Genomic DNA, 48,113 nt, shown 5'->3' with positions numbered 1-48,113 from the left:
CCCCAAGCACTCCTCCCCGAAGCACTCCAAGACACCAACCCGCTCGGCATCCCCCAACACATCAGCCCAGCAGGCCAATCACACCACTGGGGCGCACGCTGGCACTAACCCCCACCCAGACACCCACCCGGAAACCGCACGGGCGCCGAATCCACTGCGCGACGGGCGCAAACGGACCCGCCGGCACACAGCAAGACCCCCGAGAGGCTCAGCCTCCCGGGGGTCTTCGTCGATCGAGGATCAGTGCCAGAGCACGGCGAGCACCACGTTCACCACCGACAATCCGGCGATGGCGCCCAGGAATCCACCCGGAACGGGCTGCTTCTTCCGGCCGATGAGCACGACTGCGATCAGCACGAGCAGCACGACGAGCTTCACGCCGATCTTCGCGTTGTTCGGCTGGCCTCCGGTCGCGTAGACCATGCCGACGAGCAGCAGGCCGGTCGCCAGCAGCAACCACGCGCCGTGCAAGATGCCAGGAGTGATACGAGCGCGTGCTTCCTTCACCGCCGACAACTGTGCGAGCGTGCTGCCGAACACCGCGCCGAATCCGACGATGTGCAGGACGATGAGTATTCCCTTGACGATTTCCACGTCTCGATTCTCCCGGGGCGAGCACCCTGCCGCAACGAAGGCGAGGCTTGCTCACACCAGATGAATGAAGGAAAAAACCGCAGATCAGAGGATCAGTGGAAGAAGTGCCGCTCGCCCGTGAAGTACATGGTCACGCCTGCTGCCTGAGCCGCATCGACGACCTCGGGGTCTCGGACCGACCCGCCCGGCTGCACGACCGCGCGCACGCCGGCGTCGAGCAGTACCTGCAGGCCGTCGGCGAACGGGAAGAACGCGTCGGAGGCGGCGACCGATCCGCGCGCGCGGTCTCCCGCGCGCTCCACCGCGAGGCGGCAGGAATCGACGCGGTTGACCTGGCCCATGCCGACACCGACCGAAGCACCCCCCTGCGCGAGCAGGATGGCGTTCGACTTCACGGCGCGGCTCGCACGCCACGCGAACTCGAGATCGGCGAGCGTCGCGGCATCAGCGGGCTCGCCCGTCGCGAGCGTCCACTCGGATGCCGGTGCGAAGGAGCGATCGGAATCCTGCAGCAGGAACCCGCCGGAGACCTGACGCAGCTCCACGGGGTTCGGCTGGTAGTCGGCCGGCAGCACCAGCAGTCGCACGTTCTTCTTCTGCGTGAGCACGGCGAGGGCGTCGGGCTCGAAGCCGGGAGCGACGATGACTTCGGTGAAGATCCCGGCGACGGTCTCCGCCATCGCCTTCGTGACGATGCGGTTCGCCGCGATCACGCCGCCGAACGCGGAGACGGGGTCGCACGCGTGCGCGAGTTCGTGAGCGGCGGCGATCGGGTCGGCCGCACCTTCTGGCGCGACGGCGATGCCGCAGGGGTTCGCGTGCTTGATGATGGCGACGGCAGGGCGCTCATGATCGAACGCGGCGCGGAGCGCGGCGTCGGCATCGACGTAGTTGTTGTACGACATCTCCTTGCCGTGGAGCTGCGCGGCCTGTGCGATGCCCGATCCTTCGTTCTCCGTGAAGAGTGCGGCCCGCTGATGGCTGTTCTCGCCGTACCGCAGCACCGATTCGCGGAGCCCGAAGACCTCGTAGCCGACGTACCCCTCGGTGGTTTCGAAGATGCTGTCGATCGACGCCTCGCTCGAATCGGCTTCGGCGGCAGGCGCCTCGCCCCACTCGGCGTCCTCCTGCTCGAGGAACCAGTTCGCCACGGCGGCATCGTACTGGGCCGTGTGCACGAACGCCTCAGTGGCGAGCGAGCGGCGCTGGGCGAGCGTCGTTCCGCCGGCCCGCACGGCGGCGATGATCTCGTCGTAGCGTCCGGGCGAAACGACGATCGCCGCGTTCGCGTGGTTCTTCGCGCTCGCCCGCACCATCGCGGGGCCGCCGATGTCGACGTTCTCGATGACGTCGGCTGCCGGCTTGCCCGATGCGACCGTCTCTTCGAAGGGGTACAGGTTGACGACCACGAGCTCGAACGCCGCGTAGCCGAGCGCGTCGAGCTGCGCGCGATGGTCGGCGAGGCGCAGGTCGGCGAGCAGTCCGGAGTGCACGGCGGGGTGCAGTGTCTTCACGCGGCCGTCGAGGGCCTCCGCGAATCCGGTGACCTCGGAGACATCGGTGACGGCGTGGCCCGCCTCGCGGATCGTCGCAGCGGTCGAACCCGTCGAGACGATCTCGACCCCGTTCTCGGCGAGCGCGCCGGCAAGGTCGAGCAAGCGCGTCTTGTCGCTGACCGAGATCAGCGCGCGTCGCACGGGCACGACATCGCGGTGCTCGTAGAGGCTGGGGTCGTGGCTCTGAACTGCCATGCGGCGGGACTCCTTAGGTCGGTGTTCGCAGTCTGGATACGATTCGGGTGCTGAGGCGCTGATCGAGCGCAGGATCACCGCGCGCCGGGCAGCGCGAGCTCTCCGAGTGCGATCTCTCGCACGGTCTGCACGAGCAGGGGGCGTTCGAGCTGCTTGATCCGCTCGTGGAGCTCGGCTTCGGTCTCGCCGGGGCGGACATCGACGGCGGCTTGTCGCAGCACCGGGCCGGTGTCGACGCCCTCATCGATGACGTGCACGGTGACCCCGGTGCGCTCGGCGCCGGCGGCGAGCGCGTAGCGCACCGCGTGGGCCCCGGGGAATGCGGGAAGCAGTGCCGGGTGCGTGTTGATGAGGCGGGGACTGAAAGCGCGCACGAAGCCCGGGGGAAGAATACGCATGAGTCCGGCACTCACCACGAGACCGGGGTGCGGGCCGGTGCCGACGTGGTGCTCTTGGATCGCCGCGGTGAGCACCTCGCCCCACGCCTCCCGAGAGTCCGAGTCGCGGGGTCGCACGACGAATGCGGGGATCCCTGCGGCGCGCGCGTGCTCCAGGCCGGGCGCGTCGGTGTCTGATCCGACGCAGGCGATCTCTGCCGGGAAATCGGGGTCGGCGGTCGCGTCGATCAGCGCCTTGAGGTTGCTGCCGCCACCGGAGATGAGAACCGCGATTTTCAGCACCGCATCAGTTTACGCGACGGCCGTCACCCGTACTGCCGAGCGACCGCTGAGCATGCGGGACACCGGGCAGCGCTCGTGCGCGGCTGCGGCGAGCGCGTGCGCCTCGTCGAGCGGTACGCCGTCGAAGCGCAGTTCGGCTGCTCCGGAGAATTCGAACCCCTGGTCGGCCAGCGGGTGCAGCGAGATCTCCACGGTTGCTTCGACGTCGGTGCCCGGCCCCGCGACGACGCGAGCTGCCGCGTTCAGGCATGTCGCCCACGACAGGGCGAGCAGTTCCTCCGGGTTCGTGGCTCCCGCCCGATTCTCCGCGGTCGGCGACGCGACGCGCACGCGCAGGCCGCCGTCGACGAAGCTCTCCCCGCTGATGCCGTCGGAGTTGCGGGCCACTGCGGTGTAGATCGGTGGCTCGGGTGTTCGGTGCGTCGTTTCGCTGCTCGGCATGGTGCTCCTGACGTGACTTGCGGTTGCGGGCTGCGCACTCTATGTTAGACCCAGTCTAACTAATATATTTCATGAAAGCACTGTGGTGAAGAGCTGATGAGCGACGCAACGACCACTTCGACGGCGGTCGTCTTCGACGGCGTGAGTCGTCGCTTCGTTCACGGTGAGGCGGAGGTCGACGCGCTCTCCGATGTCAGCCTCGACATTCCTCGCGGTTCGATCTTCGGAGTGCTCGGCGAGAGCGGCGCGGGGAAATCCACACTGCTGAGACTCATGAACGGTCTCGACCTGCCGACCAGCGGACGCGTGATCGTCAGCGGTACGGATCTCGCCGCGCTCGGCTCTCGCGAGTTGCGCGCCATGCGGCACCGGATCGGCGTCGTCTTCCAGCACTTCAACCTGCTCGGCAATCTCACGGTGCGCGCGAACATCGCCCTCCCGCTGCGCCTGCAGCATCGCCGCGACCCCGCGCGCGTGACCGCAATGATGGAGTTCGTCGGGCTCGCAGGGCTCTCCGACCGCTATCCGGCTCAGCTCTCCGGGGGGCAGCAGCAGCGAGTGGCGATCGCCCGCGCACTCGTCACCGACCCTGAACTGCTGCTGTGCGATGAACCCACGTCCGCGCTCGACACGCACACGACGGCGGAGATTCTCGAACTGCTGCAGGCGACCCGGGCGGAGTTCGGAACGACGATCGCACTGGTCACCCACGAACTCGACGCGGTGAAGGCCGTGTGCGACGCCGCAGCGGTCTTCGAGCGAGGACGCCTGCTCGACATCGTCGAGGTTCCCCGAGTCGCACAGCACCGGGAGCCCCGATACCTCGATCACGTGAAATCGAGGCTCGCATCTTGAACTTCTGGAACGAGCTCGACCGCGTCTTCGGGGAGCACGGCGGAGAGATCGCCCGAGCACTGGGCGAGACGGGCTACATGGTGCTCGCGTCGATTATCGTCGCGGTCGTCCTCGGCACTCCGCTCGGCATCGTGATCACCCTCACACGACCGGGCGGCGTCATGCCGAGACGTGCGATCTGGAGCGCCGCCAACGCGTACGTCACCATCGTGCGCTCCTTCCCGTTCCTGCTCTTCGTCGTCTTCATGATTCCCCTCACGCGCCTCGTCTTCGACACGAGTTTCGGCACCGTGGCCGCGACCTTCCCACTCGGCTTCGTCGCGGTCGCCATCTACGCCCGCCTCACCGAGCAGATTCTGCTCGAACTGCCGAGCGGATTGCTGCTCGCGGCGGAGTCGATGGGCGCGAGCATTCCGCAGACCGTGTTCCGCTTCCTCCTCGTCGAGGGGCGATCCGGTCTGGTCTACGCACTCACATCGGCGACCATCAGCTTCGTCTCCTACTCGACCGTGCTCGGCGTCGTCGGCGGAGGCGGCATCGGCGACTTCGCGATGCGGTACGGCTACCACCAGTACGACTTCACTCTCATGTACGTCACGATCGCGCTCATCGTCGCCTGCGTCATGCTGCTGCAGAGCGTCGGCACACGCGTCTCCCGCGCGATCGATCACCGCTGAGCGGTGCGGACGACCCTCCCCCTCGATCCCCCATCCTCGACAGAAAGCACCCCATGCGCCATCGCCTGATCATCACCGCCACTGCCGCCACCGCCGCTCTCCTGACCCTCGCCGGCTGCGCCACTGGCCCAGACGCTGCCGATGGCTCGGGCGCGGGAGGAGGCCAGGAGACGCGGACGCTGAAGGTCGCGGCGACCACCACTCCGATGACTGACGTCGTGGAGGCCGCAGCCGAGGCGATTGCGGCACCGTACGAGATCGAACTCGTCGAGGTCGCCGATTACGTGCAGCCCAATTCGATGCTGCAGCACGGGGAGCTCGACGCCAACTTCGTGCAGCATCCGCCGTTCATGGAAGAGTTCAACGCGGGCAACGACGCGTCGCTCGTGGTCATCGAGCCCGTGTATCTGACCGTGGTCGGGATGTACTCGAGCACGCACGCGAGCATGGACGAAGTGCCGGAAGGAGGCCGCATCGTCATTCCGCAGGACACCTCGAACGCCGCCCGGGCACTGCAGATGGTCGCGAAGGCCGGACTGATCGAGCTCGACGCAGACGCAGACACCTGGTCGGTGACGGTCGACGACATCACGAAGAACCCCAAGAACCTCGATTTCGTAGAGGTCGACATCATGCAGCTCTCGGCGGCGTACCCTGAGGCCGACGCCGTCTTCCTGCACGGCACGTTCGCCCGCCAGCTGGGCCTCACACCGGATGAGGATGCGATCGCCGTGGAGCAGGACCCTCAGTTCGCCGTTTCGCTCGTATCCCGCGAGGACAACGCCGATTCGCCGGAGGTCGCCGCACTCGCAGAGGCGTTCCACAGCGACGAGGTGCGTCAGGCGCTCGAGGACGCAGAAGTCCCGGTGGCCTTCTAATCACCCGATCGGGTCGTCGCAGGCGGAGATGGTGATCGTACGATCGGCGAGCTCCCACGGACGGTGCCACGCGTACAGCTCCTCCTCCTGGGCGGCCCAGCGGTCCCAGTGCGGGGCGTAGACCTCACCATCGCGTGCGAGCGCGCGGCGCTTTCGCGTCACCGCCTCGACCTCGAGCCAGACGCTGCGCACCCGAGGCAGTGCCGCTCCTGCGGCGGCGGCCCAGTTCTCGGCCGCTGCGAGGTTCTCAGCGGTAATCGCACCGCATCCCTCGATCACGAGCGGAACCCGCGGTTCGATGCGCTCGCGGACACCGAATGCAGCCGCGATCCAGTCGTACGCACGGTAGCTGCTCGTTCGCAGCGCGGCCGCGAGCGCGAGCGACCCGGCGGCGAGCCCATCCCACCCCGGGTACAGCGCCTCCACGTGCAGCACCTGCGCAGGCCGGCGCAGGGCCGCGAACGTCTGCACCATACGCTCCGCGAGATGCGTCTTCCCCGAGCCGGAGCGGCCGTCGATGAGCAGCACGTCGCAGTCGGCGAGCTCCTCGAGATCCAGATCCACCATCAGAACTCCCGGTTCCCGTCCGTGCGCCAGCGTTCGGCCGCCAGCATGATGCCGGCCGTCAGCACGCCGAGCACGACCGCCCCCGCGAGCCCCGCCCCGTAGCTCTCGGGTGCCTGATGGCCGATCAGCGCGGCGACCACGACCGGGAGCGTCTGCTCCCCGGGTCGCACGAGGAAGGACGTGGCTCCGAATTCCCCCAACGAGGTCGCACAGGCGAAGCCGAGCGCGAGCCCCGCCGAACGTCCGAGCAGGGGCAGATCGATGGCGCGCAGCATCGCGAGCGGGCCGGCGCCGAGCGACGACGCCGCGTCGCGCAGCTCGGTCGGGATTCCCCGGAGCACGGGCAGCAGCGTGCGCACGACGAGCGGCAGCGCGACGAGGGCCTGAGCGATCGGGATCAAGACGGTCGAAGTTCGCAGATCGAACCCGATGCCGAGTGGCCGATTCATGGTCAGGAGCAGACCGAAGCCCAGCGTCACTGCTGATACGCCGAGCGGCAACATCACGAGCGCGTCGAAGGCCTCGATGCCCCGTCGGAGCGATCGGGTGCGAGGGCGACGGGAGAGGACGAGGGCCAGCAGCATGCCGAGCACGATAGCGATGAGGGCAGCCACCGCGGCGATGCGGAGCGAGGCTCCGATGGCCTCGAGCACCGTGCCATCGATCGGCAGCGCTTCCGGCGGATCTGCGAGCGCGGCGTAATTCGCCAGCGTCCACCTCCCTTCCCGGTCCCTCAGCGAGCGCGTCACCAGAGCGGTGAGCGGGAGCACGTGCAGCAGCAGCAGCGTCGCCCCCACCAGCGTCAGCACCGGAGCATCGACTCGCCGTGGAGGCGTTCCGCGCCCCCGCTCCTCGCGCAGCACGACCGCGCGCTCTCCGGCGCGGCGCAACTGCGCCGACACGGCGAGCGCGGCGGCCACAATCGCGAACTGGGCGATCGACAGCACCGCCGCACCGCGGAGGTCCAGGAACTGAACGGTGAGCCGGTAGATCTCCGTCTCCACGTTCGCGAAGGCGGTGCCGCCGAGAATGAGCACGATGCCGAACGAGGTGGAGCAGAAGAGGAACACGAGCGCCGCGGCCGACGCGATGGCGGGGCCGAGCGCGGGGAGTGTCACGATGCACCAGGCGCGCACCCGTGATGCGCCGAGCACTCGCGCGGCCTGCTCGGAGGTGTCGTCGAGGCGGGCCCAGAACCCGCCGACCATGCGGGCGACGACGCCGACGTTCGGAAATGCGAGTGCGAGTACGACCGCGGCGAAGCTCTGGTCCAGCCCCCACGATCCCAGCGGCCCTCCCGGTCCGAGCAACGCCGAGAATGCGACGCCGACGACCACCGAGGGCAGCACGAACGGCACCGTGAGCACCCCTTGCAGCACCCGCTTGCCGCGAAAATCGAGACGGTAGAGCGCGTAGGCGGCTGGTACCCCGAGCGCGAGGGAGAGCGCAGTCGCGAGCCCCGCCTGGGCGAACGTCTGACCGATGACCCGCCAGGTGCGTTCGGCGCCGAACACCTCTGGCAGACCGCTCAGATCGAGTCGTCCCCCGTCGACGAACCCCGTCGCGACGAGCGAGAACACCGGCCAAACGAAGAACAGGGCGAGGAACGCGAGCGGCAGGGCCGCCGCCAGCGTCCACGCTGCAACGCCCCACGGGCCGAGAGCGGCACGTGGGGCGCCTCGGCCAGTCGGGCGGATGATCAGAGGCCGATCTGCTCGCTCAGGGCTTTGAGCCAGTCCTCGCGACCCGACTCGATCTCGCGGGAGCTGAGGTCGTGCGTCTGCCCCGGCGCGGGCGACGGCGCGAATTCCGTCCATGCCGAGGGCAGTTCCACAGCCGCATCGACGGGGTTCATGTACATCGCGTCCGGAATGGTCTGCTGGAACTCCTGCGACACGAGATAGTCGACCACGGCCTCGGCGCCGGCCTCGTTCTGAGCACCCCTCAGCACCCCTGCGTACTCGACCTGCCGCGTGCACGTGTCGAGCAGCGCGGCAGTGCTCGACGCCGTGCCAGCCTCGTCGACCGTAAAGGCCGGAGACGAAGCGTAGGAGACCACGATCGGCCGCGTACCCGCTTCGCCGCCCTGGGTGAACTGACCGTAATACGCGTCGCTCCAGCCCTGCTCGATGCGCGCTCCATTGTCGACGAGCCGCTGCCAGTAGTCCGCGAAGCCGTCCTCCCCGAATTCGGCGACGGTGCCGACGAGGAACGAGGCCCCCGTCGACGAAGCGGTCGGGTCGAGCAGCACGGTGAGATCGCGATACTCCGGCTTCGCCAGGTCGTCGTAGGATCGCGGCTCCGGGATCCCCTGATCCGCGAACCAGGCGGTGTCGATATTGATGCAGGTCGCGCCATGGTCCACGGCGACGAGGCCGGAACCCGGATCGCCGTCGACGGCGAACTGCTCAGCGCCCTCGGGCAGCTGCGCTGGAGCGTAGTCGGCGACCACGTCGTTGTCGATGAGACGCGAGGCGAAGATGTTGTCGACGCCGAAGAACGCATCGGCGATGGGCGCACCCTGGGTGAGTACGAGCTTGTTCGTGAGCTCTCCCCCGTCGCCGGCTGAGACGACCTGTATGTCGTACCCGGTCGCTGCCCTGGCGGCCGCAGCGAAATCATCGTTCGGGAACGAGTCGTGGACGGCGAGCGTCACCGTCTTCGTATCCGGCGCTTGCTCCGCACCGCTCGCGCATCCGCTCGCTCCGAGGCAGAGCAGTGCGCCGAGCGCGAGCGCGGGCAGTGCGCGGTGCCGCACACGATGAGAATTGGGCGTAGGCGTCATTGAGGCGTCCTTCCTCCGCTGGCATGAACCAGATCAGGTGAACGGTCGGAGCTCGCGTGCTCCCTCTCAGCCCCGCGCGCCGGGACTCCCGTGGATTGCCCTCTTACCCTAGTGCCCTCGCCCCGGCCACCGCCAACCCGATCGACGTTCGGGCTTCGGCTCCTCCGCCGCGTCGTCGCTGGGCGTCGCCTCCGCGTCCCACGAATAGGCCTGCACGAGTGTCGCCTCGTCGATCAGCTCGTCGGAATCGCGACGGGCGTCGGGTCGTGACTCCGCCTCGCCCTCGTCCGAGGCATCTTCAGCCGTCGGCTCGTCGGAGCCGGGACGCAGCGGTTCGGCCTGCACGATCGCCTCGGTATCGAACGCCTCCGTGTCGAAGGCCTCCGTGTCGAACGTCTCGGTGTCGAACGTCTCGGTGCCGAACCCTTGACCGTCGCTCGCCTCGGCACGGGTCGGCTCAGTGCCGAATGCTTCGGCGTCGAAGGCCGCAGTGTCGAACGCGTCGGTTTCGTCACCTGCGGTACGCATCGCGTCGATCTCGTGCATGTCGGCGGTCGCGTCTTCGACAGCGCGCCGTCCTCTGGCGGCATCTCGATCCGCGGCCAGGACGAGTGCCTCGTCGACCGCCGTCTCGAAGTCGACGTCGTCGCTGTCGCCACCGGCGTCGGCACCGGCACCGACGCCGGCACCGGGAGCAGGGTCTGCGGCTGCTGCTCGGCCAGGCAGCAGACCGCCCGACGCAACCGCTGCGGGAACGACGGATGGCAGCGCGGCGCGGAACTTCGCCGCGTCGAAGCGTCCCGCGATGACGCCGATGAGCAAGCCCCCGCCCACCTCGAGCGCGATGAGCCCCCCTGTGAGCCAGGGGTCGGGGCCGTTCGACGCGAGGCGATCCGGCCCCATCGACCCGCGCGCAAGGGCGCTCAGGCCGGCGACGGAGAGTCCTGACAGCACCGCGGCCAGCACCGTGATCGACACGGCGGCCGGCCACGAGGCCCGGCGCATCCCGGGTCGGCGCGCGAAGAGCACGCCGAGAGCGAGCGCGGCGATGACCAGTACTCCCGGGGCCAGCGCCCCGCGCTCACCCCAACCGTCGGGAAGCACGCCGAGCATGGGCAAGGCTGGGAGCGGGCCGAGCAGCGTTTCGAATGGGGTGACCGAGCTTCCGGCGCCGATCTCGAAGCCGGCTCCCGACATCCACGCGAGGCTCCACACGATCGCCAGCGGCACGAGCGCCAGTTGCGCGAGGAACAATGTGAGCGACCCGATGGGATCGAGCTGCAGACTCTGCGCCAGCGCCGTGACATCGGCATAGCCGACCGCCACAGCGACGGCGAAGCCCAGCGCGGCGATACCGAGCATCAGCGCGAACGCTGCCGCCGCGAGACGAAACATCTCGGCCGCACGGCTCGGCAATGCTGCTCCGAACCGGACCCCCAGGTATTCGAGCCCGCGCAACGCGATCCTCACGCCCGACTCCCACCACGGGTGCCCGTCGCGCCCGGCACGCACCAGGAACGCCGCGCACGATGCGGCACCGTACACGGCGGCGGCGCTGAGCGCTGCCTGGACCGCTGAGCCTTCGATCAGGGGCGCGGCGAGTGCCGCTGCGGCGAGGGCGACGGCCCCGAATCCGACTGCGCCGCCGAGCACGCCCATGGCGCCGACCCCGCCACGGCCGGCGAACCGCCATCCCGCGCGCAGCGCCAGCAGCACCGAGATGAGCGTGATGCCGAGAGGAACGAGCGACAGGGTGAAGCTGAGCGCTTCCGGCGCGAGCCCCAGGCCGAGCGCCGTCTCCGCTGACAGCGAGAAGTGCAGCGGCACGAAGTGCGCCAGCAGCCAGATGCCCGTCACGTCGGCCGCGACCGACGCGGGTTCGGCCGCGAGGCCGAAGGTGATGACCCAGACCAGCACTGCGGGAACCGCGACGACGGCGATTCCGGCGAGCGCCACGGCGACCGCCTCGATTGCGGCGATCACCGCGGTCACCAAAGATCTCATTGCCAGAATCTTACTCCGAGCGGCGCCCCGGATTCCCTGGTCCCACTGCCGTAGGGTGAGGGGTCAGCTCTCGAATCGCGCACGGGAAGGCCGGGCACTCATGCCGCACGCTCCGCTCCAACGCTCGGCCGACGCACCGCAGGGGCGGGTCGTGATCACCGGAGCGGGCGGCTTCATGGGCCGATATCTCGCGGACCGGTACCGAGATGCCGGGCGCGACGTCATCACGGTGGGTCGGTCCGGTTCGAACATCAGCTGGAACGACGCCGCTGCACTCCGCGACGCCGTGGACGGCGCGTCGCTCCTCGTCGGCCTGGCGGGCAAGAGCGTGAACTGCCGCTACACGGCTGCGAACCGCGCCGAGATCATGCGATCCCGCGTCGTCACCACGCAACGGCTCTCGCGGGCCGTCGCTTCGGCCGCCGACCCTCCGCCGGTCTGGTTGAACGCTTCCACGGCGACCATCTACCGGCACGCCGATGACCGCCCCATGACCGAGGCCGGCGGCGAGATCGGTTCGGGCTTCTCGGTCGGCGTCGCGCAGGCGTGGGAAGCGGCGCTGATGCGCGATGCACTGCCCCGCACGCGTCGCGTCGCACTGCGCACCGCGATCGTGCTCGGCTCCGGTGGGGTGCTTCCGACGATTCGCGCTTTGGCTCGCCTCGGTATGGGCGGATCGCAACTCGACGGCCGCTGGCCGGTGACCCGGGCTCGTCGGCTCGCGGGCACTGCGCACCGGTTCGCTGCACGCGGCGGTTCTCAGATGTTCAGCTGGATCCATATCGAGGACGCCGCGCGGGCCCTCGATTTCCTGGAGCAGCATCCAGAGCTCGACGGCGCCGTGAACCTGAGCGCACCGAACCCGGTCGACAACCGCACCTTCATGCGCACGGCGCGCAGCGTACTCGGGGTCGCGATCGGCCCGCCGCTGCCCCGCTGGGTGCAGGAGGTCGGTGCGATCGTGATCCGCACCGAGACGGAACTCGTGCTCAAGAGCCGGTGGGTGCTGCCCGAACGATTGAGCCGGTCGGGGTTCGCGTTCCAGTACCCCGAGCTCGAGCCCGCGCTGCGTGCGGCGTATCGCAGGTGACCGCTGCTATTCGGCGCCGTGGATCAGCCCGAGGATGCGGTCTTGCAGATCCTGGAACTCGACGGTGCGCTCGGACGCCAGGGTGCGCGGCCGCGCGATCGGCACGTCGACGATCTGCTGCACACGGCCCGGACGCGGACTCATCACGATGACGCGATCGCTCGTCACTACGGCTTCACCGATGTCGTGGGTCACGAGGAGCACGGTGATGCGGTGCCGTTCCCACACCTCGAGCAGCAGTTCTTGCATGGTGCGGCGCGTGAGAGCGTCGAGCGCCCCGAACGGCTCGTCCATGAGCAGGATCTCCGGTCCGTAGCTCAGCGAGCGCGCAAGTGCGACGCGCTGCTGCATGCCGCCCGAGAGCTCGACCGGCCGTGCGCGTTCGAAGCCGTCGAGGCCAACGAGGCCCAGGAATTCCCGAGCCCGATCCGCCCGATCGGCCCGGGAGAGGCCCCGCTCGCCGCGCAACGCGAATTCGACGTTCTGCTGCACCGTCAGCCACGGCATGAGCGTCGCGTGCTGGAAGACCACACCGCGGTCTCTGCCCGGCCCCGTGATCGGAGCACCGTCCACCTCGAGCGTGCCGGAGGTCGGTTCCTCCAGACCGGCGATGAGCGACAGCAGCGTCGACTTGCCGCAGCCGGAAGCGCCGACGATCGAGACGAATTCGTTCGTTCCGACCTCGAGGTCAACGCCCTCCAGGGCCGTGACGCTCCCGAACCGCTTCACGATGCCGGCCGCCCGCAGTTTCGGCGACGCGGGGTGCTGAGCGCTCATGGGCGACCCTCCTGATACGCGAACATGCGCCGACCGGCCGCGCGCATGGCCTGATCGAGAATCAGCCCGAGCACACCGAGGACGAACACGTACCCGATGATCAGGTCGGTCTCGAAGAATCGCTGCGCCACCGTGATGCGGTAGCCCATGCCACTTGAAGCGGCGACGAGCTCTGCGACGACGAGCCAGGTCCAGGCCCACCCGAGCGTGATTCTCAGCGCGTCCCAGATGCGCGGCATCGCCGAGGGCACGACGATCCGCACCAGCAGTTGCCCCCAGCTCAGCCCGAGGGTCTCCCCCAGACTCACCAGCGTCCGCGGGGTGCGCCGCACCGCGTCGGCCACCATGAGCACCTGCTGGAAGAAGGTGCCCATCCAGATGATCAAGAACTTCTGATTCTCGTCGATGCCGACCCAGACGATCGTGAGTGGAACGAATGCGACGACCGGCATGTACCGGATGAAATCCATGAGCGGCTCGAGCGCGGCTTCCACCCGGGCGTTCACACCCATGAGCGTGCCGATCGGGATCGCCATGACGGTCGCGATCACGAAGCCCATGAGAATGCGGAAGGAGCTGACCCCGACGTCGCTCCACAGCTCGCCGTTCGCAACCTGCCGGCCCAGAGCCTCGAGCACCGCGCCAGGGCCAGGAAGGAACATCGGGTCCGCGAGACCCGTCGCGCCGGCCGCCCACCACACGGCGATGAGCAGCACGAACGTCGTACTCGCGATCGCGAGGTACGCCGGGCGCCCGATCGGTCGTCCGATGCGCGCACGCCGACGCCGCAGCGCCGGAACGGTGTTCACGGGTCCCGCCATGATTGCCGGCTACTCCCCGAGGAACTCGGCGCGGATCGCGCTCGTCGCCTCGACATCGCCCGAGATCAACCCGATGCGCTGCGCCACCTCGGCGAGAGCCGGCAGCGTCTCGTCGGCGTAGTCGCCCGAGAGCTGATCGCGGTTCTCGGCGAGCGAGTAGTAGTGCACGCCGGCGAAGGCGGTTTCAAGATCGGCAGGGTCGGAGCCCACCCCTGCGGCGATGATGCCCTGCGCGGCCTCGGTGTCGCTCTCGTAGTACGCGACGGAATCGTCCCACGCGGCGAGCACCTCGCGCACCTCGTCCGGACGCTCGTCGAGCACGTCGTTGCGCACGACCAGCACGTCCGTGATGAGTCCGGGGAACTCTCCGGCGGTCACCACTGCTTCGGCTCCGGCGTCCGAGCCGAGCGCCTCGCTGATGTACGGCTCGTACGTCACCCCGGCGTCCACGCGGCCGGCGAGCAGCATGGGCGTCACCTTGTCAGCAGACGACTCGACGACCTCGATGTCGTCGAAGTCGAGGCCGGCCTCCTCGAGCGCTTCGGCGATCAGGATCTCGCTCGTGGCGCCCTTCTCGAACGCCACCGTCTTGCCCTTGAGTCCCGCCACATCATCGATGCCCGAAGTGCTCAGGATCGCGTCGGCTTCGGTGGCCGAGTCGAGCATGAGCACGATCGAGACGTCCACGCCCTCCTCGATGAACTGCAGTGCGGCCTGAGCGCCCACGTTCGCCATGTCGAGCCGATCGGCGGCGAGCGCGGCGTTCACGTCGGAGTCGGCGTTGAAGCTCGACAGCTGCACGTCGACTCCGCGGTCCTCGAAGAAGCCCTGGTCCTCGGCGACGTACCACTGCCCGTATCCGAGCCAGGGCTGCGTGCCCATGCGCAGCGCCTCGCCGGACGCTTCGTCGGACGAGCCGCCCGACTGCGTCGAGCAGCCCGTGAGCGCGAGTGCGATCGCTGCCGTTGCGGCGGCGGTGAGGGAGAGCGTGCGGGTGAGGCGGGTCACGGCGGTCCTTTCGAAGTGGCGCGGCCGAAGGGGGGCGCGCGGAGGCGCGACTTCGCGCACAACCTCTCCAGTTTACGGGAGACTGCGCGGATTCGTCCCGTTCCGAACGCGAGCGGGGCGGCCTCCCGAAGGAGACCGCCCCGCTCTGGCAGAGATGCGCCGGTGCTTACAGTGCGTTGAACGCCTCTCGCAGCAGGTTCGCTGTTTCAGTCGGCGTCTTGCCCACCTTCACGCCTGCAGCCTCGAGGGCCTCCTTCTTCGCCTGCGCCGTTCCGGCCGAACCGGAGACGATCGCACCTGCGTGACCCATCGTCTTCCCCTCGGGAGCCGTGAACCCGGCGACATAGCCGACGACGGGCTTCGTCACGTTCGCCTTGATGTAGTCGGCGGCGCGCTCCTCGGCGTCGCCGCCGATCTCGCCGATCATCACGATGGCGCGGGTTTCGGGGTCGGCCTCGAACGCGGCGAGCGCGTCGATGTGCGTCGTACCGATCACCGGGTCCCCGCCGATGCCGATAGCCGTCGAGAAGCCCAGGTCGCGCAGCTCGTACATCATCTGGTACGTCAGTGTTCCCGACTTCGAGACGAGCCCGATCGGGCCCTTGCCGGTGATCGTGGCCGGCGTGATGCCTGCGAGCGCCTCGCCCGGGGTGATGATGCCGGGGCAGTTCGGGCCGATGATGCGCGTCTCGTTGCCGGTCGCCTGGGCGTGCGCCCACAGCTCGGCCGAGTCCTTCACCGGCACGCCCTCAGTGATGATGACGAGCAGGCCGATTCGGGCGTCGATGGCCTCGATGGCGGCGTCCTTGGTGAACGCCGGCGGCACGAACGCCACCGATACGTTCGCCCCGGTGGCCTCCATCGCCTCGGCGACCGAGGCGAAGACGGGAAGCTCGACGGTTGCGCCGTCGGCGTCGACGTGCGAGACAGTGGTGCCGGCCTTGCGGGCATTCACTCCCCCGACGACGTTCGTCCCGGCGGCGAGCATGCGCGCGGTGTGCTTGGTGCCCTCGCCGCCGGTGATGCCCTGGACGATGACCTTGGAATCCTTGTTCAGGAAGATCGACATGGTGGTTCTCCTACAGTCTTTCGTCTCGGCTCAGCGGGCGTTCGCGAGTTCGGCGGCCTTGTCGGCGCCCTCGTCCATCGTGGCGGCCTGCGTCACGAGCGGGTGGGCAGCCTCGTTGAGAATCGCGCGGCCCTCTTCGACGTTGTTGCCGTCGAGACGCACGACGAGCGGCTTGTTGGCGGCGTCGCCGAGCTTCTTCAGCGCGCCGACGATGCCGTTGGCGACCGCATCGCAGGCGGTGATTCCGCCGAATACGTTGACGAACACCGACTTCACCTGCGGATCGCCGAGGATCACGTCGAGTCCCGCCGCCATGACCTCTGCAGACGCGCCGCCGCCGATGTCGAGGAAGTTGGCGGGCTTCACGCCGCCGTGGTTCTCGCCCGCGTAGGCGACGACGTCGAGCGTCGACATGACGAGCCCGGCGCCGTTGCCGATGACCCCGACCTCGCCGTCGAGCTTCACGTAGTTCAGGTCCTGCGCCTTGGCCTTCGCCTCGAGCGGATCCTCGGTCGACTTGTCGGCGAGCTCAGCGTGCTGCGGCTGACGGAAGTCGGCGTTCTCGTCGAGGGATACCTTGCCGTCGAGGGCGATGACGTCGCCGGCGCCGGTGAGCACGAGCGGGTTCACCTCGACGAGCGTGGCGTCTTCGCCGACGTACACCTCGTAGAGCTTCTGGAAGACGGGAACCACCTTCGGGATGAGCTCCTCGGGGAACTTCGCCGCCCGGGCGATCTCCTCCGCCTTCGCAGCGTCGATGCCCACGATCGGGTCGACGGCGATGCGCGCGAGCGCTTCGGGCTTCTCCACCGCGAGCAGTTCGATCTCGACGCCGCCCTCGACCGAGGCGAGCGACAGGTACGAGCGGTTGGCACGATCGAGCAGCACGGAGAAGTAGAACTCCTGCGCGATGTCAGCGCCCGCGGCCACCATGACGCGCTCGACGACGTGTCCCTTGATGTCGAGTCCGAGAATCGACTGCGCCGCCTCGAACGCCTCATCGGGGGTCTTCGCGACCTTCACGCCGCCGGCCTTGCCGCGGCCTCCGGTCTTCACCTGCGCCTTCACGACGACGACGCCGCCGAGCTTCTCGGCAGCCGCGCGCACCTCTTCCGGGGTGTCGGCGACGATGCCGGCCAGTACCGGCACCTCGTATCGTTCGAATAGATCTCGTGCCTGGTACTCGTACAGATCCACGTACTGTCCTTTGCTTGGGAGTCGGGGTGATCCGAGGCAGAAAAATGTCTCGATGTCGAGGTAACTCGACCGGTGCTCAGCCTATCATCGCGTGATGGGCGTCCCTCGACCGCCTCCCGGCTTCGCGCGATACAGCTCGGCGTCCGCCCGCGCGAGCACCGCGTCGAGCGGTTCGCCCGCGCGGGCCGTCGCGATCCCCCACGACCATGAGAAATCGGAGTCCGTCCGAAGCCTCCCGAGCTGCTCCTCCACTGCGGCTGCGTCACCGCGGAAGACCAGCGCGAACTCGTCCCCGCCCAGCCGCGCGACGAGCCCGCCTCGACGCGCGGTGGTGCCGCGGCGGCCCACCAGCTCGTTCCACGCGTCCACGCTCGCCGAGAGCGCGGTATCGCCGGCCAGATGGCCACCGGCATCGTTCACACCCTTGAAATCGTCGAAGTCGAGCATGGCGACGGTGACGGGTTCGCCGCTGCGGGCCGCTCGGCGCCGCACGACCCCGGCGAGTTGCTGCAGCCCGCGACGATTCAGCGCCCCGGTGAGGGAATCGAGTCGCGCCTCCTTGCGCAATTGACGCTGCACGGTTCTCGCCCCTTCGAAGCAGAACAGCGCGACGAGGATCGCGTAGCCGACCATCATCCTGGGGTCGGATACGCCGTTTCCGAGGTCGGGGTTGAGGTGCAGGATGAACAGGAGGCGCACGACACCGAGCCCGATGAGGGCGCGACCGAGCAGCGCAGGGGAGAACCACCCGATGTACAGCGCGATGAGCGGAAGCTCGAGGAGAGCGTTGATCTCGGCGTGCACATGGATCGAGGCGAGGAGGAAGTAGGTCGACAACGACTCGATGCCGGCGAACATGACGAGCCCGGCCCAGAGCGGGTACCGGCGCCCGAGCACCAGCGGCAGCACGGTGGCCACGATGTAGAAGGTGAGCCACAGCGAGACTGCAGATCGGTTGAGGTGCGGGTGGGGCAGGAGGAGATCGAAGACGAAGACGGTTGCGAGCAGCAGCGGGACGGCTGCGCTCATGTACGAGAACGGCGTCTGCCTGCGGTCGAAGCGCTCCCACGCGTCGCGCACGACAGCTCTCGCGCTTACGCGGGGCCGGCGGCTATCCATGCGGCACCTGCCGCTTCAGCCGCTTCTGCGCGTACAGTGCCGCGTCGGCGCGCTGCAGGAGTGCGGCGAGGTCGTCGCCGGCGGCGTACTCGCTCGCACCCCACGACCACGGGTGCGTGGACGCGGCCTGCAAACGCTCGACGATGGCACTCGTTTCCGCGCGATCCGTATCGGGGAGGAGGATCGCGAACTCGTCGCCGCCGAGCCGACCGATGACGTCGCTGCTGCGCAGTTCGCTCCTCCATGCGCTCACGGTCGTTTCGAGGGCCCGGTCGCCGGCGGCGTGACCGTGCGCGTCGTTGACCTGCTTGAAGCCGTCGAAGTCGATGGCCAGCAGCGACATCGGAGTGGTGCGGCGTCGCAGCCTGACCGCTGCCCGCTCGAAGAACGGGGCCCGGTGGAGAGCTCCGGTGAGCGCATCGGTGGCGTCGACGCGTTTCGCTCGACGCCAGAGATAGTTGCCTGCGATGTAGCAGAAGAGCAGACTCAGCAGACCGTGCACCGCCACGGGGGCGCCGATGCGTCCCTCGGGGTTGAAGAGCGGGTTGGAGACCATGACCATCCCGAACACTGCCATGCACAGCGCGATCAGCGGCAGGGCGAGACGCGGCCGCACGAACCAGCCGAGGTAGAAGGCGACGATGGGCAGCTGCTGCAGCGCGGAGATCACCGTTTGCGGGTCGTCGGCGAGGCTCAGGAAGTAGGCCTGGGCCACCAGGAAGATGAAGACGGCGACGATGCCCACCCACCGCGGGAGGCGCCGTCCCAGGAAGAGCGCCGTCACGGCACTGGTCAGGGTGATGACGAGCAGCGCCCAGTTCAGCGCGCGATGCTCGATGTAGTCGGGGAAGAGCAGGTCGACCGCGAGCGTGAGCGACATGAGCACCGCGGCGAAGGTGATGTACCACGAATGCGCGTCGTGTCTGCGGAGGAATGCCGTCGCCGAGGGCATACTCCGCCCTCCCTTCGATGCGGTGCGCATCCCCCGTCTTCCCCAGCCGTCCGGGTATAGGGTACACACTTCCGCGATCCGGGCATATGGCGAGATTCTCGGTTCGACGCAACATTCGCCGTACATCTTCCGTTCTCTCAGCGATGAAGAATACACTCGATCGCGCTGCGGCCGCCGGCCTCCCCGCTCCGGGGCGGGTATTCGAGTCGGCGCGGCGGGAGAGAAGTCACGTGAGCACTACGGAGGAGGCCCGCCCCGAGGGCCTGCGAGCACGCAAGCGCCGGCGCACCGAGAACGCCATCGAGTCATCGGCGGTGCAGCTCGCCCTAGAGCTCGGCGTCGAGCACGTCACGGTCGATGCCATTTGCGAACGCGCCGATATCTCTCGGAGCACCTTCTTCAACTACTTCCCGTCCCGAGACGATGCGATCGTCGGGCGAGCGATCGACATCCCGGACGGCGAAGCCGCGTTCGCCGTGCTCGACAGCACGCCGGATGATCTTCCGCTGGGTCTCTTCCGTCTGCTCTTCGCGGCCATCGGCCACCGCAGCGTCAATGCCGACATTGCGCGGGATCGAGGCCGTCTCGTCGCCGAGCAGTACGAGGCCGGGCGTTTGATGATGATCTCGATTCTGGAATCGGGCTACCAGCTCGACGCGGTCGCGGTGGCGTGGCTTCGGGCGCACCCGGAGCACGCGAAGCTGGACTCACCGCAGCGGGAGTCGGCGCTGGCCCTCGCGCTCGTGCATGGCGCGATGACGGCGCAGATGGCCGAGTGGACGGCGGGAAGCGGCGACGTGAGCGCCGACGAGTCGGACTTCTTGCGCATCGCGGCCGACTTCCGCCGACTGCTCGGCGCGAACGCGGCGTAGGCGTAGGCGCCGCGTTCCCTCGCGCCGCAGCGTTCCAACGTGCGTCGCCCAGGTATTCGACGAGCGGCGCCTACTTATTCGACGACTTTCTCGATCGGTGCGAGCTTCACGAGCAGCTTGCGCTCTCCGACGGTGTCGAATACCACGTGGGCGATGCGCTTCGTTCCGGAGCCCGAGATTCCCGTGACCCTGCCGTCGCCGTACTCGTCGTGCCGAATGCGGTCTCCTGTTGCGAGCTCGAGGTCGCCGTTGTCTCTCACCGAACCGCCGACGAGGTTCGGGAAGCCACCCCCGCTCGCTTGAGCCTCCTTCGCAAGTCGCTTCCGTTCGCGCCACTTGTCGAGCGCGGATTGCATGTTCCCGCTCGCGGGCTCGCTGACTGCGGCCGATCCAGAGCCTCCTCCGCCTCCGGAGAACGACACTGCGGAGTCCGTACGGGTGCGCGACCAGGATCCATTCGAACCCGGTGAGCGGGGCGCGTTCAGCGCGCGCGAAGCGGTCCCACCCCGTCCGGTCACCTCGCCCGGCGACTGCCGCCAGTCGATGAGCCCTTCGGGGATCTCCTGCAGGAACCGCGACGGCATCGCGACGGAGACGTCGCCGAACGTCGCACGGGTCGAGGCGAGTGTGAGGTACAGACGCTCGCGCGCTCGCGTGATGCCGACGTACATCAATCGGCGTTCCTCGTTGATGCCGCCGATCTCATCGACAGACATCTGGTGCGGGAGGAGTCCTTCTTCGACTCCCGTGATGAAGACGGCTGCGAACTCGAGGCCCTTTGCCGTGTGCATCGTCATCAGCGACACGGTGCCGCTCGAGTCGTCGAGGTCGTCGGCGGCGGCGACGAGACTCACCTCGGTCAGGAATGCGAGCAGACCCGCGCCTGGTTGCTTCACGTCGAACTCGCGCGCCACGGCGAGGAGTTCCTCGAGGTTCTCAGCGCGGGCATCGTCTTGCGGGTCGCGCTTCGCCCGCAGCTTCTCGATCATGTCGGTCTCGTCGAGCACCAGCTTCATCACGTCGCCGACGGGGGCTGGGGCGGCGTCTTCACCCGCGACGTCGGTCGCACCGCCACCGGCGGCCATCCGTGATGCCCGCACGAGCATCTCGCCCAATCCGCGGACGGTCGCGCGGATCTTCGGGCCGATCGCCGTGACCTCCTCCGCTCGCAGCATTGCTTCGTGGAACGACAGGCCGTTGGCTTCCTGGAAGTTCGCGAGATGGGCCTCCGCCATCGCGCCGACCCCGCGCTTCGGAGCGCCGAGGAGGCGCGACCACGCGATGGGGTCGTACGGGTTCGCAATGCTCGTGAGGTACGCCATCGCGTCTTTCACCTCGGCGCGCTCGTAGAACTTCGTGCCGCCGAGCACGCGGTAGGGAATGGCGGATCGGATCAGCAGCTCTTCGAGGGCGCGCGTCTGGGAGTTCGTGCGGTAGAAGACGGCGATGTCGCTGTAGGCGACGCCCGCGCGGTGCAGGTCCTCGATCTCCTCCGCGACGAAGCGTGCTTCATCGTGCTGCGAGTACCCGGTGAAGCCGACGATTCGCTCGCCGTCGCCCTCCGACGTCCACAGCCGCTTCTCCTGGCGGTCGAAGTTGTTGCCGATCACGGCATTCGCCGCTGACAGGATGTTCTGCGTCGAGCGGTAGTTCTGCTCGAGTTTCACGACCTCGGCGCCGGAGAAATCGCGCTCGAACTCGACGATGTTGCGAATGTCGGCGCCGCGGAACGCGTAGATCGACTGATCGGAGTCGCCGACGACTGTCAGGCTCGCGGCGGGGATGCGGCCGGAGGCGTCGAGCTCGCGCTCGCGCGCCGGCGGCACGAGGCGCTCGACCTCTTCCGGTTCGATGGGCCGCGTGAGCTCGCGGATCAGCGAATACTGCGCGTGATTCGTGTCCTGATACTCGTCGACGAGAATGTGACGGAAGCGGCGCTGATAGATCGCCGCGACATCGGGGTGCGAACGGAACAGGTGCACGGTCTGCCCGATGAGGTCGTCGAAGTCGAACGCGTTCGCACGCTTCAGCTCCTGCTCGTACATTCTGAAGATCTCGACGAACAGCCGCTCGCGAGGGTCGTTCTCGTTCATCGTCGCCGCGTGCGTCGCGGCGTCGACCAGCTCATTCTTGAGTTTCGAGATCTTCGAACCCGAGTTCGCCGGAGTGAAGCCGTACGTGTCGGCGTCGAGCTCCTTGATGATGCGCTTCAGCAGCGCACGGGAATCGGCGGAATCGTAGATCGTGAAGCCGGACACATAGCCGAAGCGCTCAGCCTCGCGACGCAGGATGCGCACGCACGCCGAGTGGAAGGTCGAGACCCACATGCCCTGCGATGCGTCTCCGAGCAGCCCCTCGATGCGCTCCCGCATCTCGGCCGCGGCCTTGTTCGTGAACGTGATGGCGAGGATCTGGCTCGGCCATGCCTCGCGCTCGCGAATGAGATGCGCGATGCGATGCGTCAGCACCCGGGTCTTGCCCGAGCCTGCTCCCGCGACGATGAGCAACGCGGGTCCGCGAGTCGTCACCGCTCGCGCCTGCGCGGGGTTGAGACCGTCGACCAGGGGGTCGTCGGCCGTGCCGTTCGCGCCGGTTCCGCCGCCGACCGGGAGACCTGAAGGGTCGAGAAGTTCGAAGTCGCTCATCGTGCCCCCAGTCTACGAGGCGCCTCCGACATTCGGCCTCGCTGGCTCGGCGCACGGCCAACGCCCTCCGATCCCGCAGAATAGGAGTTATGTCATCCTCCGCCACTCGGCGCCCGTCCGTGCTCGTCTTCGCCACCGGTGGAACGATCGGCATGCGTCGCACCGACAGCGGCCTCGCGCCCGATCCCGAGTTCCCCGAGATCCTCGAAGACCTCGTCGCGCGCATCTGCCTCCCGCTCGGCGTCGAAGCCCGCGTCAACCATCTCTCCCCCGCGATCGACAGCGCGAACGCCGACGCCGATACCGCTCCGAAGATCGCGCGCGCGGTGCGCGCCCGCGTACGCACTCAGCGCCCCCGCGGCGTGGTCATCACCCACGGCACCGACACCCTCGCGTACACAGCGGCCCGGCTCGCGTTCGAGCTCGGCGATCTCGGCGTGCCGGTGGTCGTCACCGGCAGCCAGCTGGCCCACGGCGAGGAGGGCAGCGATGCGATCGGCAATCTCACGCTCGCCATCCGCGCTGCGGTGAAGGCCGCGCCCGGTTCACCGGCCGCCATTGCGTTCGGCGGCGACCTGCTCCCGGCTGTGCGGGCTACCAAGCACGACAGCGTCGCGCTCGCAGCGTTCCGCGCAGAGCTTCCCCTCGCCGCGGGCGCCGCCGGCGTGCCAGCACCACCGCCCGTCGACGCCGGATCCGCAGTGCCGAGCGCGCCATCGCGCGTACTCGCGTTTCGATTCGTTCCCGCCGTGACCTCCGATGATCTGCGCGCTTCGGTGGGCGGACGCCCGCAGGGCCTCGTGCTGGAGTGCTATGGCAGCGGCAACGGCCCGATGGCTCGCCCCGGCATGCTCGGCACCCTCCGAGAGCTCTGCGCGGCAATGCCCATCGTCGCGGTGACGCAGTGCACGACGGGCGGCGTCGACCTCAACCGCTACGCCGTCGGCCGTGAGCTCGCCGCGGCCGGCGTCATCGACGGCGGCGACATGACGCTCGAAGCGGCTGCGGGAAAGCTCGGCTTCCTCCTCGACCGCCGCCACAGTGATGCCGAGCTGCGCGCCCTCATGCTGCAGAATCTCGTGGGCGAGCGGACGAGCACGCCCGCCTGAACTGTCACGCGCGGCTCAGGCCAGCACGCTGCGCACGTCTCAGGCCACCGCGCCGTCGCGCATGGCGACGCCGAGATCGGGGTGGTCGACGAACACGCCGTCGACACCCGAGCTCGCAATCATCGAGAACTCGGCGAGCCAGTCGCCCCACTGCGCCGTGGCCTCCGGTTCCTCCCCCGTGCGCTGAGCATGACTGCGGAAGGCCCGGTTCAAGAAGCGGTTCTCCGGACGCAGCGTCCAGGTGAACACCCGGAGCCCCCTCGCGTGCGCTCGCTCGACCAGATTGGTCGGCCCGAGAGCCTGGCCGAGCACGCCGACGCGCAGCAGATTCGCCTTCGCTACGCTGATGCCGTCGACCCGACCCGCGAGGAGGTCGAGCCCCGCGTCGCTCCGATACCACGCATAACTGCGCGGCGGCGCCTCTCCGACCGGTTCGTCGGCCGGAGACCCGAAACGCTCCGCGAGGAACACGAAGGCGGCCTGCACCTCCGCAGCACGCAAACGATCGAGCACGCCCAGTTCGAACGACTCGATCACCAGCACGTCTGCGCGATCCGCCCAGCCGCACGCAGCGAGCTCCGCGCACAGCATCTCTGCGAGATCGATCCCGCGATCCTCATAGAAGCGCGCGTGCTTCACCTCGACCACCACGCCGATGTCACGGCCGGACTCAGCACTGTGCGCATCGACGATCGCGAGCACGTCGCGCAGGCGCAGGATCCCCTCGGCGCCGTCGAACACCGTGTTGTCCGGGCGCACCTGCGGAAGGCGCTCGCGACTTCCGAGCACGGCGAGCTCGTCCCAGGTGAAGTCCTCGGTGAACCACCCGGTCAGCCGTTCACCGTCGACCGTCTTGGTCGTGCGGCGGTCGGCGAACTCGAGGCGATCAGCGACATCGGTGGTGCCAGAGATCTCGTTCTCGTGCCGCACGACGAGCACGCCATCACGCGTCGCGACGATGTCGGGCTCCACGAGATCCGCGCCCATCTCGCACGCGAGACGATAGGCCGACGCCGTGTGCTCGGGGCGGTACCCCGACGCTCCGCGGTGGCCGATGATGAGCGGGCGGCGTTCCAGGCTGACCATGGCTTCAGCCTAGGGCAGGCGACCGTTGCGCCCTCGGTGAACGGCGTCCAAGAGTCACAGCCGATCCGAAGCGCCGACTCGATACACTGAATCAGACCCATACGCCTGGAAAGGATCCTGACGCATGAGCAACCCGGCTCTCAGCAACAACCCGGCACTCAACGGTAAGACACTTACCGCCGATGAGTTGCGCCGCATCTACGAACAGCCCGCTGCGCAGACCCAGCGTCCGGGTGTCGACACTCCCGCGGCGGAGGCGTCGTACGGGGGCATCCAGCATCCCCCGGTCGCACCATCCGACAAGCCGATGACGTACGAGAACACGATCTCGAAGACCGTCATGCTCTTCGTCATCGTGCTCGCCTTCGGTGCCGTCGGATGGTTCATGCCGGCTCTCGCACTCCCGGCCGCGATCATCGGCCTCGTTCTCGGTCTCGTGAACTCGTTCAAGAAGCAGCCGAGCGTGCCGCTCATCGTCTTGTACGCGGTCTTCCAGGGCGTCTTCCTCGGGGGCATCTCGGGCATCTTCGAATCGCAGTGGTCGGGTATCGTCTCGCAGGCGATCATCGGCACCCTGGCCGTCTTCGCGACGGTCCTGATCCTGTTCCGCAACGGCAAGGTGCGCACCAGCCCGAAGATGAACAAGATCTTCATGGTCGCGATCTTCGGGTACCTCGCGTTCTCCCTCGTCAACGTCGTGCTCATGCTCACCGGCGTGAACCAGGACCCCTGGGGCATGCGCAGCGGCCCGCTGGGCGTCGCGATCGGCGCGCTCGCCGTACTGCTCGCCTCTTACTCGCTGGTCATGGACTTCGAGCTCATTCAGAACGGCGTCAAGAATCGCGTCCCCGAGAAGTGGGCATGGTCGGCCGCATTCGGTCTGATGGTCACGCTGATCTGGCTGTACGTGGAGATCCTGCGCATCCTCGCGATCCTGCGCGGCGACTGACCGGGTTCTTCGATACGCACGTCACACGAACGGGCTCGGCGCTTCGGCGCCGGGCCCGTTCGTCTATCTTGGCGTTGGGGGCGCCGGGGCCGGGAGGGGCTGCGCTCGGCCTTCCTGGCCTCCGGCATTCCCATCTTCGCGCCTCTCCGGCATTCGACCTTCAGAGTCTGGGCCCTTCCGGCATTTCCGGCCGTCCTCACTCGCGCGAGAGCGCAGTTCGTGCGCACGCCGGACAGAGCGCGGTGCCGAACTGCGCTCTCGCGCCCCTGTCGCGACCCTGCTCACCCCACGCAGCCCCCCGAGCATCGGTCGCCGCCACTCGATCGCCGGCGATCGAGTGCCACCCTGCGCACTTCCACTCGCGCGAGCACTTCCACTCGCGCGAGCACTTCCACTCGCGCGAGCAACAGAAAAGCCCGGCCGAAGCCGGGCTGTTCTGCTACTCCCACTCGATCGCCGGCGATCGAGTGCCACCCTGCGCACTTCCACTCGCGCGAGCAACAGAAAAGCCCGGCCGAAGCCGGGCTGTTCTGCTACTCCCACTCGATGGTTCCCGGCGGCTTCGACGTGACATCGAGCACCACCCGGTTGACCTCTGGGACCTGATTGGTGATGCGGTTCGAGATGCGCGCCAGCACGTCGTACGGCACGCGCGTCCAGTCCGCGGTCATTGCGTCCTCTGACGAGACCGGGCGCAGCACGATGGGATGTCCGTAGGTGCGGCCGTCCCCCTGCACCCCCACGGAGCGCACGTCGGCGAGCAGTACCACGGGGCACTGCCAGATCGTGTTGTCGAGGCCGGCGATCGTGAGCTCTTCTCGCGCGATCGCGTCAGCCTCGCGAAGCACCTCGAGGCGCTCCCGCGTCACCTCGCCGACAATCCGGATGCCGAGGCCGGGCCCCGGGAACGGCTGGCGCCCGACGATGGCTTCGGGGATGCCGAGTTCGCGGCCGATCGCGCGCACCTCGTCCTTGAACAGCGCACGGAGGGGTTCGATCAGCTCGAAGTCCAGGTCCTCGGGCAGGCCGCCGACGTTGTGGTGCGACTTGATGTTCGCGGTGCCCGATCCTCCGCCCGACTCGACCACGTCGGGGTAGAGCGTTCCCTGCACGAGGAACTTGATGGGCTCGCCCTCCGCTTTGGCCTCAGCGACGAGGTCGAGCTGCACCTGCTCGAACGCGCGAATGAACTCGCGGCCGATGATCTTTCGCTTCTGCTCCGGATCCGTCACGCCCGCGAGGTGGCCGAGGAAGGTGTCAGCGGCTTCGACGGTGACGAGACGCACGCCCGTGGATTCGACGTAGTCCTTCTCGACCTGCTCGCGCTCACCCTTGCGGAGCAGCCCGTGATCGACGAACACGGCTGTGAGCTGGTCGCCGATCGCCTCGTGGACCAACGCCGTCGACACAGCCGAGTCGACGCCGCCCGACAGCGCGGAGATCACGCGGGCGCTGCCGACCTGTTCGCGTATGCGCGCGACCTGCTCGGCGATCACATTGCCGGCGTTCCAGTCTGGCGCGATCCCGGCGACGTGGTGCAGGAAGTTCTCGAGGATCTGCTGCCCGTGGTCCGAGTGCTTCACCTCGGGGTGCCACTGCACGCCGTACAGCTTGCGCTCGGCGGAACCGAACGCGGCGACGGGCGTCACCGCGGTCTTCGCGAGCACCTCGAATCCTTCGGGCGCCGCCTGAACCGCGTCTCCGTGACTCATCCAGACGTTCTGAGCATTCGGCTGCCCGCCGAGAAGCGTCCCGCCGTCACCGACGACGTGCGCATCAGTCGCGCCGTACTCGCGGTCGCCGGTGTTGCCGACGGTGCCGCCGAGAGCGCGGGCCATCACCTGGAAGCCGTAGCAGATCCCGAGCACCGGAATGCCGAGATCGAAGACGCTCGCGTCGAATGCGGGGGCGCCTTCCTCGTACACCGACGAAGGACCGCCCGAGAGCACGATGCCGAGCGGGTTGCGCGCCTGCACGTCCGCAGCGGTGATGGTGTGGGGCACGAGCTCGGAGTAGACGCCGGCTTCGCGCACGCGTCGCGCGATGAGCTGCGCGTACTGCGCGCCGAAATCGACTACGAGAACCGGACGGTGATCCGTCTCCGGCTGTTCTGACAGTGTCGCCATTATCGCTCCAGTGAGCCTTTCGAGGTGGTGGCGGACGATGCCGCAGCGGTCGGGTGTGAAGTGTCGGGCGCGTGCGCGCTCTCGCGAGAATCGAGGAAGCCGTTGACCTCGCGAACGATGCGGGCTTCGAGGAAGAACGACATGAACGGGATGACTCCGCCGAGCGCGATGAGGAGGAACCGCATGAAGCCCCAGCGCATCGGGCTCCACAGCAGGAAGTCGGAGATGAGGTAGACCACGTAGAACCAGCCGTGCGCGATGAGGATCGCCTTGAACAGGTCGAATCCGCTCGCCTGGAAGTCGGATTCGAGGCCTTCGGGCGCGAGCTCGTAGAAGTGCGCGAAGCCGTCTTCGGTGAAGAGGTACAGCTGCACGTTGAACGCGTACTTCATCACCATGACGGCGCAGAGCATCAGCAGCATGACGCCCGTGACCACCGAGGTCACCTTGTAGAAACTCAGGGCTTTGCGAATACGGGGGTAGTCGGCGGGCTTGGGCTGCAGCTGCATGGCTTCCATTCTACGGCGGGCGAACGACACCGATGACCGAGGTGCCGTGGGAGGATCAGGGGGTGGTTTCCGCTTCGAGCAGGAGCATCTCGTGCTCCTTCTCCCACGCGTCTCTCGCGAGGCGATACCAGAAGAATACGGCGAAGCCGCCGAACACGAGCCATTCGATGGCGTAGAACACGTTCAGCCAGTTCACGGCGTCGGCCGGCAGCGGAGCGACGGAATCGATCGCCTCGAGCGCCGCGTCGTCGAGGACGGCGGCTGATCCTGCATCGTCGTGCAGAACAAGGTAGCCGGAGTAGACAGGCCCGTCCACGGAGCCCCAGAGGTTCGCGAGCGCGGCGGGCACCATGGCGTGCATCGTCATCGGGTCTTCGTCCGCGTCGGGCACTCGGGGCGCTTCGGGTGGCATGTACCTGCCCGTGAGTTCGAGGGTCTCTGCCGTCTGGTCGCCGTCGGCGAGCGCATCGGCGGCCCGCTCGGCCTCTGCAATGGAAGGAGCCCACCCCACGGCGACGGCGAGGTGCGCGCCCGGCTCCGCGTCGGGCCCGTCCGTCACCAGGTTGCCGACGACCCACGCCCCTCTCGCACCACCGTTCTCGCGCGGTGACACGACGGAGAAGTCGTCAGCGACGAACGTCCCGTCGAGATGCACGACGACGCCTGCTGCGGCGTCGGTGACCCCCTGCTCGAAGGAGGTCACGCTCGCGAGCGGCCGTTCCGACTCGGTGTCCACCTGGTCCTGCTGCTGCGACTGGACGGCGATGCCCGCCTGCCACTGCGCGAGCGCTGCGAACGCGACGGCGACGCCGAGCGCCAGCAGGAGGGCGAGGATCCAGCTCGGCCGACGCATCACCTGGGCGAGCGTCGGCTCACCCAGGTATTCCAGCTTGCGCGATGACACGGTGCGGGGCTTAGCGCTCGGCGTAGACGACGCCGACGCGCTGGAACTCCTTGAGCTCCGAATACCCGGTCGTCGCCATCGCGCGGCGCAGTGCGCCGATCAGGTTCGCACTGCCGTCGGCCACGTTCGCCGGGCCGTTCACGATCTGGGCGAGCGGCGCGACCGAACCGACCTGCACCCGCTTGCCGCGCGGGAGGTCCTCGTGGTGCGCCTCCTGGCCCCAGTGCCATCCGCGACCGGGTGCGTCAGACGCCTTCGCGAGCGTGCTCCCCAGCATCACCGCATCGGCGCCGCAGGCGATCGCCTTGATCAGATCTCCGGAGGTGCCGAGGCCGCCGTCGGCGATGACGTGCACGTAGCGGCCGCCCGACTCGTCGAGGTAGTCGGAGCGCGCACCGGCGACATCGGCGATCGCGCTCGCCATCGGTGCGCGAATGCCCAGTGTGGCGCGCGTCGTCGACGACGCTCCCCCGCCGAAGCCGACGAGCACGCCGGCCGCACCGGTGCGCATGAGGTGCAGCGCCGACTGGTACGTCGCGGCCCCTCCCACGATGACGGGAACGTCGAGCTCGTAGATGAACTGCTTCAGGTTGAGGGGTTCGCGGCCCTCCTGCGAGACGTGCTCCGCCGAGACGGTGTTCCCGCGGATCACGAAGAGGTCGACGCCAGCGTTCACGACGGTCTCCGTGAATTGAGCCGTGCGGTGCGGTGACAGCGCACCGGCGACCGTGACTCCGGCGTCGCGGATCTCGCCGAGCCGCGCGGTGATGAGCTCTGCTTGGATCGGAGCCGCGTACAGCTCGCGCATCCGCGCCACCGCCGCGAGTTCGTCGTCGATGGTCGCGAGTTCCGCGAGGAGCGGCTCGGGATCATCGTGACGCGTCCACAGACCCTCGAGGTTGAGGACGCCGAGACCGCCGAGCTCGCCGAGCGCGATGGCCGCGGCGGGAGACATGACGGAGTCCATCGGAGCGCCGAGCACCGGGATGTCGAATTGGAAGGCATCGATCGACCACGCGGTCGAGACGAGCTCCGGGTCGCGGGTGCGCCGCGTCGGCACGATGCCGATCTCGTCGAAGGTGTACACGCGCCGTGCACGCTTACCGCGGCCGATCTCGATCTCGTTACTCACCCGCCCAGTCTATCTGGCGGCGGCTGAGCATGCCGAGCGCGCGGGCCGCGTCTGCCTGCTGCCGGAGCCGGGCGAGGTGCATTCTGCGACCGAGACGCGCCCTGCACACGCAGAAGGGCCCGGATCGAAACCGACCCGGGCCCTTCGACGTGCACGTCTCAGCGCTTGTAATTCGGCGCTTCAACGACCATCTGCACGTCGTGCGGGTGCGACTCCTTCAGCCCCGCCGACGTGATGCGCACGAAGTTGCCGCGCTCCTTGAGGTCGGTGATCGAACGGGCGCCGACATAGAACATCGACTGACGCAGGCCGCCGATCATCTGGTGGCTGACGGCTCCGACCGGTCCGCGGTAGGGCACCTGCCCTTCGATGCCTTCAGGAATGAGCTTCTCATCGCTCGGCACGTCCGCCTGGAAGTAGCGGTCCTTCGAGTACGACGTGCGCTCGCCGCGCGTCTGGAGAGCGCCGAGCGATCCCATGCCGCGGTAGTTCTTGAACTGCTTGCCGCCGACGAAGACCAGATCCCCGGGGCTCTCATCGGTACCGGCGAGCAGGGAGCCCATCATGACCGAGGACGCACCGGCGACGAGCGCCTTGGCGATGTCGCCCGAGTGCTGCAGACCGCCATCGGCGATCACGGGCACACCCGCAGGGGTCGCGGCTTTCGCCGCTTCGTACACTGCCGTGACCTGGGGCACACCGACACCCGCGATGACGCGCGTCGTGCAGATCGACCCGGGGCCGACGCCGACCTTCACCGCGTCTGCGCCGGCATCGACGATGGCTTTGGCTCCCGCGTACGTCGCGACGTTGCCGCCGATGACGTCGACGGCAGCGAATGCCGGGTCGGCCTTGATCTTCGCGATGATGTCGAGCACGCCCTTGCTGTCACCGTTCGCGGTGTCGACGACGAGCACATCGACGCCGGCCTCGACGAGGGCGCTCGCGCGCTTCCATGCGTCTCCGAAGAACCCGACGGCGGCTCCGACGCGCAGCCGACCTGCTTCGTCTTTGGTGGCGAGCGGGTACTGCTCTTCCTTGTCGAAGTCCTTCACCGTGATGAGGCCAGTGAGACGACCCTCTTCGTCGACGAGCGGGAGCTTCTCGATCTTGTGCTTGCGGAAGATCGCCGCCGCGTCTTCTCGGGAGATCCCGCGAGGTCCGGTGATGAGTGGCATGCGCGTCATCGCGTCCTCGACCCGCACCTGGGAGCGGTCCTTCGGATCGATGAATCGCATGTCGCGGTTCGTGATGATGCCGAGCAGCACATCGTTGGAGTCGACGACGGGGAGACCCGACACGCGATACTCACCGCAGATCGCATCGACTTCTGCCACGGAAGCGTCGACGGAGGTCGTCACGGGGTTCGTGATCATGCCGGCTTCGCTGCGCTTCACCCGGTCGACCATCTCGGCCTGATCCTGGATCGACAGATTGCGGTGCAGGATGCCGAGACCTCCGTTGCGTGCCATGGCGACCGCCATGCGGGTCTCCGTCACCGTGTCCATCGCCGCCGAGATCAACGGGATCTGGAGCCGGATGCGCCGGGTGAGCTGGGTCGAGGTGTCCGCCTCGCTGGGGATGACGTCGGTGTGCGCGGGCAGCAGCAGCACATCGTCGTAGGTCAGACCGGTGAACGCGAAGGGGTCACGCTGTTCCATGGAACCTCTATCTGTGTAGTGGGTGGGGCTCTCAGAGATTCGCGGGCGACCGGGATGCGGCGCCCGTACCGTCTCTCAGTCTAGGGGAATCGGGGCCGTGTTGACCTGCGCCGTCGGCGAACGCCGGAGTTGCAGCACCATGTCGACGATCAGGATCACGAGCGCGATCCAGACGCCGATGAAGCCGATCCAGCGTCCTGTCGTGATCTCCTCCTGCGTGACGAATGCACCGTAGAAGAATCCGAGGATCGGCGTCAGGAACTGCAGGAATCCGATGTGCGCGAGCGGCAGTCGTCGGGTGGCTTCGCCGAACAGGATCAGCGGGATGGCGGTCACGATGCCGCTGAACAGCACCAGCGTGGTGATGCCGGTGCCGAACGTGAAGGCCGTCAACCCGGAGGTCGCCGCGATCAGGCCGAGCTGCACCGCGGCGACCGGAAGGGTGGCGAAGGTCTCGATCGTGAGCCCGGTGATGCCGTCCACCGTTTCGCCCGCGTGCTTGTGCACGGCCCCGTAGAGACCGAAGGAGAGCGCGATGCCGAGGGCGATCCATGGGAAGGAGCCGTACGCGATTGCGGCGATCAGCACGCTGACGCCCGCGATGATCACCGCGATCCACTGCAGGCGGCTGAGGCGCTCCTTGCGGAACACGACTCCGATGAGAATGGTGAACAGCGGATTGATGAAGTAGCCGAGCGACGTCTCGAGCACATGGCCGGTCATGACGCCGATGATGAAGATCTGCCAGTTCGCATACAGGAAGAGCGCGGAGAGCGCGAACCATCCGAGCAGTCTGGGAGTGCGCAGGATCACCGCGACTCGCTGCCACCGCCGTGTGACGGTGACGAGCAGTACGCAGAAGACCAGCGTGGTCGCGACCCGCCAGGGCACGACCTCGAGGGGGCCGACCATCGCGATGAGTCCGAAGTAGAAGGGGAACGCGCCCCACCAGAGATATGCGCCGAGACCGAATCCGAGTCCCGCACGTGTCCGCTGCATCGAAGCAGTCTACTCCCGACGCACCCCCGGGTACGACAGCGGCCCCGCCGATCCCGGAGGATCGGCGGGGCCGCTGCGGAAGCGCCGCTGTTAGCGGGTGACGACGGCGAGGATGTCGCGAGCGGAGAGGACGAGGTAGTCCTCACCGCCGACCTTGACCTCGGTGCCGCCGAACTTCGAGTAGATCACGATGTCGCCGGTGGCGACGTCGAGCGGGATACGGGTGCCCGAGTCGGAGACCCGACCGGGACCCACCGCGACAACTTCGCCCTCCTGGGGCTTTTCCTTGGCGCTATCGGGGATCACGAGACCGGAAGCGGTGGTCTGCTCTGCCTCGACCTGCTTGATAACGATACGATCCTCGAGCGGCTTGATGGCGACCGACACGGTTGACCTCTTTCCAATGTCTGAAGTGTTTCCGCGCCCGCCCCATGCGAGCGCGTCTACCCAGAGTCTATGGCTCCCGTTGGCACTCGTGCAAGGGGAGTGCCAGCGTCGCGGCACGGAATCGCCGACAGCGAACAGTGCGCCGTGCCTAGAATGGAATCACGCCCTGGACTGGCATCGCCAGCGGGTCCGCGGCTCGCACCCGCTTGATTCGACGCCAACCGATGGAGGAGCAATGTCCACGCCTCAGTACCCCGAGCAGCCCACCACTCCCCTGCCGCACCTGGACCAAGATGCGACCCCGGGCCAGCAGGGCCAGACCCCGCCCCAGACGAGCGCTCCGCAGCCCCCCTCGTACCAGCCGCCGCAGAGCTACAGCTCGCAGGCGTACGGCTCGCAGGGGTACGGATCGCGGTCGACGGCGCCCATCCCGACGGGGACCACCCTCGACAAGACGAACACGTTCGCGTTCCTCTCGATCATCTTCGCATTCCTGAGCCCCGTCGCCGGAATCGTCTTCGGGCACATGGGGCTCAGCCAGATCAAGCGCACGGGTGATTCAGGCCGCGGCATCGCGCTGACCGGGCTCATCATCAGCTACGCCTACTTCGTGCTGCTCGCACTCTTCATCGTCGTGTACATCGGCTTCCTCTTCACCATCTTCGCGGCTCTGGGAAGCTCGCTGTCAGGTTTCGATTCCTACTCCTCGTACTGACATGACTGATGCGCCGAGCGCATCGGGGCGGCCTCGGAGCGTGGCTCCGGGGCCGCCCCCATTCGTCGAGCCCCCGCCCGGTTGGGAGTTCCTCCTCACCGATCAGGGTCTCGCCGCTCTCGCCGAGGCGACCCTCGAACTCGAGAGCGGCGCCGCACCGGATGCGGTCAATCGCCGCCTGAGGACGCTCGGGCGAGCGCCCGAGGAAGCAGCTGCCCTCCTCACGCAGGCGCAGTTGCGCGAACGGGCGCGTGCGAAGTTCGGTCCCCTCGCGAGCGAACTGCTGTTCACTCCGGCTGGGCTGGAGCAGGCGAGCAGGATCTCGGTGTCGCGCGGACATGCGGCCCGGTTCAGCGACGCCGGGTGCGAACGGGTGGCCGACCTCGGCTGCGGCATCGGCACGGAATCGATCGCGATGCTCGAGCAGGGCATCGCTCCCGAGGCTGTGGAACTGGATGGGTTCACCGCTCGACTCGCCGAGCACAACCTCGCGACCGTCGCCGCCCGGCGCGGGAGCCGCGCCCCTCGCGTGCGCACGGCTGACGCCGTCGATGTCGACCTCTCGGGAATCGACGGAGCGTTCCTCGATCCCGCGCGGCGCACCGCTGGACACCGCGAGACCCGCCGCCTCTCCTCCCCCGACGACTATTCGCCGTCGCTCGATTTCGCCTTCGGCATCGGATCTCGGATGCCGACGGGCGTCAAGCTGGGTCCGGGGCTCGATCGAGACCTCATTCCAGGAGAGGCAGAGGCCCAGTGGGTCTCCGTCGACGGGCATGTCGTCGAGACCGCGCTCTGGTTCGGCGCGCTCGCGAGACCAGGAATCGCTCGCGCGGCACTGGTGCACCGGGGCGGCGCGATTCACGAGATGACGGCGTCTGGCGATGCTCCCGATGTCGACGTCCGTTCGATGGGCGAGTATCTCTACGAGCCCGATGGGGCCGTGATTCGCGCGCGTCTCATCGGTGCGCTTGCAGAGCATCTGGGTGCTGGCATGATGAGCGCCGGCATCGCGTACCTCACCGGAGACGAACTGATCGCAACGCCGTTCGCGCAGACCTTCCGCCTGCTCGAACGGCTGCCCGTCAAGGAGAAGGCTCTGCGAAGGGCGCTCGCCGCGCGGGGCATCGGCACGCTCGAGATCAAGAAGCGCGGCGCCGACGTCGATCCCGCGGCCTTGCGCGCGCGACTGCGCCTGCGCGGAGCGGAGCACGCCACCCTGCTGCTCACGCGCGATGAGACCGGAAAGCACTGCGCGCTCCTCGCGGAGCGCTGCTGATCGCATCCTGTGCAACGCACGGAAGGCCCGAGGCGGATGCGCCCCGGGCCTTCGCACATGCAGCGGACTCGTTACTGGTCCAGCTGCTCCAACTGCTGCTGCAGGTTCGGGTCGTTCAGCGCGGCGCCGATGACGAGCGCAACGACGATCATCGCGATGATCGAGATGACGATGGCGAGGGCGCCGGTGATGATGCCGGTGAGGGCCATCCCCTTCGGCTGCCCCTTCTTCCGCGCCACGATGCCGAGCACCAGCGCGACCACGCCGCCGATGATGCCGACGATGCTCACCGGCCACGAGATCAGGAGGCTCACGATGCCCACGATCATCGTCGAGAGCGCGAGCCCCTTCGGCTGAGCAGGACCGCCCGAGTATGCCGGAGCGCCGGGGTTCGTCGCTGCGGGGTCGTACGCCGGAGCGCTCGGCGCGGTGTGCGCGTTCGGAGTGTGCGCGTTCGGGGTGCCGGACGGCGCGGGCGGGGGCGGAACCGGGTTCGAATTGCGGTCGTTGCCTGGCAGATTGTCGGACATGATTCTCCTTCGATCAAACGTCGATGAGGCGCATTCCCCCATTCTTCCTTCAAAGATAACGTTCAGCTTCAGCGAATGGCGAGTTTTCTCCCGGACCTGAAGCGGCCTTGACAGGCGGCTTCTCCGTCAGAGCACCTGCACCTGCTGCACCGGGAGCGTCGAGTCGGCTCCGAAGGAGAGCCCGGACGGCTCGTGCCCGCCGGCTACGAGCTGAGCGCCGAGGGAGGCGATCATCGCGCCGTTGTCGGTGCAGAGCGACAACGGCGGAACGCGCAGTTCGATCCCGGCCGTCGCCGCTCGCTCCGTCGCCAGCTCGCGGACGCGCGCGTTGGCGACGACACCCCCGCCGAGCAAGAGGCGCGGCACCCCGAGGTCGCGGCAGGCCGCGACCGCCTTCGTCAGCAGCACGTCGGCGACGGCCTCCCGGAAACTCGCCGCCACGTCCGCCACCGGCACCGATTCCCCGGCCGCCACGCGCTTCTCGACCCATCGCGCGACCGATGTCTTCAGTCCCGAGAACGAGAAATCGTAGCGGTGGCGCTCCAGATCCTTCGGCAGCGTGAGGCCGCGCGGGAAGCGAATCGCGTGGGGATCACCCGTCGCAGCGACCCGGTCGATCTCGGGGCCTCCCGGGTACGGCAGACCGAGCAGGCGTGCGACCTTGTCGAACGCCTCACCTGCGGCATCGTCGATCGTCTCGCCGAGCATCTCGACGTCGGACACGAGATCGCGCACGAGCAGCAGCGAGGTGTGGCCCCCGGAGACGAGCAGGGCGATCGTCGGAAGCTCGAGCTCGCCGACGGCGCCCACGGCTCCGCGCAGTCCGTCGCCGTGCAGCAGGTCGGCGCCGACGTGGCCGACGAGGTGGTTCACCGCGTACAGCGGCTTGTCGAGCGCCACCGCCAGAGCTTTCGCAGCTGAGACTCCCACCATCAGGGCGCCCGCGAGCCCCGGGCCCGAGGTGACCGCGATGGCGTCGAGCTCTTCGAGCGCAACGCCGGCATCCGTCAGGGCGCGCTCGATCGTCGGGGTCATCGCTTCGAGGTGCGCTCGCGCAGCGACCTCCGGAACGACGCCGCCGTATCTCGCGTGCTCGTCCATGGACGAGGCGATCGCGTTGGCGAGCAGCGTGCGCCCGCGCACGATGCCCACACCGGTCTCATCGCAACTCGTCTCGATGCCGAGAACGAGCGGGTCCGTGCTCGTCATGCCTGATCCTCCATCGCCCGTCCGCTCCGAGTGCGCCCGCCCATCGCGAGCCGCATCACAATGGCATCGACGCCTTCGGGTTGGTAGTACCGCGGTCGCGTGCCGATCCCTTCGAATCCGAGGCTCTCGTAGAGCTTCTGCGCCACCGGGTTGTCGGCGCGCACCTCCAGAAACACCTCGTTCACCCCGCGCGCTTCGGCCCCGTCGAGCAGCGCATCGATGAGACGACGGCCCTGCCCGGTCCCGCGCGCGTCCGGATGCACGGCGATGGTCTGAATATCCGCTTCCGCTCCGAGCGCCAGCATGCCGGCGTACCCCAGCACCCGACCGCGCGCGTCGACGAGCACACGGTAGTCGCGGTGGTCCCCGACGAGCTCTTCGCGCATCATCGAGCGGCTCCAGGCTTCGGCGCCGAACACGGATGTCTCGAGCGACCAGACGGCGTCGAGGTCGTCCAGAGTCGCGCTGCGCAGCACTGGGCCGGCGTCCGCCGGGCTCGTATCGAGGGCGCTCAAGTCGAGACCCGCTTCGGCGCAGACGGTTGCGCGACATCGGGGGCCCGGAGATAGAGCGCACGGTCGTCGTCGAACGGACGGTTCGACGCGAGGCGGCGGGCCGCCACCCGGACGAGCGAGGCTGCTGGAATGCGCTCGGGCCAGATGTCGCCCGGACGCTCGACGTATTCGGCACGGGTCAGCAGAGACGGACCTGCGGTGGCGACGGGCAGTCCGGCCTCGTCGAGCGCGGAGAACTCCGTCACGAAGAGCTCTCGCCTGCGCGCGTCCTGCACCACGCGCAGGTGCTCGGCAGCGCCCTGTTCGAACGCGTCGAGCGCGACTGCGGCGTGGCCCTGCACGGGGAGCAGCGGGACGCCTCGCCCCAGCGCGAATGCGTGAGCGGCGGCGATGCCCACCCTGAGTCCCGTGAACGGGCCCGGCCCGATTCCCGCGACGACTCCCGTCACCCGGGCAGGATGCGTGCCGGTCGCGCGGAACACCTCATCGAGCAGTCGGCCGATGGCCTCGGCGTGCCCCCTGGGGTCATCGCTCACCGCCACGCGGATGCGACCGCTCGCTCCGAGTGCGACGGTCGTACCGATGGCGGTATCGATCGCGAGCAGCACGTGCTCCCCGAGCTCCGGCGCGTTCACGTTCATCCCAGCACTCCTCCGGCCCAGCGCGGACCGTACCCGTTGACGGTGATCCGACGCGGTTCGATCAGCGTCTGCGACCAGTCTTCCATCTCAGCATCGGCACCCTTCCCCGCCTGCGGGGCATTGCCGTCGAACACGGGATCCGGATCGTCGGCCCCGACCGGGCGCTCGATCACGATCTCGATCCAGTCCGTTCTGGTCTCGACGATGCCGACGCCCCACTCCGCGACCACAACGGATCCTTCGAAGTCGAGGTCGAGGTCGTCGAGCTCATCGGGACCGTCGAGCCGATACGCATCGACGTGCACGAGCGGCGCACCCCCGACGAGCGAGGGGTGCGTTCTCGCGAGCACGAAGGTCGGGCTCTGCACGGGACCGCGTACTCCGAGCCCTTCGCCGATTCCACGGGTCAATGTCGTCTTGCCCGCGCCGAGCGGGCCGGTGAGGATCACCAGATCGCCTGCGCGCAGCACCCGTCCGAGTCGCGCGCCGAGCGCTCCCATGGCGTCGGGATCGGAGACGTGATGCAGTTCCTCGACGCTCTTCTCGACCGTCACCGCGTCGCTCCCGTCGTCCGCTCTTCGACGACGACGAACGCCGTCGCGAATCCCCCGTCGTGCGTCATCGACACGTGCGGCAGTGCGGCGCGCCTGCGTTCGAGCACGGCGAGCAGCGGGCCCGTTCGCACGAATGCAGGCGCGCGGTCGTCCGTGCGCTCGATCTCCATGTCATGCCACCCCAGACCATCGGAGCCGCCCAGCGCCTTGATGAGCGCCTCCTTCGCGGCGAACCGTGCCGCGAGCGAGCGCACGGGTCGGCCGCGCTCAGCCCCGGTGAAGAGGCGCGCAAGCAGCCGCGGCGTACGTTCGATGGTGCGCTCGAACCGAGCGATCTCGACGGTGTCGACGCCGATTCCGAGTATCATCACGCTCCTCACACGTCGAAGCTCTCCGGCCCCGGCGCCCCCTGCTTCGCCCTGCTCGTCCGATCGTCTACTCGACCGTGACCGACTTGGCGAGGTTGCGCGGCTGGTCTACGTCGAGCCCCTTCGCGGTCGAGAGCTCGAGAGCGAACCACTGCAGCGGAATGACCTGCAGGAGCGGCTCGAAGAGGGTGTCGGCCAGCGGCAACCGCACGACGTCGTCAGCGTAGGGCAGCACTGCGGTATCGCCCTTCTCGACCACGGCGATGACCCGTGCGCCACGGGCGCGGATCTCCTGAATGTTCGAGACGACCTTCGAGTGCATGATCGGCGACGTCCGCGGGCTGGGAACCAGCACGAACACCGGCTGACCATGATCGATCAACGCGATCGGGCCGTGCTTGAGCTCCCCGGCGGCGAAGCCCTCCGCGTGGATGTAGGCGATCTCCTTGAGCTTCAAGGCGCCTTCGAGTGCGATCGGGTACCCGACGTGACGGCCGAGGAAGAGCACGGACCGCGTGTCCGCCATCCAGTGCGCGAGCTGTGCGATCTGGTCGCGTGTCTCGATCGCCTCCGCCACCTTCGCGGGCAGCGCCTCGAACTGCTCGACGGCTCGCGTCTGCTCCTCAGCGGAGAACGTTCCGCGAACACGCGCGAGATGCAATCCGATGAGGTAGATCGCAGTGATCTGGGCGACGAACGCCTTGGTCGAAGCGACCGCGACCTCGGGGCCGGCGTGGGTGTACACCGCAGCGTCCGACTCGCGCGGAATGGTCGCGCTCTGCGTGTTGCAGACCGAGATCGTCGTGACTCCGCGCTCGATGGCGTACTTGACCGCCATCAGGGTGTCCATGGTCTCGCCCGACTGACTGACCGAGATGACCAGCGTGCGGTCAGAGAGCACCGGGTCGCGGTACCGGAACTCGTGGCTAAGCTGCACCTCGACGGGAACGCGCGCCCACTGCTCGATGGCGTAGGAACCGACGTGCCCCGCATACGACGCGGTGCCGCAGGCGATGATGATGATGCGGTCGATCTCGCGCAGGCGGTCGTCGCCGAGCGCTGTCAGCTCGGGAATCTCGACCCCCGCGCTCGAGATGCGGCCCCGGAGCGTGTTGCCGACGGCGTCCGCCTGCTCGTTGATCTCCTTCGCCATGAACGACGACCAGCCGCCCTTGTCGGACGCGTCAGCATCCCACTCGACCTCGAACTCCTCGAACTCGACCGTGTTGCCGGAGAAGTCGGTCACGCGCACCTCGGCGGGCGTGATGATCGCGATGCTGTCTTCTTCGACTGCGACGGCGCGCTTGGTGAACGACACGAAGGCGGCGACGTCCGATCCGAGGAAGTTCTCGCCATCGCCGAGGCCGATCACGAGCGGTGAGTGATGGCGAGCCGCGAGAACCTTGCCCGGCTCGTCGCGGTGCATCGCGAGCAGCGTGAACGTGCCGTGCAGGCGTGCGACCACGGCGCGGAAAGCCGTTTCCAGATCGCCCTGACGTGCGACCTCGAGGCCGAGCAGCGCCGCGACGACCTCGGTGTCCGTCTCGCTCAGCAGCTCAACGCCCGCCGACTCCACTTCGCTGCGCAGCTGCGCGAAGTTCTCGACGATGCCGTTGTGGATCACCGCGAGCTTGCCCTCGTCGCCCAGATGCGGGTGAGCATTCACATCGGTGGGTCCGCCGTGGGTCGCCCAGCGAGTGTGGCCGATGCCGGTGCCCGAGGCGTCGAGGGGACTCGCCTCGAGGAGGTCCTCGAGGCGCGCGAGCTTGCCCGAGCGCTTCCGCACGGAGAGCGATCCGTTCGTATCGACGACGGCCACGCCGGCGGAGTCATAGCCCCGGTATTCCAGACGTCGAAGCCCGTTCAGCAGTACCTCGACCGTGTCGTTCGGGCCGACATATCCAACGATTCCACACATGCGGCCTAGTTTAGTGGCACCATTGATGCACGATGACCCAGAACATCTCCCCTCCCGGTGCAACCGTCACGACCGACACGCACCCGCTCATCCGCCCCGAGTTCACTTCTCCGTTCACGGAGATCGGCCGCGACGAGTGGGCCCGGTTGGCCGGAGAGACTCCGATGCCGCTCAGCGAGGGCGAGATCGCAGCGTTCCGCGGCCTCGGAGAACCGCTCGACATGGCGGAGGTGTCTCAGGTGTACCGCCCGCTGAGCCGGTTGATCAACCAGTACGCGATCGCCGCGCGCGAGATGCATCAGCGCACCCGGGGGTTCTTGCAGCGCGGCGGGGAGCGCCAGAGCCCGTTCGTCATCGGCATCGCGGGGTCGGTCGCCGTCGGCAAGTCCACTGTGGCGAGGATCCTTCGGGATCTGCTGGCGCGCTGGCCTGAGACGCCGCAGGTGGAGCTCATCACCACCGACGGCTTTCTCTACCCCGCGGCAGAACTCGAACGACGCGGCATCGCCCACCGCAAGGGTTTTCCGGAGTCCTACGACCGGCGCAGTCTGCTCCGCTTCGTGTCGCAGGTGAAAGCCGGCGTCGATGAGGTCAGGGCGCCCCACTACAGCCACATCGTCTACGACATCGTTCCCGGCGAGTACACCGTCGTCCGCCGGCCCGACATCCTGATCGTCGAGGGACTGAACGTGCTGCAGCCCGCATCGATGGCTCATCCGCTCGCCGTCAGCGATCTCTTCGACTTCTCCGTGTACGTGGACGCCAGATCCTCCGATATTCAGCGCTGGTACCGGCAGCGGTTCCTGAAACTGCGGGAGAGCGCCTTCGCCGACCCCAGCTCGCACTTCCGGCGCTTCGCCACCATCGATGACGATGCGGCGCTCGCGATCGCCGACGAGTTCTGGAACAACATCAATGAGCCCAACCTCGTCGAGAACATCAGGCCGACGCGGGCGCGGGCGAGTCTCGTGCTCCGCAAGGAGTCCGATCATCGCGTGCAGAAGGTGCTGCTGCGCAAATTGTAGGTGGAGCCCCTCGCGGCTCGGCAGGCTCCGGCGCCCGGGCATCGTTTACGCTGGAGGCTATGCGTCATCATCGTTCCATTCGTGGCACCCTGATCGCGGGGCTCGCCGCTTCGCTCGTGCTCGCGGGAACGATACCGGCGATCGCCGTCGACGGCAGCGCGAGCGACTACCCCACGTGGTCGGAGGTGCGGGCGGCGCAGGACTCCGAAGCCGCCGCCGAAGCCGAGTACGCGCGTCTGCAGCGTGCACTGCAGCAGTCCAGCGATGAAGCGACAGCCGCGACGTCGGCTGCAGCGAGTGCCCATGGCCGCGCGAGAGAGGCGCGCGAGGCGGTCGACGCAGCGGTCGCCCGTGAAGCGGCATTGCAATCGCGCATCGAGCAGGCCGAGCAGTCGTTCGGCGACAATGATGAGGCGGTCGGCCGAATGGTCTCCTGGATGTACACCAACGGCACGGGGCTCGCGAGTGCGAGCGCGCTCGCGACCGCGTCCGATCCCGAGGAGTTCATGGCGAAGTTCAGCATGTCGTCTCAGGTATCAGGCACCTGGAACGGCATCGCGGAACGTGCGAAGACGGAGGTCAATTCGGCGGCATCCCTCCACGACCAGGCTGCGGACGCGAAACGCGAGCGGGAGCGTCTGGCCGACGAGGCCGAGGCTGCCGCTGCATCGGCGGACCGGGCGCAGCAGGATTCGGACGCCGCAGTCGCACGCGCGGGTGAGCGGAGCGAGACGATGTACGCCCAGTTGGCCGCCCTGCGCGGTACGACGGCTGCGGCGGAGCGTCAGTATCAGATCGGCCTGCAGGTGGCCGAGCAGGCCGCGGAGCAGGAGCGGCAGCGCGAGGAGGCGGCGCGCCAGCAGGAAGAGCGCGACCGCACTGCGAACCCCCCGGCGGAGCCTCCTGCGGGCGGGTCGGAGTCACCCGGGGGCACCGATCCCGGCACGGGCGGCGGCGATCCGGCCGGCGGTGTCGGCGTCGACCCGGCCGGCGCCCAGGCCCACGCTCGTTCGTCGCTCGGCGCCTACGGTTGGGGTGACGACCAGTTCTCCTGCCTCGTCCCGCTCTGGAACGGGGAATCTGGCTGGCGCGCCGATGCGCTCAACCCCTACAGCGGCGCATACGGCATCCCCCAGTCTCTGCCTGCCGAGAAGATGGCCACTGCTGGCCCCGACTGGCGGACGAACGGCAACACGCAGGTGGACTGGGGTCTCGCCTACATCCAGGCGGCATACGGGAGCCCGTGCGCGGCCTGGGGCGCTTGGCAGGCGCGAGATCCGCACTGGTACTGACGCGGCTCCGACCGGCGCTGCGAGGGAGCGCTGGGGCCCGCTCAGCAGAAACGCCGGCGCCCCGACCCCCGGAGGGGTCGAGCGCCGGCGTTGTGCGAAGCTTCAGACGGCGAGACGTTCGAGCACGATGCCCGCGAGATCATTGGCGAGTCGCTGTGCATCCTCCGCATGCTCGGCTTCCACCATCACGCGGACGACCGGCTCGGTGCCGGAGGGGCGAAGGAGCACTCGTCCGTTGCCCGCGAGCGCGATCTCGGCCTGACGCACCGCCTGCTGCAGCACCTCATCGCCGTGCACACCGGTGCGATCGACTCCGCGAACGTTCACGAGCACCTGCGGGTACACCGTCATGCAGGTGGCGAGCTCCGCAAGCGACTTCCCGGTGCGCACGACCTCTGCGGCGATGTGCAGACCGGTCAGGATCCCGTCGCCCGTCGTCGCGTGATCGCTCATGATCACGTGACCCGACTGCTCCCCGCCGAGGGAATACCCCTCGGCGTTGATCGCCTCGAGCACGTACCGGTCGCCGACGCCCGTCTCGACCACGTCGATGCCGTTGTCTGCCATCGCGAGCTTCAGGCCGAGGTTCGACATCACTGTGGCGACGAGCGTGTTGCGGACGAGCTTTCCGCGGCGCGCCATCGACAGTGCGAGGATCGCCATGATCATGTCGCCGTCGACGACCTCACCGGCAGCGTCCACGGCCAGGCAGCGATCGGCATCGCCGTCGTGCGCGATCCCCAGATCGGCGCCGTGCTCGATGACCGCGGCGGCCAGCGGCTGGAGATGCGTGGATCCCACGCCGTCGTTGATGTTGAAACCATCGGGGTCGTTGCCGATGACGGTGACGCGCGCCCCAGCATCGGTGAACACGTCGGGCGAGATGCCGGCGGCTGCGCCGTGCGCGCAGTCGAGCACGACGTGAACGCCGTCGAGGCGCGTACCCTCGAGCGTCCCGAGCAGATGCACGAGGTACCGATCCTCCGCATCCGCGAAACGGCGGATGCGTCCGACCTCCCGGCCGGTGACGGCCACGACCGGACCGTCCATCGCGGATTCGATCTCGTCCTCGACGTCATCCGCGAGCTTGCGACCGCCCTCGGCGAAGAACTTGATCCCGTTGTCCGCTGCCGGATTGTGCGAGGCCGAGACCATGACGCCGAAATCGGCGCCGGTGTCTGCCACGAGATAGGCCGCCGCCGGAGTCGGGATCACGCCGGCGTCGAGCACGTCGACACCCGCAGAAGCGAGACCGGCAGAGACTGCCGCGGAGATGAACTCGCCGGAGACGCGCGGATCGCGCGCAACGACGGCCACAGCACGACGGCTCTCGCCCCGGGCAGAACGCCCGAGAACGAGAGCCGCAGCGCGAGCGAGGCTGAGGGCCAGCTCGGCAGTCACATCGACGCCAGCCAGCCCTCGAACCCCATCGGTGCCAAATAGGCGTCCCATGTGTTGGAAGCCTCGATTTAGCGCTTCGAGTACTGCGGCGCCTTGCGGGCCTTCTTGAGACCGGCCTTCTTGCGCTCCTTGATGCGCGCATCGCGGCTCAGGAAGCCGGCCTTCTTCAGAGTCGCGCGGTTGTGCTCTTCGTCGATCTCGTTCAGCGCACGAGCGATGGCGAGACGCAGCGCGCCAGCCTGGCCCGAGGGGCCGCCGCCGCCGATGCGAGCGATGATGTCGTACGAGCCGTTCAGCTCGAGAGCGGTGAACGGATCGGTGATGAGCTGCTGGTGCAGCTTGTTCGGGAAGTACTCCGCGAACTCGCGTCCGTTCACCGTGAAGGTGCCCGAACCGGGGATGAGGCGCACGCGGGCGATGGCCTGCTTGCGGCGGCCCACTGCTGCACCGGGAACGGTGAGCGCGGGACGGGGCGACGCGACGGCGGCCTGGCCGGCCGGCGTCTCGGTGGTGTAGCTCTCGGTGGCCACGGTCTGCTCTTCAGTCACTGTGAATTCTCTCTCTGAGGTCTCGGGGCGCGATTACTGCGCGACCTGGCCGAAGGTGTAGGGGGTGGGCTGCTGAGCAGCGTGCGGGTGCTCAGCACCTGCGTACACCTTCAGCTTGCGGAACAGATCGGCGCCGAGCGAGTTCTTCGGAAGCATGCCGCGGATGGCCTTCTCGACCGCGCGCTCCGGGTTCTTCTCGAGCAGCTCGGTGTAGCTGACCGAACGGAGACCGCCCGGGTAGCCCGAGTGACGGTAGGCGCGCTTGTTCTTCGCCTTGTTCCCGGTCAGCACGACCTTGTCGGCGTTGATGATGACCACGTAGTCGCCCATGTCCATGTGGGGCGCGAAGGTGGTCTTGTGCTTGCCGCGGAGCAGAGCCGCTGCGTGCGATGCGAGGCGACCGAGCACCACGTCGGCTGCGTCGATGACGACCCAATCGTGCTTCTGCTCGGCGGCCTTCGGTGAATACGTGCGAGTCACTTGTGTGCTGCTTTCTGTCGAATTGGAGGAGTTCGTGAATCCCACTCCGGTGCGTGGTCCCCGAGGGGTGCGCGCGCGGCTGGAGGGCTCAACAAATCGGGTGCTTTCGCACCAAAGATCAACACTAGCACAGAACGGACGCCGAGGCCCGCTCAGTCGATCGCGCTGCGGCGCGCTCGTGTCGCCGCGGCGCGCGCCTCGAGGGCATCGTTCGGCGGATACGCGATCTCCTCGAGCGAGAGCCCGTGTGCCGGCATCACCGTGAAGCGGCTCGTCCGCGCGCGCGCATCGCGGAGCGCGACGAGCTCCTCGTGATCGATGCGTCCGCTTCCGACCGCGACGACCGCGCCGATGAGCGCACGCACCATCGAGTGGCAGAATGCGTCGGCCTCGATCCGAGCGGCGTACGCTCCGTCTTCCGCGCGCCTCCACTCGAAGCGCAGGAGGTCGCGCACGGCCGTCGCCCCCTCGCGGGCTTTGCAGAACGTGGTGAAGTCGTTGAGACCGAGCAGCTCGTCTGATGCGCGTTGCACGGCGTCGAAGTCGAGGGGGCGTGGAACCTCGGCCGTGTACCGCGCGACCAGAGGATCCTTCCGCATTCCAGCCCCGATGAGTCGATACTCGTACCTGCGCCTGAGCGCGGAGAAGCGGGCATCGAAGGCCGCGGGGACGACGTGCGCCGCGTGCACGACGACGTCCGGGGCTGCACGGCTGACGATCCCGGTCAGCTTCCGCGCGCGAAGGCGGGCGAGCTCGGGGGCTTCCCAGGCCGGTTCCTCAGGTCGGCGCCGCGCGGTCCATTTCTCGAGTTGCGCAGGGGTGACGTCCAGATGCGCCACTTGGCCGCGCGCGTGCACTCCTGCATCGGTGCGCCCGCCGACGGTGAGGCGCACGGAGGCGGGGTCGTCGACCCGCAGCAGCATTGCGAGGGCGCCCTCCAGGCTCCCCTGCACGGTGCGCAGGCCCGGCTGTGCGGCCCAACCCGAGAAATCGGTGCCGTCGTACGAGAGATCGAGCCGCAGGCGTACCGAAGCAGAGTGGTGCATGCATCGATCCTGCCAGATGCCTCAGAGTGCCGGTCACGGCGCAACGTACACTGGATGCCCGAGGCGCCCCGGCCGGGACCGCGCCGCACTCGACACTATGACTCAGACTCCTCCGACACGTGCACTCCCCCGCGCCGACCGGCTCGGGGGGCTCGACGGACTCCGCGCCATCGCGGTCGGCCTCGTGCTCTGCTACCACCTCTTCCCCGGTCCACTGCCCGGCGGGTTTCTGGGCGTCAACATCTTCTTCGTCATCAGCGGCTTTCTGATCACCACGCTGCTGCTGCGAGAGCATGCGAGCACGGGGCGAATCCGGCTCGGTCACTTCTGGCGACGTCGCGCTCGACGTCTGCTCCCAGCGCTCGGGCTGGTGCTCGCGGTCTCGACAGCCGTCGCGGTGCTCGTCGACCGCGACCTCCTCGTCGGAATCGGACGTCAGATCGCGGGCGCCGCATTCTTCGTCGGCAACTGGACCTCGATCGCGGCCGGCGCCGACTACTTCGCGCGAGACGCTCCCGAGCTCTTCCGCAACACCTGGTCCTTGGCGATCGAGGAGCAGTACTACATCGTTCTCCCGCTCCTGCTGCTCGTCATCGTCAGGATCCGGGGCCGCGTGCTGCGCGCGCTCCCCCTCGTCGCGCTCGGCACGGCCTCCGCGTTCCTCATGATCGCGCTCTCCGCTGGCGGCGCTGAGCCGACCCGGGTGTACTTCGGTTCCGATACGCACTCGTTCGGGCTCGCATTCGGCGCGGCCCTCGCACTCCTCACGACAGGAAGGTCATCCGAGCTGCCGCACCGGGGACCGGGCCGGTACGCCCAGCTCGCGTTGACCGGTATCGCCCTGGCCGGGCTCGGCGTACTGGGCTGGCTCGCGGTGACCCTGCAGGAGGGCGGCGAGCAGAGCTTCGCCTGGGGCTTCCAGTTGGCCTCCCTCGCCGCACTCCTGAC

47 protein-coding genes and 1 riboswitch (1 of these 48 cut by a window edge) are annotated in these 48,113 nt (G+C 68.2%); of the genes, 12 read left to right on the top strand and 35 right to left on the bottom strand.

Features of this window, described 5'->3' with window-relative positions; all coding sequences use genetic code 11:
• Positions 1–240 precede the first annotated feature (240 nt).
• The 4 genes from JSQ98_RS14740 to JSQ98_RS14725 form a co-directional block, all read right to left on the bottom strand.
• The gene (locus JSQ98_RS14740; protein WP_090147223.1) at positions 241–594 is read right to left on the bottom strand and encodes a hypothetical protein; all 354 of its coding nucleotides are present in this window, start codon (positions 592–594) and stop codon (positions 241–243) included.
• 92 nt (positions 595–686) lie between these two features.
• Positions 687–2,345: a bifunctional phosphoribosylaminoimidazolecarboxamide formyltransferase/IMP cyclohydrolase gene (gene purH, locus JSQ98_RS14735; protein WP_090147221.1), complete on the bottom strand. Its 1,659-nt coding sequence runs from the start codon at positions 2,343–2,345 to the stop codon at positions 687–689.
• 74 nt (positions 2,346–2,419) lie between these two features.
• Positions 2,420–3,025 (bottom strand): phosphoribosylglycinamide formyltransferase, encoded by a 606-nt coding sequence (purN, locus tag JSQ98_RS14730; protein WP_211650327.1) that lies wholly within the window; start codon positions 3,023–3,025, stop codon positions 2,420–2,422.
• A gap of 9 nt (positions 3,026–3,034) precedes the next feature.
• A complete protein-coding gene (locus JSQ98_RS14725; RefSeq protein WP_090147216.1) occupies positions 3,035–3,466 on the bottom strand; it encodes an OsmC family protein in 432 nt (143 codons plus the stop codon).
• Positions 3,467–3,562: 96 nt separating this feature from the next.
• Between JSQ98_RS14725 and JSQ98_RS14720 the strand changes: the two genes are divergently transcribed.
• The 3 genes from JSQ98_RS14720 to JSQ98_RS14710 are packed head-to-tail and all read left to right on the top strand — an operon-like array spanning position 3,563 to position 5,876.
• Positions 3,563–4,321, top strand: a complete 759-nt coding sequence (locus JSQ98_RS14720) for a methionine ABC transporter ATP-binding protein (RefSeq protein ID WP_090147214.1) — start codon at positions 3,563–3,565, stop codon at positions 4,319–4,321.
• The gene (locus JSQ98_RS14715) at positions 4,318–4,998 is read left to right on the top strand and encodes a methionine ABC transporter permease (protein WP_090147210.1); all 681 of its coding nucleotides are present in this window, start codon (positions 4,318–4,320) and stop codon (positions 4,996–4,998) included. The genes JSQ98_RS14720 and JSQ98_RS14715 overlap by 4 nt, the downstream gene beginning before the upstream one ends.
• A gap of 53 nt (positions 4,999–5,051) precedes the next feature.
• A complete protein-coding gene (locus JSQ98_RS14710) occupies positions 5,052–5,876 on the top strand; it encodes a MetQ/NlpA family ABC transporter substrate-binding protein (protein ID WP_090147207.1) in 825 nt (274 codons plus the stop codon).
• On the opposite strand, the gene JSQ98_RS14705 is transcribed toward JSQ98_RS14710, so the two are convergent.
• From JSQ98_RS14705 to JSQ98_RS14690, 4 genes are all read right to left on the bottom strand, one after another.
• Positions 5,877–6,443 (bottom strand): nucleoside/nucleotide kinase family protein, encoded by a 567-nt coding sequence (locus JSQ98_RS14705; protein ID WP_211650326.1) that lies wholly within the window; start codon positions 6,441–6,443, stop codon positions 5,877–5,879.
• The gene (locus tag JSQ98_RS14700; RefSeq protein WP_211650324.1) at positions 6,443–8,023 is read right to left on the bottom strand and encodes an ABC transporter permease; all 1,581 of its coding nucleotides are present in this window, start codon (positions 8,021–8,023) and stop codon (positions 6,443–6,445) included. Before JSQ98_RS14700 ends, JSQ98_RS14705 begins: the two co-directional genes overlap by 1 nt.
• A gap of 119 nt (positions 8,024–8,142) precedes the next feature.
• Positions 8,143–9,228 (bottom strand): thiamine ABC transporter substrate-binding protein, encoded by a 1,086-nt coding sequence (locus tag JSQ98_RS14695; RefSeq protein ID WP_211650322.1) that lies wholly within the window; start codon positions 9,226–9,228, stop codon positions 8,143–8,145.
• A riboswitch (TPP riboswitch) is annotated at positions 9,222–9,330 on the bottom strand. Its footprint overlaps the gene before it by 7 nt.
• A 6-nt stretch (positions 9,331–9,336) precedes the next feature.
• Positions 9,337–11,232 carry a cell division protein PerM gene (locus tag JSQ98_RS14690; protein ID WP_211650320.1) on the bottom strand — a complete coding sequence of 632 codons (1,896 nt, stop codon included), beginning with the start codon at positions 11,230–11,232 and terminating at the stop codon, positions 9,337–9,339.
• Positions 11,233–11,332: 100 nt separating this feature from the next.
• Between JSQ98_RS14690 and JSQ98_RS14685 the strand changes: the two genes are divergently transcribed.
• Positions 11,333–12,322 (top strand): epimerase, encoded by a 990-nt coding sequence (locus JSQ98_RS14685; protein WP_211650319.1) that lies wholly within the window; start codon positions 11,333–11,335, stop codon positions 12,320–12,322.
• A 6-nt stretch (positions 12,323–12,328) separates the two neighbouring features.
• Here the strand turns inward: JSQ98_RS14685 and JSQ98_RS14680 are convergent, their stop codons facing one another.
• The 7 genes from JSQ98_RS14680 to JSQ98_RS14650 all read right to left on the bottom strand — a co-directional run bounded on the left by JSQ98_RS14680 (position 12,329) and on the right by JSQ98_RS14650 (position 19,265).
• Positions 12,329–13,099, bottom strand: coding sequence for an ABC transporter ATP-binding protein (locus tag JSQ98_RS14680; protein WP_211650318.1), 771 nt, complete (start codon positions 13,097–13,099; stop codon positions 12,329–12,331).
• The gene (locus JSQ98_RS14675; RefSeq protein ID WP_211650317.1) at positions 13,096–13,920 is read right to left on the bottom strand and encodes an ABC transporter permease; all 825 of its coding nucleotides are present in this window, start codon (positions 13,918–13,920) and stop codon (positions 13,096–13,098) included. Before JSQ98_RS14675 ends, JSQ98_RS14680 begins: the two co-directional genes overlap by 4 nt.
• Before the next feature lie 9 nt (positions 13,921–13,929).
• Complete coding sequence (locus JSQ98_RS14670; protein WP_211650316.1) at positions 13,930–14,928, bottom strand: aliphatic sulfonate ABC transporter substrate-binding protein; 999 nt, start codon at positions 14,926–14,928, stop codon at positions 13,930–13,932.
• 166 nt (positions 14,929–15,094) lie between these two features.
• Positions 15,095–15,997 (bottom strand): succinate--CoA ligase subunit alpha, encoded by a 903-nt coding sequence (gene sucD / locus JSQ98_RS14665; protein WP_090147185.1) that lies wholly within the window; start codon positions 15,995–15,997, stop codon positions 15,095–15,097.
• Positions 15,998–16,027: 30 nt separating this feature from the next.
• Complete coding sequence (gene sucC, locus JSQ98_RS14660; protein WP_200329776.1) at positions 16,028–17,194, bottom strand: ADP-forming succinate--CoA ligase subunit beta; 1,167 nt, start codon at positions 17,192–17,194, stop codon at positions 16,028–16,030.
• 84 nt (positions 17,195–17,278) lie between these two features.
• Complete coding sequence (locus tag JSQ98_RS14655) at positions 17,279–18,274, bottom strand: GGDEF domain-containing protein (protein WP_346728805.1); 996 nt, start codon at positions 18,272–18,274, stop codon at positions 17,279–17,281.
• 31 nt (positions 18,275–18,305) lie between these two features.
• A complete protein-coding gene (locus tag JSQ98_RS14650) occupies positions 18,306–19,265 on the bottom strand; it encodes a GGDEF domain-containing protein (RefSeq protein WP_090147176.1) in 960 nt (319 codons plus the stop codon).
• Positions 19,266–19,495: 230 nt separating this feature from the next.
• Here JSQ98_RS14650 and JSQ98_RS14645 point away from each other — a divergent pair, with 230 nt between their 5' ends.
• Complete coding sequence (locus JSQ98_RS14645; RefSeq protein ID WP_200329782.1) at positions 19,496–20,137, top strand: TetR family transcriptional regulator; 642 nt, start codon at positions 19,496–19,498, stop codon at positions 20,135–20,137.
• 74 nt (positions 20,138–20,211) lie between these two features.
• Here the strand turns inward: JSQ98_RS14645 and JSQ98_RS14640 are convergent, their stop codons facing one another.
• Positions 20,212–22,782 carry an ATP-dependent helicase gene (locus tag JSQ98_RS14640; protein WP_211650314.1) on the bottom strand — a complete coding sequence of 857 codons (2,571 nt, stop codon included), beginning with the start codon at positions 22,780–22,782 and terminating at the stop codon, positions 20,212–20,214.
• Between the two features lie 89 nt (positions 22,783–22,871).
• Between JSQ98_RS14640 and JSQ98_RS14635 the strand changes: the two genes are divergently transcribed.
• Positions 22,872–23,891: an asparaginase domain-containing protein gene (locus tag JSQ98_RS14635; protein WP_234037095.1), complete on the top strand. Its 1,020-nt coding sequence runs from the start codon at positions 22,872–22,874 to the stop codon at positions 23,889–23,891.
• Between the two features lie 39 nt (positions 23,892–23,930).
• Here the strand turns inward: JSQ98_RS14635 and JSQ98_RS14630 are convergent, their stop codons facing one another.
• Positions 23,931–24,977 carry a glycerophosphodiester phosphodiesterase family protein gene (locus JSQ98_RS14630; protein WP_211650312.1) on the bottom strand — a complete coding sequence of 349 codons (1,047 nt, stop codon included), beginning with the start codon at positions 24,975–24,977 and terminating at the stop codon, positions 23,931–23,933.
• Between the two features lie 124 nt (positions 24,978–25,101).
• Between JSQ98_RS14630 and JSQ98_RS14625 the strand changes: the two genes are divergently transcribed.
• Entirely contained in the window at positions 25,102–25,926 is an 825-nt protein-coding gene (locus JSQ98_RS14625) for a Bax inhibitor-1/YccA family protein (protein ID WP_090147165.1), read from the top strand.
• Positions 25,927–26,459: 533 nt separating this feature from the next.
• On the opposite strand, the gene guaA is transcribed toward JSQ98_RS14625, so the two are convergent.
• The 7 genes from guaA to groES all read right to left on the bottom strand — a co-directional run bounded on the left by guaA (position 26,460) and on the right by groES (position 33,644).
• The gene (gene guaA / locus JSQ98_RS14620) at positions 26,460–28,043 is read right to left on the bottom strand and encodes a glutamine-hydrolyzing GMP synthase (protein ID WP_283242081.1); all 1,584 of its coding nucleotides are present in this window, start codon (positions 28,041–28,043) and stop codon (positions 26,460–26,462) included.
• Positions 28,044–28,051: 8 nt separating this feature from the next.
• Positions 28,052–28,561, bottom strand: coding sequence for a DUF3817 domain-containing protein (locus JSQ98_RS14615; RefSeq protein WP_211650308.1), 510 nt, complete (start codon positions 28,559–28,561; stop codon positions 28,052–28,054).
• A gap of 55 nt (positions 28,562–28,616) precedes the next feature.
• Positions 28,617–29,465 (bottom strand): SURF1 family cytochrome oxidase biogenesis protein, encoded by an 849-nt coding sequence (locus JSQ98_RS14610; RefSeq protein ID WP_346728804.1) that lies wholly within the window; start codon positions 29,463–29,465, stop codon positions 28,617–28,619.
• Positions 29,466–29,475: 10 nt separating this feature from the next.
• Entirely contained in the window at positions 29,476–30,597 is a 1,122-nt protein-coding gene (locus tag JSQ98_RS14605) for a GuaB3 family IMP dehydrogenase-related protein (protein ID WP_211650306.1), read from the bottom strand.
• Between the two features lie 158 nt (positions 30,598–30,755).
• Entirely contained in the window at positions 30,756–32,258 is a 1,503-nt protein-coding gene (guaB, locus tag JSQ98_RS14600; RefSeq protein WP_211650305.1) for an IMP dehydrogenase, read from the bottom strand.
• Positions 32,259–32,333: 75 nt separating this feature from the next.
• Positions 32,334–33,257, bottom strand: coding sequence for an EamA family transporter RarD (gene rarD / locus JSQ98_RS14595; protein WP_211650303.1), 924 nt, complete (start codon positions 33,255–33,257; stop codon positions 32,334–32,336).
• 90 nt (positions 33,258–33,347) lie between these two features.
• On the bottom strand, positions 33,348–33,644 hold the full coding sequence (groES, locus tag JSQ98_RS14590; RefSeq protein ID WP_090147154.1) for a co-chaperone GroES: 297 nt from the start codon (positions 33,642–33,644) through the stop codon (positions 33,348–33,350).
• A 235-nt stretch (positions 33,645–33,879) separates the two neighbouring features.
• Between groES and JSQ98_RS14585 the strand changes: the two genes are divergently transcribed.
• On the top strand, positions 33,880–34,359 hold the full coding sequence (locus tag JSQ98_RS14585) for a DUF4190 domain-containing protein (RefSeq protein ID WP_211650301.1): 480 nt from the start codon (positions 33,880–33,882) through the stop codon (positions 34,357–34,359).
• A 1-nt stretch (position 34,360) separates the two neighbouring features.
• Entirely contained in the window at positions 34,361–35,638 is a 1,278-nt protein-coding gene (locus JSQ98_RS14580) for a THUMP-like domain-containing protein (protein ID WP_211650299.1), read from the top strand.
• Positions 35,639–35,709: 71 nt separating this feature from the next.
• On the opposite strand, the gene JSQ98_RS14575 is transcribed toward JSQ98_RS14580, so the two are convergent.
• From JSQ98_RS14575 to glmS, 7 genes are all read right to left on the bottom strand, one after another.
• Entirely contained in the window at positions 35,710–36,168 is a 459-nt protein-coding gene (locus JSQ98_RS14575) for a DUF4190 domain-containing protein (RefSeq protein WP_211650297.1), read from the bottom strand.
• Positions 36,169–36,294: 126 nt separating this feature from the next.
• The gene (gene tsaD / locus JSQ98_RS14570) at positions 36,295–37,377 is read right to left on the bottom strand and encodes a tRNA (adenosine(37)-N6)-threonylcarbamoyltransferase complex transferase subunit TsaD (RefSeq protein ID WP_200329792.1); all 1,083 of its coding nucleotides are present in this window, start codon (positions 37,375–37,377) and stop codon (positions 36,295–36,297) included.
• Positions 37,374–37,892, bottom strand: coding sequence for a ribosomal protein S18-alanine N-acetyltransferase (gene rimI / locus JSQ98_RS14565; RefSeq protein ID WP_249290844.1), 519 nt, complete (start codon positions 37,890–37,892; stop codon positions 37,374–37,376). Before rimI ends, tsaD begins: the two co-directional genes overlap by 4 nt.
• Positions 37,889–38,533: a tRNA (adenosine(37)-N6)-threonylcarbamoyltransferase complex dimerization subunit type 1 TsaB gene (gene tsaB / locus JSQ98_RS14560; RefSeq protein WP_200329796.1), complete on the bottom strand. Its 645-nt coding sequence runs from the start codon at positions 38,531–38,533 to the stop codon at positions 37,889–37,891. Before tsaB ends, rimI begins: the two co-directional genes overlap by 4 nt.
• Positions 38,530–39,087, bottom strand: a complete 558-nt coding sequence (tsaE, locus tag JSQ98_RS14555; RefSeq protein WP_430413600.1) for a tRNA (adenosine(37)-N6)-threonylcarbamoyltransferase complex ATPase subunit type 1 TsaE — start codon at positions 39,085–39,087, stop codon at positions 38,530–38,532. The genes tsaB and tsaE overlap by 4 nt, the downstream gene beginning before the upstream one ends.
• Complete coding sequence (locus JSQ98_RS14550) at positions 39,084–39,455, bottom strand: holo-ACP synthase (protein ID WP_211650295.1); 372 nt, start codon at positions 39,453–39,455, stop codon at positions 39,084–39,086. Before JSQ98_RS14550 ends, tsaE begins: the two co-directional genes overlap by 4 nt.
• Positions 39,456–39,522: 67 nt before the next feature.
• Entirely contained in the window at positions 39,523–41,373 is a 1,851-nt protein-coding gene (glmS, locus tag JSQ98_RS14545) for a glutamine--fructose-6-phosphate transaminase (isomerizing) (protein WP_090147143.1), read from the bottom strand.
• A gap of 32 nt (positions 41,374–41,405) precedes the next feature.
• Between glmS and coaA the strand changes: the two genes are divergently transcribed.
• Together coaA and JSQ98_RS14535 are read left to right on the top strand one after the other, a co-directional pair.
• Positions 41,406–42,398 carry a type I pantothenate kinase gene (gene coaA, locus JSQ98_RS14540; RefSeq protein WP_200329800.1) on the top strand — a complete coding sequence of 331 codons (993 nt, stop codon included), beginning with the start codon at positions 41,406–41,408 and terminating at the stop codon, positions 42,396–42,398.
• A gap of 59 nt (positions 42,399–42,457) precedes the next feature.
• Positions 42,458–43,690, top strand: a complete 1,233-nt coding sequence (locus JSQ98_RS14535; RefSeq protein ID WP_211650293.1) for a coiled-coil domain-containing protein — start codon at positions 42,458–42,460, stop codon at positions 43,688–43,690.
• A gap of 102 nt (positions 43,691–43,792) precedes the next feature.
• Here JSQ98_RS14535 and glmM read toward each other — a convergent pair whose 3' ends face one another.
• The 4 genes from glmM to JSQ98_RS14515 form a co-directional block, all read right to left on the bottom strand.
• Positions 43,793–45,142 carry a phosphoglucosamine mutase gene (gene glmM / locus JSQ98_RS14530; protein ID WP_211650291.1) on the bottom strand — a complete coding sequence of 450 codons (1,350 nt, stop codon included), beginning with the start codon at positions 45,140–45,142 and terminating at the stop codon, positions 43,793–43,795.
• A gap of 17 nt (positions 45,143–45,159) precedes the next feature.
• Positions 45,160–45,639 carry a 30S ribosomal protein S9 gene (rpsI, locus tag JSQ98_RS14525; RefSeq protein ID WP_090147138.1) on the bottom strand — a complete coding sequence of 160 codons (480 nt, stop codon included), beginning with the start codon at positions 45,637–45,639 and terminating at the stop codon, positions 45,160–45,162.
• 33 nt (positions 45,640–45,672) lie between these two features.
• Complete coding sequence (gene rplM, locus JSQ98_RS14520; RefSeq protein WP_010156429.1) at positions 45,673–46,119, bottom strand: 50S ribosomal protein L13; 447 nt, start codon at positions 46,117–46,119, stop codon at positions 45,673–45,675.
• Positions 46,120–46,271: 152 nt separating this feature from the next.
• Complete coding sequence (locus JSQ98_RS14515) at positions 46,272–47,165, bottom strand: tRNA pseudouridine synthase A (protein ID WP_211650289.1); 894 nt, start codon at positions 47,163–47,165, stop codon at positions 46,272–46,274.
• 97 nt (positions 47,166–47,262) lie between these two features.
• On the opposite strand from JSQ98_RS14515, the gene JSQ98_RS14510 reads away from it, so the two are divergent.
• Positions 47,263–48,113 carry the 5' end (the start) of an acyltransferase family protein gene (locus JSQ98_RS14510; RefSeq protein ID WP_211650287.1) on the top strand. 1,051 nt of this gene lie beyond the right edge of the window, so only the first 851 of its 1,902 coding nucleotides appear in the window; the start codon lies at positions 47,263–47,265; its stop codon lies beyond the right edge, outside the window.

Origin of the sequence: Leucobacter manosquensis, from assembly GCF_018304845.1 — a bacterium.
GTDB lineage: Bacteria > Actinomycetota > Actinomycetes > Actinomycetales > Microbacteriaceae > Leucobacter > Leucobacter alluvii.
Note: the sequence above shows the minus strand (reverse complement) of the source record. Positions and strands in the feature narration are given on the sequence as shown.

Coding starts and splice junctions, on each gene's coding strand:
- purH (WP_090147221.1), bottom strand. CDS start 2,345: ATGGCAGTTCAGAGCCACGACCCCAGCCTCTACGAGCACCGCGATGTC.
- JSQ98_RS14725 (WP_090147216.1), bottom strand. CDS start 3,466: ATGCCGAGCAGCGAAACGACGCACCGAACACCCGAGCCACCGATCTAC.
- JSQ98_RS14720 (WP_090147214.1), top strand. CDS start 3,563: ATGAGCGACGCAACGACCACTTCGACGGCGGTCGTCTTCGACGGCGTG.
- JSQ98_RS14710 (WP_090147207.1), top strand. CDS start 5,052: ATGCGCCATCGCCTGATCATCACCGCCACTGCCGCCACCGCCGCTCTC.
- JSQ98_RS14705 (WP_211650326.1), bottom strand. CDS start 6,443: ATGGTGGATCTGGATCTCGAGGAGCTCGCCGACTGCGACGTGCTGCTC.
- JSQ98_RS14695 (WP_211650322.1), bottom strand. CDS start 9,228: ATGACGCCTACGCCCAATTCTCATCGTGTGCGGCACCGCGCACTGCCC.
- JSQ98_RS14690 (WP_211650320.1), bottom strand. CDS start 11,232: ATGAGATCTTTGGTGACCGCGGTGATCGCCGCAATCGAGGCGGTCGCC.
- JSQ98_RS14685 (WP_211650319.1), top strand. CDS start 11,333: ATGCCGCACGCTCCGCTCCAACGCTCGGCCGACGCACCGCAGGGGCGG.
- JSQ98_RS14680 (WP_211650318.1), bottom strand. CDS start 13,099: ATGAGCGCTCAGCACCCCGCGTCGCCGAAACTGCGGGCGGCCGGCATC.
- JSQ98_RS14675 (WP_211650317.1), bottom strand. CDS start 13,920: ATGGCGGGACCCGTGAACACCGTTCCGGCGCTGCGGCGTCGGCGTGCG.
- sucD (WP_090147185.1), bottom strand. CDS start 15,997: ATGTCGATCTTCCTGAACAAGGATTCCAAGGTCATCGTCCAGGGCATC.
- JSQ98_RS14650 (WP_090147176.1), bottom strand. CDS start 19,265: ATGCCCTCGGCGACGGCATTCCTCCGCAGACACGACGCGCATTCGTGG.
- JSQ98_RS14640 (WP_211650314.1), bottom strand. CDS start 22,782: ATGAGCGACTTCGAACTTCTCGACCCTTCAGGTCTCCCGGTCGGCGGC.
- JSQ98_RS14635 (WP_234037095.1), top strand. CDS start 22,872: ATGTCATCCTCCGCCACTCGGCGCCCGTCCGTGCTCGTCTTCGCCACC.
- JSQ98_RS14630 (WP_211650312.1), bottom strand. CDS start 24,977: ATGGTCAGCCTGGAACGCCGCCCGCTCATCATCGGCCACCGCGGAGCG.
- JSQ98_RS14625 (WP_090147165.1), top strand. CDS start 25,102: ATGAGCAACCCGGCTCTCAGCAACAACCCGGCACTCAACGGTAAGACA.
- JSQ98_RS14615 (WP_211650308.1), bottom strand. CDS start 28,561: ATGCAGCTGCAGCCCAAGCCCGCCGACTACCCCCGTATTCGCAAAGCC.
- guaB (WP_211650305.1), bottom strand. CDS start 32,258: ATGGAACAGCGTGACCCCTTCGCGTTCACCGGTCTGACCTACGACGAT.
- rarD (WP_211650303.1), bottom strand. CDS start 33,257: ATGCAGCGGACACGTGCGGGACTCGGATTCGGTCTCGGCGCATATCTC.
- JSQ98_RS14585 (WP_211650301.1), top strand. CDS start 33,880: ATGTCCACGCCTCAGTACCCCGAGCAGCCCACCACTCCCCTGCCGCAC.
- JSQ98_RS14580 (WP_211650299.1), top strand. CDS start 34,361: ATGACTGATGCGCCGAGCGCATCGGGGCGGCCTCGGAGCGTGGCTCCG.
- JSQ98_RS14575 (WP_211650297.1), bottom strand. CDS start 36,168: ATGTCCGACAATCTGCCAGGCAACGACCGCAATTCGAACCCGGTTCCG.
- tsaD (WP_200329792.1), bottom strand. CDS start 37,377: ATGACGAGCACGGACCCGCTCGTTCTCGGCATCGAGACGAGTTGCGAT.
- tsaB (WP_200329796.1), bottom strand. CDS start 38,533: ATGAACGTGAACGCGCCGGAGCTCGGGGAGCACGTGCTGCTCGCGATC.
- JSQ98_RS14550 (WP_211650295.1), bottom strand. CDS start 39,455: ATGATACTCGGAATCGGCGTCGACACCGTCGAGATCGCTCGGTTCGAG.
- glmS (WP_090147143.1), bottom strand. CDS start 41,373: ATGTGTGGAATCGTTGGATATGTCGGCCCGAACGACACGGTCGAGGTA.
- coaA (WP_200329800.1), top strand. CDS start 41,406: ATGACCCAGAACATCTCCCCTCCCGGTGCAACCGTCACGACCGACACG.
- JSQ98_RS14535 (WP_211650293.1), top strand. CDS start 42,458: ATGCGTCATCATCGTTCCATTCGTGGCACCCTGATCGCGGGGCTCGCC.
- glmM (WP_211650291.1), bottom strand. CDS start 45,142: ATGGGACGCCTATTTGGCACCGATGGGGTTCGAGGGCTGGCTGGCGTC.
- JSQ98_RS14515 (WP_211650289.1), bottom strand. CDS start 47,165: ATGCACCACTCTGCTTCGGTACGCCTGCGGCTCGATCTCTCGTACGAC.